We start from the raw sequence: 57,393 nt of genomic DNA on the forward strand, positions 1-57,393 counted from the left end.
GTCCGCCCGACCAGCGCGCGCGGCCCTGACCGCCGGTCAGACCAAGTGATGGTCAACCCAGCAGGGCGACAGTCGGTGGGAGAGACACGACGATCAGAACCACTTCCCATCATCAGTGTCGGTGGGGTCGGTGAGTTCTTTGATCGCGGCGGCGGCCTGGGTGAGGTTCAGCTCCGGGAAATCGCTGATGGGGAGTTCGTCGGGATCCAGGACACTGGTGGCGCCGCGGACCGACCGCAGTGTGTTGGCGGCGGTGTCGGCGCCTTCACGGCGGGTGACCTGCTCGGCGGTGGCCAGCGCCGCGTCCCGGGACGCGGTGAAGGTTTTGACCGCGACGTCCCCGGCGCGGCCGCCCTGGGCGAGCAGTTCCCCCAGGGCGGGTCCGGTGGCGCGGACGGTGTCCAGCGCCCGGTCCAGGCCGCGCGCGGACCAGTCGACGGGCAGGTTGAACAGTCGCGCCGCGGTCCCGGTCAGCAGGGTAGGGCGCAGCGCGGCGGGTCCGCCGAGGGCGTCTTCGGCCAGGACGGTGGTCAGCCAGTCCACGGTTTCGGTGTGGGCGGTGATCAACCGGTCGGCCAACCCCACGACCTCGCGATGGCCGGCGGTGGTGGCGAGGGCTTTGATGTAGCGGGCGCGGTCGAGTAGTTGGTGTTCGAGGGTGAGATCACCCAGCAGGGCTTCCTCGAACGGCTGCGCTTGGTCGGCTAGCGCTTTGACCGCGGCGACCGCGCGGCCGAGGAACGGGCCGATGACCTCCGGGACTCCACCGAGTTCGCGGATGGCGGCTTCGATGGCGGTGGCGCGGTCGCGGGCGCGCTCGGCGTTGGCCGACAACTCCTGCCGTACGGCGTCGGTGCGGGCTTGGGCGATGCGGGTGTCGGCGATCTGGATTTCGGTGTTGGTCAACGCCAGCACAGCGCGCAGCTGCGCCAGCAACGTCGTGATCTCGCGGGTACTCATATCGACTTTCCCTCCTTCCGATGGTGAGACAGCGTCGAGTCGGCGCAACGGTGCACCGCTGTCGGGCTTACCCGCGTTCCAGACCGGCAACCCGCCCGTTACCTTCCCCTTCTACCCGCGCCGGGTAGCGGGTGTGTGCGTCGGGCCCGGGGTCCAGGAGACAGCCGATCGATAGGGAAACGGCCCGCAGACGAGAGGGTCTGCGGGCCGCCGTGTTGCGCTGGTCCAACGGTACGGCGGTAGGGGTGTCTACCCGCGCCTGAATCGGATTCGATACCTGAGGATCCGCCGCCTCCACAGCATAAATCCCCCGGGCAGTTGCGGTGGGCGAACCGCCTGAGCCCTGACCACCCCGGCGCTGGTCCTATCGGCGGTCGCTGCGTTCGACCAGTGCGGTCACCAGGGTGAGGATGCGGGCTTGTCCGGTCGCGGCGGCGGCGAGCTTGCCGCGCATCTCGGCGAACCCGTTATGCACCTCGGCGAACTGATCGTTGACCCGAGTGCGCAGGTCGCTCAGACCCGACACGGCGGCCTGGCGGAAGTCACGGATCTCGGAACGGATTTCGGTCACGTCCCGGTCCGCGCCACCGGCCAGCACCCGAACCGCCGCCGCGTCCTGTTCAACATTGCGCACCCGCCCGGCCAGCTCGCGGACCTGCTCCTCCAGCGCGGACACCCGTGCCTCGAGATCCTCCGATGTCATAGCCCGCGAGCCTACGCGGCAGCGTCACAGCTGCGGGCATTCATCCCGGCAGTGTCGGTCGTGTGTGTGGCCTTGGAGTGTTGCTCCACGGCTGGATCGGGCGGGTGGCGGTGGAGGATGCGTCACTGTAGTCTGGCCGGTCATCGAGGCTGGATCGGGCCACGACGTCACGAGCGGAGCCCGGGATGCCCAGTTTGGAAGAACGGATCGACGACATCATCGAGGATGCGACGCGGCTTGCTCACACCTCGGATCCGAACAGTGTCGAGCAGCTGCGCGCACGGCTGGATGAGCTGGTCGCCGACGTGCGCCGCACGGTCCCCACCGACAATGAGTGCCGCTACGAGTTGATCCTGCGCAGCCGCCAAGCCAAAGGCCTGCTCCTGGATGCCACCCAACGCCTCCGCCACAACCGCGACACCGCACACACCACTACTCGCCAGCACAACCCGCCCGCATCGGCCTGAGAACACCGGCCCGGCCCCGGATACGCCGGTGAACAACCACCCGTTGCGCGGACTCACCAGCAAAGCCATCACTCCAGCGACGAATCCCGACGCGGACGCACTCGGCCAGTGAGGGGGGCCTGATCGCACCAACCCTCGAGGTGGCCCGGCAGCCGCGCGACGAACTCGTCCCCGCCCCTGCCGGGTTCGGCAAACGCAATCGAATCGCTAGTGCCGCGTGGTGGCGTTCACCTCTGTCCACCCGGCAAGGGGACTCCGCCCAGGTGGTCTGCCTGTGGAGCAGCGGCTTCGTGTTCGGTGGCCGGCGTGCTGAGCCGGCTTCAGTGCCGGTCGCGGCGGGGCGCGCCGCCCCACAGCGGCTGCAGAGCCGGAAGGTCAGCGAGTCCGGGGTCCGGCGGTATCGGGCTGCCACCGTCGTCGCCGTCCCAGCGGCGTCCGTACTGGTCGGGGATCGTGCCCCACCCCCGGTTCGAGGACTGTCCCGACGCGTGCCGCATGCGCTGGGCCGCGATCAGCGGTTCGGTGTCGGCGGGGATGATCAGCAGGGCCAGTTCGGCGCCCTCGGTGCCGAACAGTTGCATAGTGTCGGGCGGCTGGCCCGGCGCCGGGCCGCAAATGTCCACTCCGTCGTCGTCATCGATCCGGCGTTGCGCGAGACTCTTCGCGTTCCAAGCGAATCCGACCCGGTCCAGGCGACCGAGCCTGGGGGGTGAGAACGGTGATCAGGTCGTGTAGTTCACTGGTGAGATTCGCGGTCCGCGGCCACCAGGCTCCATCGAGGAGCCCGGATCCGGAATCGCGACGGCGGAGCAGGACGCGTGGTGTGCGCGTCGGGGACGGGAACGGCTGCTGGCTACTTCGGGCGGAGGCTGTTTGACCCATGGCGGCGTGGTTGGTGATGGGAGGTGTCGCGCTGTCGTCGATCATGATCCACCTTCATCGGGGGGTATTCGATGCCGCTGCCAGCACAGCGTTCGCTATGCCGGCTCCGGTGGTGGAGGAGATGACCTGCAGCACGACGACGTTGCCGCGCGCACCGCAAACGTACATCGTGTTGAACCGCTCGAAACGATGAGCGTCCCAAGCGGGTTCGGTGACTGCCTAGTTGAAGGTGCCCAGCGGAGGGGAACCATCCGGCGGATCGTAGACAACCCGCCATACCGGTCCCAGGCGCGGCCGCAGGACGGTGAACAGTCCGGGGAGTTCGGCGGCGAGGTCGCGCGTGCGAGGCCACCAGACCCCCTCGGCGCAGTCGCTGCCCTCACCGCGCGGACGCAATCGCAATCGTGGTGTGTGCAGCGGTAGCTGATGAGGCGGTGCAGGATGCGCGCTCGTCGATCGTGGCGTCATGAGACGCTCCTGTCGCAGCCCCACGGCAGGGGGCCGGAATTCGAATCAGCGACGACGCGACCTTGGCTGGTCTGCATGCGAGGTGCCGCCGGATATCTCCAGCCTACTCGCTGACACGTGACGGATGCGTCGAGCTCGAGGGTGGGGCGGTGAGTGTTGCGGTCACCGTGATACTGCCGCGTCGGGCCAACCGAGCGCGTGGAATGGTGCACGGGATGGCAGCACCCCGAGTGGCCGAGTCCAACGGGATGACCGCAACCCACACCCAGGAGACCTTCACCCCCAGTCCTGGCGTGACGACCGAATCTTCGGTGACGCCGAAGTGGCGCCGTTGAACCTGGGGCCGTCTGCGTGTCGACACCGACACCGCGGCTTGCGCATCGGTCGCGTTCGTCGATCCAACCAGTTCACTCTCTACCATCCGATGCCGGGAAGTTTCAGCCGAGGGCGCCGTCGTGCGGTGTGGACCGTGACGCTGCGGGGGACGGATCCTTCTTGTGGGGGACGGATCCTTCTTATGCGGTCGTGAGTGGTTGTCGTGGTCCGATCCGCCAGGGCAGCTGCTGTGCCGGGACTGCGGCGAAGGTGGTGTCGGCGTCGCGCTGGCCGAGTTCGATGGAGGCTTCGATGAATTCGGGGTCGAAGTAGAGGTAGCTGAACAGGTCGCCGCGGCGGGGGCCGTCCCCGCCCAGTACACGGCCCAGCAGCCGTAACTCTGCTTGACGCAGTGTGGGCACGATGCCGCGGCGCCGGTGGCGTTGGGTGGCGAATACTTCTTCGGCGAGGGTGCCGAGGGTCGCTCGCGCTGGTGGGGTGATGGCAAGGAAGGGGATGACCTGTCGTGCTAGCCCGGTCGTGGTGGCGGGCTCGGTCGTGTCGACCAGCGTGTTGATTTTCGCGAGCGTGCGTAGGTCCTCGATCATCCGGTCGACCAGCGCGGCGTCCATCAGCCGCACGATGACGTCGTCCGCATCGGGCGGCGGGTCGTTGCCGGGTGCGGGCGCGGTGGCGTCGACGTCGATGACGGGGTGGGTCGCCACGACGGCGATCGCGTCGGTGCCCAGCGCGATCGCGGGTTTCAGCGGTGCGTTGAGTCGTATCCCGCCGTCCAGATACCACCCGGCCCATGGTGGCGGGTCGCTGATGTGCACGGGTGGGAACACGATCGGAATCGCCGCCGACGCGAGCACATGCTCGGCCGTGATAGCGGCGGGCACGTAATCGATCGGCCGTTCATCGTCGGATGGTGGCAGCGGCGCGGTGTCGGCGTGGTCGACGAACACGACGGTCCGGTTGTCGGCACCGGATGTCGCGACCACCGCGAGCGCGGTCCGTCTGTGGGCGATGTTGGTGCGGAGCTGATCCCAATCGATGACGGTGCGGGCCGTGCGGTACAGGGGAGCGGTGTCGAGCAGATGGGTCAGTGCCGCTCCCGGTATGCGCAGCAACTGGCCGGTGGCGCGGCCGGCGAGGCGGGGGAATGCGATGGTCGGGGACCGGAACACGTCGCCGACGGTGATGTCGCGCCACACTCGCAGTGCCTGTTGTGCTTGGTCGTCCGGCGGCAAATGCGCCAGGGCGGCGAAGATCGTCGCGTTGATGGCACCAGCGCTCGTACCGAGGAACCGCACCGATTCCACGCCGGCACGGTATAGGCGCGGCACCAGCACCGATAGCACTCCGGCCTCATAGCCGCCACGGGCTCCTGCGCCCGCCACCACGATGCTCACCCGGCGGGGCGGGGTGTCAGACCATTTGTTCATCAGTGAAGTTCCTTCACGCAGTCGAAGTGAGTTCCTTCACCGGTCTCACCTACATCGAGAAGGGCCGACGCTCTCTCCCGACTTGAGTGGGCGGCCTGTCCAGGATTTACAACCGGTCTTCGGCAACTGTGCCGCAATCTTACGAAAGGCAGGGGAGAACGCGCCGAAATCGACTCATCGATACAGGGTTGCGGGCGCGAGGAAACTGTCGACGCAAGAGTCGTCGGCGGCCTGGGAGATGCCGGTCGGGAAGTCCGCCCGGAGGGAGCGGGTGGGGCGTCCACGGCGATGTCGTCGCGGCGCAGCCGGTGACATCGTCACGCCCTCCGAACCGAGCGCACTTGCCACCGCCACACCGGCGGCAGACCATGGCCACTGGCCGGGAGGGGGTTTCTGGCACACTGTGGCCGGTGACTGCGCGACGGACATGGCTGGACGGCAGGGTCAATGTGTTCATGGCCGAGACCAATCGCCTCGGTCTGACCTGCCCGCGCGACCCGATCGGCCGGGAGATCCAGGCGCGAGTGACTGCGGTCGCCGCCACCATGGGAATCACGGAGGCTTCCGCGCGCCGCGAGTTCGACGACACCACGATCCGCGAGATGGCACGTGACATGGCGGCCGAGTTGGAGGCCGAGCAGCCGGGCGCGGATCCCATGACACTGCCGCCGACGCACATCGTGTCGACCGCCGTAGCCGGCCGAACCAGTGCTGGCCTGGCGGTCGTCGCTCAACTCGCCATCAGCGGGGATCTGCCCTCACTCGATGAGGACACCGCCGAAAACGTCCACCAGGCAATCGCGTTGATCTGCTCCTGGGGCGTGCTGACCGAGTGTTCGGCCGGTCGTCCCGGCGGCGTCGCCGTGCCCGAAGCCCTGATCCACCGGACTATCCGCGAATTCGGCACGGGGATTGCCCGCCTCGACAACGGCGTGGTCCCGCACGATGGTGGAGATCCCAGAGCACTCGCCGCAGCGTTGGCCGACAACATGCACCTGCTCCAGGCCGAACTCTAGACCGGCGTGGTTACCACCCGGCTGGCCCGGCAGCTTGGTCAGCCGCGCAGTCCAGCGGCGATCCGGTGCAAACCCAACGGTTTCGGTCTGAGGAAATCGGAGGCTGGGGCGGTCAGGGTTGCGGGAGTTCACGCGGGCGCCTCGGGCGGCTTTGGCTAGTCGTGTAACTCGACGTCCAAGACGTACTCGAAGTCTCTGATCTGGTCGATGACCTCTGGAGGGGCGGAGATGACAACGCGGTCGGCGCCGCAGAGTTGGACAACCTCGGCGCCGGTGGTGGCGAGCCAGTCGAAGAACTGCGTGCGCACCCCGCGCGGCGTCGCGCTGCCACCGTGAAGGTCCGGATCCAGACGGACGAGATAGGTGCGGGTGGACGTGGCACTCTCCTTCCTGGCCCGCCGTCGCCAGAGGGGGCCGCAGCTGAGTTGTCGCATGCCCGGAGGGCGGTCCGGAGCCCAGAGAAACCCTGCAGCGGTTCGGTTGTTCCAGTGTCGCTCACATGCTGGGCTGTCGAGCGCGACCGGTCGGGAATGGAATCGGAATGCGATCACCGGGCCGATAGGCTTCGATCGCTGCGAGATGTGCGGTGAGACCGGCCAGCGTGGTGCGGCTGCCTTGCCCGCATGGCACGCCGACGAACAGGACTTCGACCGCGCAGCGTTGCACAGAATCCGTCGCGACAGCGCGGTCGAGGACGGCCACGACCGTGGTGACGGGCTCTCGTCCGCGGTCACGGTAACCCGCTGCGGCGTCGGAGGGCCCGTAGCGCCCGTAGCTCCAGGTCAGGATTTGCGGGCCGGAGCATTCCTTGATGAACGTCCACCCGCAGACTCGCAGCAGGACGTCCAGCACGGCGAACACCCGCATGTCGGATGCGGGTGCTTCATCTGTCTAATGTCTGACCTGCCTTTTTCGGTGATCGTCTGCTCAGGCGAACACCGTCGATGTCGAAGGGGTCGGTTGTATGACAAGAACTCGACGTGCTCGGTGTTGCCATCCGAGATCTGTGAGTGCGCCGCCAGCTGACGCGGCGGTTGGCGAGACCGGGAAACGGGATCTGTCGAGTGAGTGCTGGCATTGCGGTCGCTGAGGTGATTCTTTGCGCGCAAGCGCTTTCATGACAGTGGGGGGTCGCTGGCGCAGTCGCGATCGTAGAGGCGTTTCCCCCATATCGGATTGTGTGGGTGACTGGGCAGGCTGGGCGGATGCTCGCTTCGGCAGAGATTTACTCCCCTCGGCTGACGATGCTCGTCGGTTCGTCGACTGATCGGATGATGTCGCGTTGACTGGTTGCGATCTTTGTCTCTACCGGTCGGTGACGCCGGGGCTGCCTCGACCGGGGGCGGTTTTCGAGCAGCAAATGTTAGGAATCGAGCGGCTGGAAGTCGGCGATGGCTCGGACCATCGGATGTTGCGGCGCACGTTGCGCGCCACGGCTGCGGTCAGTCTGTCGGAGGCCGAATGGATACGCCGGATGCGGGCGACCGGGACTGTCCTGCAGCCGCGGGTCAGTGTCGTCGACGGTTATGTCGCGGGCTACATCGCCCAGTGGCGTGACGCCCACAGCGCGCGCCTCGGTCCGGCGATCATCGACCTCGAGGTCGGGGCAGGCCTGAGCCTGCCCGAACTGCGGGACGGGTGGGAACCTGATCCACATGCGGCGGCGGACGCGCAGACCGAGTGGAAACTTCCTCGTTCGGTGGCGCCGTCGGCCAGGGAAACGGTGCTGTGGGGCGACACCGAGTTGTGGGCATACGCCCTGGCGGAAGTCGAGGGTTTCAACAAAACATTGGCAGGTGTTCCCAGCAGCGAGCGCAAGGTATGGGGTTGGGCGGCAAGCCGGGTCGCTGGAGTGCTGGCGCTGTGGTCGTGGCGGATCGAACCGGACGCGAGAGGAGCTTTCGCCGTCGCCGCGCACGAAGTCGGAAGGTCCGCACTCGCGGCCGGTAGCCGCGCGCGTCCGCGCATCTTCCGACCGCCCGCGCCGGATCTGGACAACGCAGCGTTCATCCTGGCCCAGTTGTGCAGGGAGGTTCACGATCCGCTGGCCGAATCCGATTTGGTCGGCGCACTGATCGTCAGTATCACCGCGATTGTGAAGGCGCATCGCGAACGCGGGGAAATGGCCCGAGCGTCGAGGATCAACGCCGCCGCAGTGGATGCCCTCGAATCGACGCGACACGACATACGCACCGCTTCGTCCACTTCGGTGATCGGCTGCCAACTCCGGCTTAGGCACGCGGCATCGCCGTCCCAGCCGAGTTAGCGCCGCACCAGCCATCACAGGATTCGCCGATCAGGCCCGGACCCTGGTCCGGACCGGCCGCGACGACATGGCGAACCCGCAGTTCACCGGCACCGACGCTCTGCCATGGTGCCGCGGAGTGAGCGGTAGAGGTGACCTTTCGCCCTGTTGGGGTTGCGGGCTCGACACGGCTATCTCGGGCATGTCCATGACGCGCCGGACGTGATTGTGATCGTCGGGTGCAGGGGTCATATCGTCGCCGTCCGTACTTGCGGGCTGTTCGAGTGGGCAGGAGGCGGGTGTGCAGGTGCAGCCGGTGTGGGCGCCGGGCGGGGGTCCGGAGTCCTGGACGGTGCTGGATGCACAATTGGCGGTGATCGAGCCGGTTGATGAGTTTCTGGCGCATTTGACCGCGATCGAGCGGGCACCGGGCACCGGGCGGTCGTATGCGTTCGATCTACGAGACTTCTTCGCGTTCCTGACTGCACACCAGATCGACTGGCGGGCAGTGCGGTTGGAGCAATTCGGCCGGTTCGTGGGTTGGTTGCGGTTGCTTGCGGGGATGCGGTCGGCGACGGTGACATCGCTGCCGACGCCTGAGGCGGCGTGTTCGGCGACGACGATCAACCGCAAGCTATCAGCGGCGGTGGGGTCGTTCTACACGTTTGTCAACGGACCCTATGTTTTAAGTGTCCGGGTTGATCACTCGGATGTCCCGGACGGGTCGGGTGTGGCTTTCAACGGACTGCCCGAGGTGGCTCCCGATGGCTGGCCGCCCGACCCGTCCACAACGACTCGGCTGCTTATTGAGAGTTGTGAATCATCGCTGAATAGGGTCCTGCCTGCGAGGTCGTTTCGGGACACGGAGCTGTTGGCGGTGAGGAGACCTGGTTGGAGCGGGTATGGGCCGACGTGGACGTCGGCAAGCATCATCACCACTGCGTGGTGGTGGATCAGCGAGGCGACGAACGATTTTCGCGGCGCGTGGCCAACGACGAGTCCGCACTGCTCGAGGTGATCGGCGAGGTCGCGGCGATAGGAGCCGACGCTACGTGGGCGATCGACCTTCACGGCAGCGAGTCTGCGTTACTGGTGACATTGCTGCTCGCACACGATCAGCAGATCGTCTACCTGCCCGGCGTGATGGTCAAACAAGCCACACGCTCGTACCGAGGCGCGGGTAAGACCGACGCGAAGGACGCCTACGTCATCGCCGACCAGGCACGGATGCGCCGAGACCTCGCCATGGTCCGCGCCGAGGAAGAACTGATCGTCGAACTGCGCATGCTCGTCACCCAACGCCAAGATCTGGTGGGAGACCGTACTCGCGCGGCGAACCGTCTGCATGATCGACTACTCGCCGTCAGTCCCGCCCTGGAAAGCGCACTCACCCTCGGGAATCGGGGACCGTTGGTGCTGCTGACCAAGTACCAGACGCCATCGGCCGTGCGGGAAGCCGGCATCGAACAGATCACCGCCTGGCTGCGGGAACACGGCGTGCGTTCGGCTGCCGCTTTGGCCGCGGCCGTCGTCCGCGCAGCCGACGCCCAGCACACCACGCTGCCCGGAGAAGGCTCGGCGCCCAACTCGTGGCGCGCTCGGCGGAGGGGGTGATGGCCCTCGACGCGCAGATCAAGGAGATCGATCAGCTCATCGAGGAGCGGTTTCTCCGCCATCGCTGCGCCGAGGTGATCATCAGCATGCCCGGGATGGGCGTCCGGCTCGGGGCCGAATTCCTCGCCGCCACCGGCGGCGATATGCGTTCCTTCGGCTCCGCCGATCGCTTGGCGAGCCTGTCCGGCGTGGCACCGGTGCCCCGTGACTCTGGACGTGTGTCGGGAAATCTGCACCGCCCCAAGCAATATCATCGCGGCCTGCAACGAGTGTTCTATACCTTGGCGCTGATCAGCATACGGGCGAGCCCCGACTCCCGGCAGTATTACGACCGCAAACGCGCAGAAGGCAAACACCACACCCAGGCCGTGTTGGCGCTGGCCCGCCGCCGCGTCAACGTCCTCTGGGTGCTGCTGCGGGAGAACCGATGCTACGAACCGTCCCCACCACAAGCCCGCGCCGCATAACCGAGCCCTTGACAACTTCATTGAGAGTCATTGGGAAGTCCCAATGTCCGTTGACCAGGCCCAGTTCTTCCCACTGCACCACGACTGAGCCTGCGGCGTTTCGACCGGTGCCCGAACTCGATGCTCAAGGGGCCCCGGCCTCACCCAGCACACTGCCACTGCGAGGTGATATGTCAAGGAGCAGGGACAGCGCCGGTCACGGTGGCGATCCGCCCGGCCTGTCGGTCGTGTGGGGGCTGTGTGGTCCGGTGCGGCTTTTCCGGGTGATTTCCCCGTCGTGCTCGACGGCCCGACATCCCGGGATGGGATCCCTCGTCGATCGGGGCGGCCGCGATAGCCTCGATCTGCCTCGCTCCAGAGTCGAGGACGCCTCACAGCCGCTTCGGCCCCGGGACCCTGCACCGGGGCCGAAGTGCTGCCCTGGGCCAGTGCGGCGGAATGCGGTGATGTGGCCCTGGGCGGCCCGGCGGTGTTTTCAGGGTGCGGGTCGTGGGCGCGGGGCGAGGAGAGTGGGCCGGTAGCGGCGGCCGCCGACCGGTGTCGGCCGGTAGCGCACTCGCGGGTCGGGCACGATCGTGCGGTCACGACGGCAGCCGATGAGTGTGATCTGCCCGGGCACGGTCGTCATCACAGTCTTTTCTCCTGCACTGTTGGAGGGTTTGCGCAACCACCGGGGGTTTATTCGCCGAGGTGGGTGATGGGCCCGAACTGGTGTTCGTAGTTGCTCATCGCGTCGTTGAGGTTTTGCATCAGCCGGAAGATCAACGCGGGCGGGAACTTCACCCGTGCGGTGACTTGCACCGGTTGGTGCATCACCGGGCCGCGGCTGTCGCCGGCGGCCGGTTCGGCGGGCAGGTAGACCAGGAAATCCAGGGTGAAGTCGGTGCGGTTGTACCAGCAGGTGAACCCGTTGGCATACACCCCGGCACTCCAGGTGTCGGGCACGATCACCTCGACATCGATGTCGCCCTCGGGCGGGCTGGGTGAGTTGGGGTCTTCGCTCACGACCGCTCACCGCCCGGGGTGGTGCCGGGCAGCGGACGCACCGGTTTCCCGATGCGCCGCCGAGCCGGCACCGTCCTCACAGAAGCCACTCTCTTCTCGGCCGGACCCCGGTCAGCGGCCTTCCAGCTGGCGGGCCTGCTGGCGGATCTGGTGCAGCTGCAGCTCCCATTGTCCGGCGCGGTCCTGGGCGCGGGTGGCCTGGTCCTCGGCCTGTTGGGCGAGTTGGGTGGCCTGGTCGGCCTGATCGGCCGCCGAAGCCGCGCGTTGCTGGGACTGGCCGGCTTCGCCTTGGGCCTGCTCGGCCTGGGCTTGGGCGCGGTCGGCCTCGCTTTGAGCCTGCTGGGCCTGATTCGACGCCAGCACCGCCGCCTGACGGGCCTGCTGCGCCTGCTGATTGGCCTGATTGGCGTTGTGCTGCGCGGTCTGAGCCTGGTTCTGCACCTGCCGCGCCTGGGACTGCGCTTGACGGGCCAGTCCGGCCGCTTGCATCGCGTACTGGCGCGCGCTTTGGGCCTCCTGGCGGGCTTCGTCCAGCCGCAGCCGCAGCATCTCCACCTCCCCACGCACATCCATCACGTCCTGACGCTGGCCCTGCGACGACGACCGGTTCTCCGTGCTCGTGTCCTGCGCTGCCATCTGAGTTCCCTTCCAAAAGTGTGGACGGTTGCATTTCCAACTGGGACGAACTCGCTCGACCGGCACATACTCCCATCACCACCGGTCGTCAGCAACTTTGAAGCAACCTACCGGAAACGGTGGCGAAACACGCCGGGAAACCAGCCACACAACATGACCGCCACCAGGCATTTCGGGTGGCCGGGACGGCGGACCGCAAACAGGCCGATCGGTGTTATCGTGGGTGGGTCGCCGGATCTCCCTCCTTTACATCCGGCGACCGGTTCGAGGGAGCCTTGTGCGACTCGCCTCCCTACCCGCCCAGGACGCCCGCGCGCACGACGTCCTGGGCGGCGACACGTCCGGGACGCTCGAGTCCACACGAACTCCGGACAGCGGAAGTAGCCACCTGGTAGTCAGGGTGTTGCGGGCTGGTCGGGGGTGTCGATGACGGCCCATGCCCGTCACCCGCGCTTCCGGCAAGTCGATCTCCATCACCCACCGACGCATCAAGAACGACCGGTTGGCCGCGACCGGCTGGGTCTGGGCATTCTCCGCCATCGGCAGCGCAGGCCCCGCCCGCGAGCATTATCAGCGTCGGCGAGCACATGGCGATCGCGACGCACCGGCGCTACGGCACCTGTTCAACAAAATGCTCGACCAGCTGTATCACTGCCTGCAATCCGGCCAGTCCTTCGACCCACTCAAGGCCTTCGGGCCGTCGCCCGACACGTCAGCCCGACGCGTGCGAGGGCATCGATGACCGCTGTCCCGTAGGGGCGGTGCGCGTCCTCGTTCCCCTGCGTCGGCGCCGCAGCGGGAGTGGTGGTGACCTCCATGGCCTCGAGTATCGCGCCCCAGCCCGACAAGCCCGGCACCCGGCACGATCATCGCGACGTTGCTCGAGGCGACCGGTGAAGCCTGGTCACGGCACAACCGCCGCCGCAGGAGAACCATTCCCCTCACCGAGCCCGAGTCCTCGGCGCCGCCGGGCACCCGCTCGATGAGATTCTCGCCAGCGGATTCTTCAGGGCCGTGGAACGCAGCTGGAGCACCGATGCCATCGCTGGTGGGAAGCTCGAGGTGTTTTCGCGGGTCTGCGGGAGGGGTTCAGCGCCTACCGGCGTCAGTTCGACCGCCCGGACCTCGTCCCCTGACCACGATCGAACCCCAGGAACCAAGCCGCATCGCATCTAACCGCGAGAGCAAGGAGCGACAACCCGAAATGACCAAGCCGCCGTCGACCCCACCGAGCTGGCCTGTCCGACCCGGCTACCGCGACGACCTCTTCCGAGGAGCGGCCGAGTACTACAGCCGGTACCGCCCGGCCTACCCCCAGCTACTGTTCGATGACCTCCTCGACCAGGCCGGCGTGGGCGGCGTCCTGGTCGACCTTGCCTGCGGCACGGGTGAAATCGCGATTCCCCTGCACACCCGATTCGCCCACGTGCACGCCGTGGACCTCGAACCCGACATGATCGAGGTCGGACGCGCCAAGGCCGAGCAGGCCGGCACCACCAACACCACCTGGAGCACCGGCCCGGCCGAAGACCTGACCGTCACCGACCCCGTGCAGCTGGTCACGATCGACAACGCGTTCCACCGCCTGGACCGATCACTGATCGCCGAACGCGCCCGCCAATGGCTGACCCCCGGCGGCTGCCTGGCCATCCTGTGCAGCAGCACACCCTGGAGCGGGACCGAGCTGTGGCAAGCCGTCGCCGTCGATGTCGTGGCCCGATGGTCCAGCGAACCGGGCCGCGCTGCGGTCGCACCGCCAGCGACGGCCGAGAGCACCGCCCCAGCACGACGCACTCATGAAGAGTTCCTGCAAGAGGCAGGGTTCGGCGACGTCACCGAGTACCGGTTCCCGACACCACACGCTTGGACGGTGGATGAGTTCCTCGGATTCTTGTGGTCGACCTCCTACACCGCACGGATTCGTCAAGACCCCGCTCTCGCAGAAGAATTCGAGACCGACCTGCGAGCACAGCTGCTCGAACGCGAGCCATCCGGACAGCTGCGGGAGTCGATCGCGCACTACTACATCCTCGGCCGCAATCCAGACCCGTCGCGCAGGTGATCGCCGTCGTGAGCGGCCCTCCAGGTTCGAGCAAGTTCACGATTGCCACACCTTGGCCGCGCGGGTCGGCATTCCGGCCATCATCCGCGACCGCCAGCTGACGGACGGCAGGCAAAGCCGGTCCGGGCCGACATCCGACCGGGGCCAGCCTTCCTCGATTGCGCTGGTCCCCAACTCGATTGGGGCATCGATCACGCTTCCGGAGCGGTGCGGGAAACGAGTTGCATTGCAGCGGCGAACACTCCCGTTGAACAACGCTCAGCAATTGAACGGGAAGCGCGACTTCGGCGGGGCAGGCGGCTGCGCGGGCGCGAGAGTCGAGGTCACCACGGTGGCGTCGGCCGGCCTATAGGGTGAGTCCATGTGGGTGAGGGTCAGCACGACCAGCACGAGTGCCGGGATGCCGAAGAGCGCGGCGAGGCCCCACCAGATCGGGTTGGGTGATGCACTGCGGTAGCCGTGGTAATAGGGGGACCGGTAGCGCCCCGGCCGCTGCGGTGCGCGTCGATCGGTGAAGCGGACCGACCCCCTCACGTAACTGCCGCCGACCCGTCCCCTACGCGAATGCCCCCGCACGGCTTCATACCCCATGACCGCCAGTATGACGCGAGAGCCCGACACGATCAGCCAGTCAGGCACATTTGTCGATCACATGGGGGGTTTCAGATCAGCGGACGCACACAGGGGACCGCCCAGGAGGGAGATGGCGGACCCAGCGCAATAGCTGTCCTCTGCGCTGTCACGAACCTCGCGACACGAGTTCGAGACGGCAGGCACGGTCGATCCGAGCTACTCGAATGGTCCTGCAACGGCCGTTACACGCGCCGCGTTGTGTCGTAGGAAGGTTTGGGCCTGGCGGGTGGTGTCGGCCGGCCATCCGCCAGACCCGACACCTCCAGTCTGGAGAGCATCCGTTCTCGGACGCTGAGAATTTGCAGAAGTTTGCGGGTTCAAAAGGTTGGCCTGTTTTCCTGACGCAGAACAGGTTCGACCGTCACGCGATAGATTCACACCAGCAGCCGTACTGTCGTCTGGACTCGTCGTAGCCTCGAAAACAACGCGACGGGGGCTGCACGGTGTGGCACCGGAAATCTTTGCACTTGCCGTCGTGGAGATAGCAGCGGTCCGAGTCGAGAACATATTCGCTCGGACCGTCGGGGAACACTTTGAAGAGGAGTTCTTCGCGTTCTGCTTCTGTTGCGGGCCGGACGTATCGTTGGCCGTCCTCGTCGACGATGAAAAAGCCGAACGGGAACCGGACGTCACCTAGCGAGATGCTGCGCAGATCGCGAAACGCCGGATGATCCGGGTGGTCTTCCCCGACCTCGAAAACGGCAATGCCATTCCTTTCGCGCATGATGTCCTCCATTCGGAAATGGGCAGAACCCGGTGCCACGTGTCGGCAGACACCCGGAGGGCGACACCCGGGGACTCGCCCGGCAAAGGTGCGAGCGGGCCTCCGGGGTGTCTACGCCCTCCGGGCGCTGTCACGATGACCGCAGGGACGTGCTCGTGACAGCGCCCGACACTACGGTCGCACCCGTCCGGGTACCCGATACCACAGTTCACGCGTGTCACGCCCGCCTTCGGGCACGTGACGCCGGTCCATTCGGCCCTGGCGTCCCGGCCGAACCTGCGGTGTCGAGCTCCGAAGGATCGCTTGCCCAGTGCGGCGGTCCATTCGGCCTCCTGCCCGATGTCCGGCGCCGTACCCGGCGGGATCGAACTCAGCGGTCCCGCTACCGGAGAGCAGTGCAGAAGGGCGATCGGCGACGGCGACATGCGCGGCCAGCAGGCCCAGCTGAACCTGCACCTCCGGCGTCATGTCGCTACCGGTCAACTCCTGCGCAGCGAAATGCAGCTGGTGACGCGCGAACTCAGACGCTGTAGCGGGTGGGAGCGTCCAGCATCCGCAACGCCTTATCCGGGTCCAGGCCCCGCACCGCGGTCAGCAGCGGATCGGCGTCGGCGTTGGGCGCGATCACTGACAGCACGCCGTTCGTCCGCAGCGGCTCCGCCAGTGCGGCGATCACCCCGGCGGGGTCAGGTAGGTACTGGATGAGCTTGTGGCACAGCAGTACATCGAAATTGTCGCGACCGAACTCGTCACCGAGGGTGTCGAGGCTGGCGCGCCGGGTGGTGACGCGGTCGTTCAGGCCGCGGTGTGCGGCCGTGGCACGTGCCTCGGCGAGGGACTGCTCGGAGATGTCGGCGATCGTGACGTGATGGCCGCGTGCGGCCAGTTCGAGCGCGTCGAGGCCGTTGCCCCCGCCGACATCCAAAATGTCCAGTGGGCCGGCCGGTAGGTGGGCGGTGAGGTTCGCGGCCGCGGTGGTGTAGCGCAGCCGACCCCATGGGCTGGCTTGCCACCGCGCGAACGCGCCGAATTTCTCGTCGAAGACATCGGCCTGTGACTCACTCACCGCACACCACCTAGCCTTTCGGATCAGGGTTCGATTCGAGATTTCGATGGTAGGGATTCCGCACTGCGCGAGGGCTACTGAGCGTGATGCTGCTGCGTTGTGGTCCGCGTCGAGTCGTTCGTGAGCGCATGTTCGATGATCACCGCCTCGGTGGGGCAGCGCACGATCTCCTCGGCGAGCAGGTGATCACCGAGATCGGATAGGTGCACTCCGTCGGAACGCCACAGCGTGGCCGACGCCCCAGCCGCCGCGGGAACGCCGGGAGCCCACCCCAACGCCGTTGCTGTCGCCATGAACCGATCCCAGACGTCGATGAAGCACGCACCGACGTCGAGGGCGGCGTGGCGGGCGCGTTCGTTGTATCGGGCGAGCTCAGCGTTGACCGCGGCGGTGTCGATGCCGGGCAGCCACCCGATCGGCGGGGCTGCGATGACCGCCAGCGTCCGCGCGCGGGGTTCGAGCGCGCGCAGAGCGGCGCGCATGTTGGCCTCGTACGCGTCGATCGGTACGCCTTCGGGTCGCTGCTGGAAACGTCGCCAGACGTTGTTGGTCCCGCAGCCGACTACCGCTACATGCCACGCCTGGCCGGTGGTGCCGGCACGGATTTCGGCGAGTACGTCAGCTGAGGTCGCTCCGCCGACAGCGAAGTTGTCCGACTCGACCTCGACCGATGGGTGTCGGGCTCGCAGGGCGATGGTGGCGGCATAGGCGAAGCCGCGATGGCGCCACTGGGTGATCTCGACCATGCTGCCGACATCCGGGAGGTCTGCGGGGTCGGCAAGGCGCGGATTGTGCGCTTCGTAGGCTTCGATCAGGCTATCGCCCCACCATGCGATCCGCACCGACCTGCGCGGCCCGTCAGTGCGCCGGGATGATCCGCAAGACGGTGTCCGATGTCCTGGGTTCACAGCGCGGGCCCACGGCGGTCGACTACCAGTGATTTCTCCGACATCGTCTCCTCGCGAGTGTGGTGGCGGACCGAGGGTCCATGTTAGGTCGGTCGGGACGCCCCGACACCAACTGCCTTGCGATGGAGTCCGATTGCGGGGATTGTGCCGAACTCGCCTCGCCTCGCGCTGCGCAGCAGCATGATGTCTTTCGATCGGAACCGAGGTAGGGGGCGATGAGTGAGCGAGTATTCCGATGACGACCCGCGGCCGGGTGTGACGCCGCTGCAGCTGCAGGCGGCTCGTGCTCTGGATGAGCTGTCGGTCGAGGAGGTGCACGAACTGCTGCGCCGCGTTGCCGACGGTAGCGCAACCCCCGCGGAGCGTGCTCGAGTGGCCTGCTGGGGGCACGCTGCGGTCAGTATCGTGCACTCGGTCCGCAACATCATTCGCAACAACGTCGGCGGCCGCGACGAAGACACCCTGCGCCAGATCTGCTGGTTCCTGGGCCTCGATGAGCTTCCGCCCGGCACCTCGATGCTCGCACCCAATTCCGACGAGGACATCGCGATGCTGCGCGAGCACGTCGGCTGCGATGGCAGGCGCAACGGTGCCGCTGGATCGCCCGAGCCCGGCAACTGGTGACCCTCGCACTTCAACGATCACACACTCCGCGCAGCACCCCCCCGACACGATCTACTGGCCCCGCGCGGTCGTGCCGCTCGTCGGGGGCATCGGGTTCGACGTCGATTCCGACCGGCGCATAGGTACCGGCGCCATCGCCGACGTATGCCCTGGCAACATCCGGCGGCTGGTCGAGCCATCAACCGCCACCCACTGACCTTGGCCGCGATCAGCGCTGGCCCCCGCAACACGAGGGCCAGCGCTTTTCTGTTACGCGGCCGCGGTCCAATCCTCCTCGGGCTCGGCCATCATTGCCATGGCGGCAGCTGTACGCACGAGCCTCCACACATGACAGCGCTCCCACACCAGTCCGCCAGCCGGTTTGGGGACACCGGCGTCGGTGAGGGCACGAGCGATCGCCGCGCAGGGCACCCCGTCGCGATACATCGCCACTTACCCCTCATGACCACCCCACAACCCACGCCGCAGCGCGACTGGGCACACACCAACCCGTACCTGCGCCGACACCTCACAACCCACGCCACCGCAGGCGAGCTACTCCCAGAACTGCTGCACCACACCCGATTCTGGCTCTACACCGACATCGACCGGCTCGCCCGCGCACTCGCTGGCCCCGACCTGCCCGACACCACAACCACTCGCCTCCTGCAGCGCGCCCTCGACACGCTGCGTACCACCACCGACCCCGCCGAACGCGCCACCATCCTGCACGCATTCGCTCTCCGCGACGAATCACAAGCCATCCCCACCATCACCACCACACCAGAACACCCCTGGAAACCACGCTGGACAACCTCCCCCACTACTACCCTCCACCGCGCACTCCCCGGCCACACCGACGAGGTGAATTCGGTGGCGTTCGGAACCCGCGCCGACGGCGGCCTGCTCTTGGCCAGCGGCGGCGACGATGGGACGGTGCGGGTGTGGGACCCCGAGACCGGGGAATCGCTCGGTCCACCGCTGAGCGGCCACACCGACGAGGTGTACGGGGTGGCGTTCGGAACCCGTGCCGACGGCGGCCTGCTCTTGGCCAGCGCCAGCAGAGATGAGACTGTGCGACTGTGGGACCCCGACACCGGACAGCCGCTCGGGTCACCGCTGAGCGGCCACACCGACGTGGTGAGGTCGGTGGCGTTCGGAACCCGTGCCGACGGCGGCCTGCTCCTGGCCAGCGGTAGCGACGATGGGACGGTACCCCGAGACCGGGGAACCGCTCGGGTCACCGCTGACCGGCCACACCGGCACCGTGAACACGGTGGCATTCGGGCCCCGCTCTGACGTCCGCCTACTCCTGGCCAGCGGCAGTAGCGATCGCACGGTGCGGATGTGCGGCTCCCCGGTCAAGACCGATAGTGCATAGGCCACCTCTTCGCGGGTCGCGCGCGTGTAGATCGAGGTGGCGCCGTCGCTGTGATTGTCGGCGTGACCGGCATACGCCTTGGCGACAGCATGACCGAAATTCCGCTCAACCCATCTCAACGTGGTGTGCCGCAGCCAGTGACATGTGATCCCTTGCTGCTTCACCCACGGCAACTGATCACCGATCTGACCCCACATGATGTGGAATCGCATATGGCTGATCGGATCGCCGTTCTTGTAGCGAAACAGCCTCTCGTTCGCCTTGGCGGTTATCGGCTTCCCGTTCCGCGCATGCGGATTTCTCTCATCGCGTAGCTGAGCGCGCGAATCGTAGTGCTCTTGCAGCGCTCGCATGAGCGTCGGCGAAACGGGTTGCCACCGCTCGGTATTACCCTTCTCGCGCAACAAGATCAGGCTTTGGTGAGGGTCGAGATCCTGCTTCCTCAATGCCAGAATGCCGCCTCGCCGACAAGCGGTCTCGGTGCACATTCGGAGGATCAGCGTTGCCAGTTCAGGTTCATCGCCATACTCCGCCGCGACACGATTGATCTCCGTGAGTCGGTCGGTCGGTATCGCTCCACGGCTCGAGGATCGCATCTTTGGCTTGACCAACGTGGTCGCAGGGTTATCGGCGGAACGGATCAAGTTGTCATCGACCGCGTGCCGGTACAGGCAGCGCAAAGCGTTCACTGCCACCTGGGCAACGCCGTACCCGCCGCGGTCGTTGCGGCGGACTGCGCGGTTCGCCTGGAAGCCCGCGATGAGTTGTTTGAATTCCGTGTTGGTCGGCTCATCGAGTCGGCGATTCGGCCACACCTCGACGAGCTTCCTCCAGTAGGCCATGTAGCAATCGCGGGTACGACCGGCTGGCATCGCCGAGTAGACGACCGGTACGTATTCGGCAAAGGTCGGTATTGCGCGCCTCGTGCGAGCGGAGATGAGGTCCTCGAGACCCACCCCCAGTCGCTCAAGGAGCAATTGAGCGGTCTGCACTTCGGCGCTGGACGCTGACAGTGTCATCGGCCTTCTCCCGACGAAGGTGTTGCTTTCCACTTCCCCGTGATCATCAGATCGACGGCGCCAGGACCGAAGAGAAGCAAGATGCCTTCCGCGATGTGTGCCGCAAGGAGGATCCGGTCGGAGGTGTGGATGCCAGTCTTGCGCCGAAATCGGGCTGGCAGCCGGAGGTCACCAGCGGCCGTGATCCACAGTTTGGGAATTCCGAATCGACCGACGACAACAATGTTGTCCTCCAGGCTGTACCCGAGCCGCACGCCGGGGCTCCAACCCAGAGCAGGAAAAACTGCCTTATCGATCATCCTGCCTCTGGCGTCTACACGGCGAACACTGCAAAGCCACTGCGGCTCATGCCGGGACGGACGCTGATACAGCGTCGTCAGCGGACGATCGTTCCGATGGGCGCTCCGGGCGGGAGCCGCGGCAAGCAGCGGACTTGCGCCGGGCAAAATTGGCGGCAAGGTGTGGCTCACGCCGACCACCTCCCGTCGGCGGACCGTTGATCGTATGCGAACAGCCCTTGTTGCGAGGTGTCAGATCTGTAGTAGAGCGCCTTGCAGGTTGCGAGTTCGCTACGGAAAGGTGTCCTAACACACAGAAAAACCTCCCGAAGTACACGCCGGAGTGGGTGGCGCGGACGAAGGTCTGGGCGGAGAGTTCGCGGCGGGAGATCACTTACGCGCTCTGTGACGACCTGCGGACCCTGATCTGGTTCGGTAATCAGCGGGCGGTCGAGTACCACCCGACCCTGTTCCTCGCGGCATCCGCACCGGAACCCACACATCTTGTGCTCGATCTCGATCCCTCACCGGGACAGACTTTCGCCGACGCCGTAGCAGGTGCCCGGCTGATCCGGGAAGCGCTGGCTGCGGACGGATTGTCCGGAGCGGTGAAGACGAGCGGTTCCAAGGGGCTACACGTGTTCGTGCCGGTGGTACCGGGGATCGATGTCGAGGACGCGGCCGCGGCGACGCGGGCCGTGGCGGCGCGAGCCGAGCGGATCGATCCGTCGGTCGGCACGACAGCGTTCATCCGGGAAGATCGTCAGGGCAAGGTCTTCCTCGACGCCACCCGCGCGGGCGGTGCCACTGTGGCCGCCGCCTACAGTCCGCGTATCCGTCCGGGTGTCACCGTGTCGTTCCCGCTGCGGTGGTCGGACCTCGACGAGGTGAAACCTACTGATTTCACGGTGCGGACCGTGCCGGATCTCCTCGGCGACAGCGATCCATGGCGGGCGGAAATGCCTCCTCCGCAACGTCTTCCACCGGATCTGGTCGAGGAAGGCCACACGATTCCGGTGGCCCGGGTTCAGGCCATGCACGAGGGCAAACGACGTGCCAGGGCGCGCCGCAGCGAATGATCTGTGCAGTACCAGGCGCGTCCGGCCGTATGCCCCGCCGAACTACTCGCCCCCTGGAGCTACCCGCATTTCGGGCGGCGGATCGGCAGCCGATACAGTCCGGATCGATAGGGATCGCAGGAGGGTATCGCCGATGTCCGTGAATATTCATCTCTCGCTGTACGTCGAAAAGCTCTCCTCTCCAGCACAAGCCGACACCATCGAGATGGCGCTGGACAAGGTGCTGAAGGAGCACGGGATCGACTCCTGGATGCTGGTGAGCGTCTTTCACAACCCGCCATGGGTGAAGGCATCCAGCGAGAACGGCCCGATCATCGTCCGCGGGTTCAGCGAGTGGAGCAAGATCTTCGAACGCGACGTCACAGATGTCATTCGCGGTATTGCGCCCGCGGCCGACATCGATCTGGAATGGGGTTATCCGGATGAGGACCGACCTGCCGGTTGACCTTGCTGCCGACGCGGGTGGGAGCAACCGGTCAACCGGGCTGGGGCCGTGATGGGTGCCCGACCCGCAGTTGGCAGCCGATCACCGAGGTCGGGACTGTGGTGCGGATGTCGTGTTCTATCCACTTCAGGGGACCTACGGCCATCGCGTAGATACTCGACGCTCGCGCCGCTTCCCCCCGTGCACGATGCGCCTTGATGATCGCGGCGACACTGGTGATCAGTTCGCCGACCAGATCGGATTCGATGGGCGGGTCGTGAACTTCTCGGCATAGCTGGGCCAGAACGTACGCTGCCGTTTCCAGATCCGGTGTGGGCGGCCGGAAGATGAGCGGGCGTGCGCGGCTCCCGGTGACAAGTGCCGACATACCAAGTTCGTGCGAGGCGACGGCGAACGGCCCTCTCGCGTCCGGCTCCGTCCGCCACGACCAGACCGCCAGCACGCCGGAGACACGGCTTGCCGCCCATCGCCATACCGCGCGCTCGATGCTCGGAACACGTGCCAACGCCTCATTGAAGCTGCGGACATCAGCCAAGGCATGCGCCCAGAACTCGGGGTCGGCCGACAGCGCGGTTTCTCGCGCCGACGGTTTGATCGCACGCGGTAATTTCCATTCGGTCTGCGCGTCGGCCGCTGCTTGCGCGTCGTCCTCCCACCCGTCGCGCAGATCGGGCAGGCTCAGGCCGGCTCCGACCTCGAGGTCGGTGATCACCGGACCGAGGCGTGCGCTGTGGGCGTCACGCCACTGGGCGATGTAGCCGACGACATGACCGTCGACGACACTGACTCGTGGCTGCAGCGTGGCCCCGGTCGCCCGCATCCGGTGTATCCATTCGACCTCCGAGAGGCTCACCGCCGCGGCGGCGCGTAGCGTGCGCCGCAGCATCCGATGATCCGAGCCGTCACTGTCTTCCAAGCGCTCGATGCCGGCCAGCATCTGCTGCTCGAAACTCGCCCCCGGCCGAGGCAGCCCTGGCGCCGCCGACCGATAGAGACAAAGGTCGCAACCGGTCAACGTGCCGGGATCCGATCAGTCGACGGACCGACGACCACCGGTCGCGAGATTGAGCTCTTTGCAGGTTGTCGGAGCTCGGGGATTCGTCCGCTCATTCGGTCTCCAGCCTCGAGCGCCATGACGTCGCGCCCGGCCACCACGAGCGTGCGGCCCCACCGCGACGACCGCCGCCAGAACTCAATTCCGCATGCACACAACATCTCAGATACATGATGCATGTGAATGTAGTCTTATCGGCGTGACTGTCAAGGGACGACGCGCCGAATACGCCGAAGCCACCCGGGCTGCCCTCGTGGAGACGGCCCGTCGGCTGTTCATCGAACAGCGGTACTCCGAACTCTCCGCCGACGAAATCGCTCGCGCCGCCCGCCTGACCCGAGGCGCGGTGTACCACCATTTCGGCGGCAAACAAGGACTCTTCGAAGCTGTATTCGAGCAGGTCGAACAGCAACTGACCGAACGTCTGACGAGCGCGATCGTCGAGCCGGGCGACCCCTGGGACACCGCTGTCCATGCCCTGAACGTGTTCCTCGACGAATGCACCGACGCGGCCTATCAGCGCATCGTGCTGCAAGAGGGGCCGTTGGCGCTGGGCTGGGACCGGTGGCGTGAACTCGACGAGCGCTACATGGTCGGCCTGATCCGCGACTCGGTAGACCGGCTGATCCGAGCCGACGTTTTCAAGCCCCGATCGACCGAACTCACCGTCCGCGCAATCTACGGGCTGCTCACCGAACTGGCCTGGAGTATGGCCGACGCAACCGACCGGAGCACGCGGCGTGAAGCGGGACAGATCGCGCTCGACATGATCGGTTCCCTACGCCGCACCACCGAGTGACGAGGGACGTTCGCGCGTCCCATCCGATCGTGGCCGAAATGCTCGAGAAGGCGCCACGGCCGTCTCGGCGACGATCGGCCGGTCCGCCGCAACCATATGCTGCGCGGCCTGAAGCAACCGGCCGCTGCTCTGCGCGAGCCGGTGCCCGATCTCGCGGCACTCGCGTGGGCCGTGCGCGAGCTGGGCATCCGGACCGCCGGAACCCTCGACTTCCTGGCGCCTTCGGCGGCCCTCGTCGCCGAAACACGCTGCCGACTGCGGTATCACGGACATCGACCGAGCCCGGCGAATAGTCCAGCCGCTGCCGGGTCGCGCGCCCGGTGTGAACCGTGGGCGCGGGCGAGGCGGGGGGTTTGACCGCCGAACGGGGTCGCCATAGCTTTCGCCGAAAACGGGCGGGTCAACCGTAGCCACCGGTCTACTGCCGGCACTTCCGAGCGCCGCGGCCTCCGACGATCTCGCACTCTCGCCCTCCGGCTGCTCCCGATGTCACGCGAGGCAGATCAAGAACGCGTTGACGTTCACCGCGGGCGGAAGGATCCAGGGTAAGCACGGCGGGGCGGAGAACCCGGCCATGACCTCGTGCCGTTGCTCCGCGCCCGGAGCGGGCGTGGATTCGGCGGTGGCCGTGCCGGAAGCGGCGGCGATGGCGGGGGCCATCGCCAGCGCGAGCACCCCGGCATGCAATTTCTTGTTCATGACGAACCTCGCTGTCGTCGTGCCGGGCGCCTCCCTGCCCGGCTGTTCGGTTGCCCGACGGATGCTCTGGCCGCCGGAGCGGCCGGCGACAGGGCGGGATATGCACGCCCGCCTTCATCGATTACCTCGCTCCTCGAGGCATTCCGCAAGAGGGCGCCGAAATCTCGGTCGCGTGGAAGGCTCTCCATGCCTTTTGCCAGAAAGCATTCTCCTATGAGAAGAATGTCGATCTCGGAGCAGTTTCGACCGACGAGAGGCTCGCGACATCGTGGACGACCGGGCCCGGGATCGACGTGTGCGGCGGACGGATGCGACACGGGCAAGCGTTTTGTCCCGGGCGGGCAATGGGCAGATCCCACTCAGCAAGGCACTGGATGTCTCGCCGCTCGCCGTTTCGGTGTGCGCGGCGGGTGAGGGCGGCGCCGAGAACTAGGGGGGCTTCAGGCCGGACGTGCGGCCGTGACGAGCTGGTAGGCGCCGTCGACCCGCTCGACGCGCGGTTGGTGAAAGCCTGCCGCCTCGAGCATGGCGACGAGCTCTGCGTCGGAGTACAAACGCACGCGTCCCGCCAGCGGCGCGGGCATGACCGAGCGCGGCGGCTCGGGTGCGACGGTGTGCAGGACGAGGCGTCCGCCGGGCGCGAGCACGCGATGCAGTTCGGTGAGCATGGCGGGAACGGAGACGAAGAACAGCACGTTCATCGCGGCAGCGCAGGTGAAGTGCCGGTCCGGCAGAGGCAGCGATTCGGCGGACGCCTCGACGACCTCGAGCCGGCCCTCGCGCACGGCGTCCGCGTTCGCCGACTTCGTCAGCGCCACCATGTCGGCGCTGTGGTCCACCGCGGTGGTCCGGCAGCCCGACTCCAGCGCTCGTGCGGCGAAGGTGCCACCGCCACAGCCGATTTCGAGAAGCCGGTCGTCGGGAGTGAGGTGCAGTGCAGCCAGCGTGTCCCGGAAGATGTCGTGGTGGGACTTCATGTCCCGCCACATCCGCCGGGCCAGCGGCCCTCGCGGTCGGCGCAGCAGGTGGTCGACGAACAGGTCGAAGAGAGCCAAAATCGTTTCCTCGGGGGTGTCGGTGCTCGGTGTCAGGATCTGGAGCGCGCTTCGACGCGCATGTCTCCGACGAGGGTCCGGCGCGCCATGGGGCGCGCGAGCACGTTGTGCGGATAGCCGGCGGTGATGTCGGATGCTTCCCGGAGCTGGTCGAGATGGTGGTCGTCGAACTGGACGGTCAGCGCGCCGAGATTGTCCTCGAGTTGCGCGAGGGTGCGTGCGCCGAGAACGGGCGCGGTGACATCGGGTTGCCGCAGCGTCCACGCGAGGGCCACCTGCGCAGGTGAGCGACCTAGTTCTTGGGCGACTCGGCGCACGGAGTCGGCTATGGCCAGGCTTCGTTCGGTGAGACCCTCCCCGGCGAGGATCAGGTCCTTGCGGGAGGTGCCCAGCGTCGGCTTGCGTGCCTCCGACGGCAGGTCGGCGCGGCTGTACTTGCCGGTGAGGACGCCACCTGCCAGCGGCGACCAGGCGACGACGCCGAGGCCGAGTTCCCGTGCCATCGGCAGCATGTCGTGCTCGGCGGTGCGCTCGGCCACGTTGTACTCGAGCTGAACGGCGATCATCGGTGTCCAGCCGCGCAGATCGGCGATGGTTTGCATGCGGGCGATCTGCCAGGCGGGGGTGTTGGAGATGCCGACGTAGAGCACTTTTCCCGCGCGCACCAGATCGTCCATGGCGCGCAGGATTTCCTCGACCGGCGTGAGGTCGTCCCACAGGTGCAGATAGAGCAGGTCGAGGTAGTCGGTGTGCAGGCGGCGCAGGCTCGCCTCGACCGAGGCGATCATGTTCTTGCGATGATTGCCGCCGGAGTTCGGGTCGGTGAGCCGTCGCAGCGCGGAGTACTTGGTCGCGAGGACGAGAGTGTCCCGGTCGGTGGCGGCGAACTCGCCGAGCCACTCCTCGGCGGTGCCGCCGGTGTAGTTGCCCGCGGTGTCGAAGAAGTTGCCGCCGCGGGTGACATACGCGTCGAAGATTCGGCGGGCTTCCGCTTTGTCCGCGCCCCAGCCCCAGGCGGAGCCGAAGGTCAACGTGCCCAAGGCCATCGGTGATACGCGCAGTCCCGACCGCCCCAGTAACCGGTAGCAGTCCAACGCATTGTTGAAAAAGATTGTCATTACTGGTTAGTGTAGGCGCGTCGGATTTGCCGAGCAAGGGCTGGAGATGGCGACCACCGTGGATGAAGTTCGCCGTTGCGCTGCAACGGTTCTGGGAATCGACGCGCGCGAGATCGAGGCGCGGCGCCCGTTGCAGGAGCTCGGACTGGATTCGTTCCTCGCCGCCCGTCTGCATGTGCGCCTGGCCGAACGCACCGGGGTCCGCGTTCCGCTCGCCTCCTTCGTCGGAGCCACGATCGAAACTCTGACCGCCGAAGTCGAGAAGCGCGGCGGAACAAACGATCCCGCGCCCGGTGCCGATCCGGAGCCGCCGACCGCCGACGTGCCCGACGCCGTCGACGAGGAGGAGCTCACTCCGATCCAGGCGTCCTACTGGGTCGGCCGCGAGGAAGGGATGCCCCTGGGCGGGGTGGCCACGTTCTACTACTTCGAGTTCGACCGCGATCCGGAGCGGTTCGTGGCGGCGGACGCGTGGTCGGAGGTCGCCGCCCTCGAGGCGGCGTGGCACAAGGTCGTCGCGCGGCACGACATGCTGCGGGCCGTCGTCACCGACGACGGCAGGCAACGGGTGTTACCGGCCGGAGATCCTTACCGCATCGGGATCACCGATCTGCGGGATCCGGCAAGCGACGCCGCCGCCGAACTGGCGCGGCTGCGGCAGGAGAAGTCGCATCAAGTGTGCGATGCCACGACCGGACCGTTGTTCGACATCCACGCCGCCCTCCTGCCGTCCGGTGCGATGCGGCTGTTCGTCGGCTTCGACATCATGATGCTGGACATGGCGAGCTGGATCCAGCTCATGCGCGAGTGGGGGCTGTTCGTCGCCGATCCCGGGGCCGCGTTGCATGTACCTTTCACCACGTTCCTTCGCGTCCTGCGCACACGCCGGAGAGCCGAAACGGAACGACGAGAGCGGGACAAGGCGTACTGGCGACAGCGACTGGCCGCGTTGCCGCCCGGTCCTCGGTTGCCCTACGCCGCCGCGCCGGAAACCATTCGCACCGCACGTTTTCGCCGCCATGAGGAACGGCTGAGTCCGGCCCACTGGTCGGCGCTCACCGCCCACGCGGCGCGGCGCGGCCTCAGTCCCACCGCCGTGCTGCTCGCCGCCTTCGGCCTGACCCTGTCCCGATGGGGCGCCACCGACGCGTTCTGCCTCAACGCGACCCTCTTCGATCGTCCCGACGACATCGACATCGACGGTGTGGTCGGGGATTTCAGCACTACCGCGCTGGTCGAGATGCCGTCGCCGGACCCGGATTCGTGGCAGGGCTTCACCGATTTCGCCCGGCGCGTGAACGGACGGTTCTGGGCCGATCTGGAACACCGTTCCTACAGCGGTGTCGAAGTCCAGCGCGAGCAGTTCCCCGGTCTGGCCCCGCGCTACCCGGTGGTCTTCACCAGCGGCGTCGGGCTGGGCCAGGCCGACCGTGCGGCGGCGGGGTGGCTGGGCGACGAGATCTTCGGCGTGTCGCAGACACCGCAGGTGACCCTCGACCACATCGTCTGGGACGAGGCGGGCGGGCTCCGGCTGGCCTGGGACGCGGTCGAAGCGGCCTTCCCGGTCGACTTCGTGGCCCGGATGCTCGACGCCCATGCCCGCCTGTTGCGTCGCCTGGCGGAGGACGACCAGGCGTGGGAAGCCGTCGACCTGGGGTGGAATCCACACTTCGAGCAGACGCAGCCGCTCGCACCCGGGCTCGGCGCCGGGCTGCTCATCGACCCGCAACGCGAGCAGTCGGCGGCGCGGCCCGCGGCCGCGGCGGTGCTGTCCAGCCGGGAGACGCTGACGCACGGCGAGGTGTCCGCGCGAGCGCGCGCACTCGCCGGGCGGCTGATCGCGGCCGGGGTCCGTCCGGACGACCGTGTCGCGGTCCTCGCCCCGAAGTCGGCGGCACAGATCGTCGCCGTCTACGGAGTGCTGTGGGCGGGAGCGACATTCGTGCCGGTAGAGCCCGAGTGGCCCGCGGCGAGGATCGCCTCGGTCTGTCGCCGTGCCGGAATCACCCATGCCGTGGCAGCGCCCGGTGTCGAACTGCCCGGGAACGTCACCGCGCATCCGCTGGCGGCCGTGTCCGGCGCGGTGACGGTGGATCAGCCGATCGCGGCCGCGGACGACGCGCTGGCCTACGTCATCTTCACCTCCGGATCGACCGGTGAGCCGAAGGGCGTCGCGATCGAACATCGCGCCGCGCGCACGACCATCGACGACATCAACGACCGCTTCGGCGTCGGCCCGAGCGACCGGGTCCTCGCCCTCTCGGCGCTGAGTTTCGATCTGTCCGTGTACGACATCTTCGGCGTGCTAGGCGCGGGCGGGGCGCTGGTCGTGCCGGACGCCGAGCGGCTGCGCGACCCGGGGCACTGGTGTGAACTCGTCGCCGCGCACCAGGTCACGGTGTGGAACACCGCGCCCGCGCTCGCCGAGATGCTCGTCGAATACGCCGAGGCGGATGTGGCGGCCGCGGCGCGGTTGCGTTCGTTGCGGGTATTCCTGTTGTCCGGTGACTGGATTCCGCTGTCGCTGCCCGACCGGCTCCGCTCGGTGATCGGCGAGCATGTGCGCATCATCAGTCTTGGCGGCGCGACCGAGGCCGCCATCTGGTCGATCTGCCACCCGATCCGGCAGGTACGGCCCGACTGGACCAGCATCCCCTACGGCACGGCGCTGCGCGAGCAGTTCTTCCTTGTGCTCGACGAGGAAGGCCGGCCCTGTCCGGTCGGCGTGCCCGGCGAACTGCACATCGGCGGAGCCGGTCTGGCGCGTGGGTATGTCGGCGACGACGAGCAGACCGCGCGTCGTTTCATCCGCCACGACCGGCTCGGCCTGCGGCTGTATCGAACCGGCGACCTGGGCAAGTGGCGTGCCGATGGGACCATCGAGTTCCTCGGCCGCGTCGACCGGCAGGTCAAGGTGCGCGGCCACCGTATCGAACTGGGTGAGATCGAGGCGGTGCTGGCCCGGCATCCGGGCGTGCGCCGCTGTGTGGCGGCGGCGGTGCCGGGGGCGGACGACCGCCCGCAGCTCGTAGCGTACGTCACCGGCGGTGATGCACCGGTCGACACCACGGGGCTCGCCGACCACGCGGCACGGCACCTGCCGCAGTACATGGTGCCGTCCCGGTGGGTGCCGTTGGACGCCTTGCCGTTGACGTCCAACGGCAAAGTCGACCATGCCCGGCTGCCGAACCCGTTCCGTCGCGACGCGACCACTGCGGTGTCCTGGATACCCGCCGAAGACGGTCGAGCGCCGACAGCAGCGCACGATGATCGATCTGAGCCTGAGAAGCGCACTCCGACAACACATCCGGCGCAATCATCGGTCGTCTCGGCCGACGAGGACACAGCCGCGTCGCCCGAAGCTCCGGGTCGGGAGCAGGCGCCGACACCGATCGACGACTGGCTGCTGCACGCGGCGCGACAGGCCGCAGCGCTCGGGCTGACGCTGACGCTGCGCGCGGAACCCATCGATGGCGCCGCCACGGACCACGCCGCGGAGTGGATCGGCCGACTGCATGGCTCGGCCACGGCCGCCGGGCTCACCGCCGAAACGCACTTCGGCGACGCGGCCGAACTCGTCCTCACCGCCCCGGCCACGACCGTCACAGCCGTCCGCGCACGCGTGGAGGCCGTGATCGTCGAGGTGTTCAGCGATCTGCTCGGCCCCGGCATCGCGGTGACCACGCCGTTCCACGATCTCGGCGCGAGCTCCCTGACCCTGGTTCGGGCCCATCGCAGACTGCGGCATCTCACCCCGGCGCTCACGGTTCCGGATATCTTCCGGCTCGGCACCGTGCGGCGACTGGCGGACTGGATCGCCGACCGCGCTGCACCGGACCCGTCGACGACCCGATCCGGCGCCGTGCCGATCGATCTCACCGGCGCCGCCGCGCGCGGACGCCGCCGGCGGGCGCATCGATCGAAAGCGGGGCTCGCGGATGTCGTTCGCTGACACGGTATTCCGGTTGCGTTCCGCGGCGAGCCGCGCGACCGACCGCAGACAGCGGTTCACCGTTCGTACCGAACACCGCTCGGGCACGCCGACCGAGATGCGGGTGCGCATCGGCCGCCACAGCCTCGTGGTCGACGAACCCGTGGCGGCCGGGGGCGGTGACGCGGGCCCCGATCCGATCGGAATGTCCTTGGCCGCGCTGGGCACCTGTCAGGCGGTCACCTACCGCTTCCATGCGGCACGGCTGGGCATCGCCATCCATTCGCTGTCGGTGGACGTCACCGCCCAGGTGGATCTCGGTCCCGTGTTCGGACTCACGGGCCCGGCCCAGCCGGGGCGCATCGGTGTGCGGGTCCGGATCGACGGCCCGGACACACCGGCCCGATATCGGGACCTGCATCGGCTCGTCGAGGCCTCGTGCCCGGTGCTGGCGATGATGCGCGGACAACTGGCGGTGGACTCGGAAGTGGAGATCGAATCGTGAACGAAGACAACGCCGTCGCTGTCATCGGAATGGCGTGCCGGTTTCCGGGCGCACCGGATCTGGCCTCTTACTGGAACCTGATCGCGTCTGGCCGCGAAGGCCTCACCCGGTTCGAGGACGCGGAGCTCGCCGCTCGCGGCGTGGCCGCCGAACTGCGCGCGCACCGCAATTACGTGCCCGTCGGGGCGGTGATCGACGGGCAGGACCGTTTCGAACCGGAGCATTTCGGCATTACGGCGCGCGATGCCGAATTGATGGATCCGCAGCTGCGGTTGCTGCTGGAATGCTCCTGGGACGCGCTCGGCGACGCGGGATACCGCGCGGGCGCGGGCCTCGGCGCGGTCGGCGTTTTCACCGGGGCCTCGCGCAGTGACTATCTGGAACACAACCTCGCGGCGTATCGCTCGAACGCCGAACGGGATCCGATCGGCCGGTTGCAGGCGGAGATGGGCACGCTCACCGACTACTTCCCGCAGCAGATCGCCTACCGGCTCGACCTCACCGGCCCCGCGGTGGCGGTGCAGGCCGCCTGCGCGACCTCGCTGGTCGCGGTACACCTCGCCGCCCAGGCGCTGTTGTCGGAGGAATGCGATGCCGCCCTCGCCGGAGGCGCGTCGTTGATCGTGCCCCAAGGACGCGGCTACCTGCATGTGCCCGATGCGGTCTTCTCCGCGGACGGCCGCACGCGGGCGTTCGGCGCCGACGGCACCGGCATGGTGCACAGTCAGGGTGTGGGCCTGGTGGTGCTGCGGCGGCTCGCGGACGCGCTCGCCGACGGCGATCCGATCTACGCGATCGTGCGCGGCAGCGCGGTCAACCACGACGGCGGCGGCAAGGCCGGATTCACCGCGCCGTCGGCGGCCGGGCAGGCGCGAGCGATCGCCGAAGCGCTGGCGGTCGCCGATATCGGGATCGACGCGGTCGACCTGATCGAGGCGCACGGCACGGCGACCGCACTGGGTGATCAGATCGAGCTGTCGGCGCTGGCCGCGGTGTTCGCCGACCGAACGGCTCCGCAGCCGATCGCGCTGGGATCGGTCAAGAGCAACATCGGCCACACCAACAGCGCGGCAGGCATCGCCTCATTGATCAAAGCCGCGCTCGCCCTGGATCATCGGCGCATTCCGGCGACGCTGCACGCGCGTCCGGCCCATCCGGATCTGGAGCGCCACCGCGGCCTGTTCGAGGTCGTCGAGCACACCCGGGACTGGCCCGAGCGTGACGGCACCCGGATCGCCGGGGTGAGCTCGTTCGGTATCGGCGGCGCCAATTGCCATGTGGTGCTGGAACAAGCCCCCGTGCGCAGCGAGTCGAGCGACCCCGATCCGCGCACACAACTGCTCTTGGTCTCGGCGGTCACGGAAGCCGGTTGCCGGGAACAGATCGCGCAGGCCGACGATATGACGGCCGAAACCGGAGCCGACCATGCGTACACGGTTTCGCGGGGGCCGCATCCGGAGTCCGGGTGGCGTGCCACCGCACTGTTGTCGGGCAATGATCCGCAGGCACGGCCCGTCGCCGCCGGCCGGGTACCGTCGCAGCGACCGGACATCGTCTTCGCGTTTCCCGGCGCCGGTGCTCAGTATTCGGGTATGGGGGCCGGGCTCTACCGCGACGAGCCCGTGTTCGCCGCCCGGATCGACGAATGCGCCGAAGCGATGCGGTCGTTGCTGGACTACGACATTCGCGAGATCGTGACCGGACGCGCCGCGCGGCAGGACGTCGACCGCGTGCGCTACGGACAGCCCGCCCTGTTCGCGGTGTCGCTCGCGACCGCGGCGACGCTGCGTCACTACGGCATCGAGCCCGACGGCGTCATCGGCCACAGTCTGGGCGAATACGCCGCCGCCGTCGTCGCGGGCGTGCTGAGTCCGCCGGACGCCGCGCGGTTGGTGGCGGTCCGGTCCAGCGCGCTGGCGGACACCGCGCCCGGAGCGATGCTGGCGGTCACCCTCGGCGAGGAGGATGTGCGCGCCGCCCTGGCCCGGTACCCGGAGATCGCGCTCGCCGCCGTCAACGGCCCGGACGCCTGTGTGGTCTCGGGACCGGTCGACGCCATCGAGGCGCTGTCGGCGGCTCTCGGTCGCGCCGGGATCCCCGCGAGCAGGCTGCGGGTCGACGCCGCCCTGCATTCTCCCGCCGTCGCGGCGGCGGTCGCGCCGCTGCGCGCCGCGGCCGCGGAGGTGCCGTCGGCTCCGGCCGCGCTGCCGCTCTACAGCACCCGCACCGGTCGGCCGATTCGTGTCCTCGACGCCGAGCACTGGGCACGGCATCTGCGGGAACCGGTGCGCTTCGCCGCCGCGCTGCAGGCCGCGACGGCCGCGGCGCCGACAACCGTGGTCCAGGTCGGTCCGGGCAGTTCCCTCGCCGCGCTCGCGCGCCGTAACGCGCCGCCTACGCTGACCGCCGCGCTGACCACCCTCGCGGACCCCGGGGAGCAGGCCGATGGCCCGGCCCCGGATCGGGCGGCGCTGCTCACGGCAATCGGTCAGCTGTGGTGTACGGGCGCGGCTGTGGACGTCGAGGCCTTGCATCGTCGCCGCCGCCGCACTCGCCTGCCCGCCTACCCCTTTCAACGCCGCAGTCTCTGGATCGACCCGCCCACCGAGACGACGCCGACCGATCCCGCGCCCCGGTCCGCGGCCCCGAACGGCGCCGGTCCGCAGCCCGGCCCCGACGGACGGATCGAGGCGCTCGCACCGTCCGTGGCGCAGGCTCCGGCGGCCGTCGAGCGGTCGACGGTATCGCCCACCCGTGCACCGGTGCTGCCCAACGGTCGGCCGGTCGCGACGGAGTCGATCCGTCGGCCCGAATCGCCGACGCGCAACGGCAGCCCGCAAGCGGCTACGGTGGTCCCGTCGCCCGATCCTGTTATCGCGCAGGACAGGTCGGAGCGGGCCGCGCCGCCCGCCCCGGAGCCTGCCGTATCGCCCAGGTTCGCGAGTGCGGAACAGGAGCGGATCGCCGCACTCTGGGAAGAATTGCTGGGTGAGCCGGTGGTGGACGTCGACGCCGACTTCTTCGCGCTCGGCGGCACCTCCATGCTGGCGACCAGGATGCTCGACATCCTCAACGACGGCGAGCACACCGATATCCGCATGCGGGAACTGCTCACTCACTCGACCGTGGCCGCCTTCGCGGTGCTGCTGCGAGATCGCCGCCCGGCAGCGCCCGTCCCGGCCGCATCGGAGGCACCCGAGCCGCCTGCGACCGAGATCGCACGTCCGCAAGACGTGACGAGCGTGGACAGCACCTTCCCGCTCACCCGGGTGCAGCACGCGTATTGGGTCGGCCGGTCGGGTGCATTCGGGTTGAGTGACGTGGCCTGCCACATCTATCTCGAATACGACTGTGACAAGCTGGATCTGGATCGCTACGAGCAGGCGTGGAACCAGGTGATCCACCGGCACGAGATGCTGCGTGCGGTCATCACCGAGGACGGGCACAACCACATCCTCCCCGAGGTGCCGCGATTCCGGATTCGCCGCCACGACCTCACCGGCTCCGCCGCCGAGGCCCGCGAGGGCACGCTGTCGGACCTGCGGCGTCGTCTGTCGCACCGGGTGCACCGCCCGGACCGGTGGCCGCTGTTCGACGTGCGGGCCGCGCTCCTGGACGACACCACCACCCGGCTGTTCGTCGGCATTGATGCGCTGATCTGCGATGCGGGCAGTTTCCTCGTCCTCGACCGCGATCTGCGGCTGCTCTACACCGACCCGGCTGCCGTGTTGGCGCCCTTGCGGACACGCTTCGCCGATTTCGTGGCGCATACCGGTGCCCGCGCCGAGTCCGCGGACCGCAAGCGGGCGATCGACTACTGGCAGCGCCGGATGGACAGCCTGCCCGGCGCGCCCGCCCTGCCGACGCGCACCCGCACCCAGGCCCAGCCGTGGTTCGCCCGCCGGGAGGCCCGGCTCGCGCCAGGAGAATGGGCGGGGCTGCGGCGGCTGGCGGCAGACCACGGCGTCACGCCGTCCGCCGTACTGCTCACCGCCTACTCCGACGTGCTCGCCGCCTGGTCCGGTGACGAGCGGTTCACCCTGTCGCTGACCCTGATCGACCGGCCGGTGGCGCTGCCCGGAATCGACGGCGTGGTAGGTGATTTCACCACACTGCTGGCTCACGAAGTCGATCGCACCGAAGGCGGCGCGTTCGCGCAGCGCGTCGCCCGCACCCAGCGGCGACTCTTCGACGATATCGATCACCGCGAGTATTCGGCGCTGGACGTGCTCGCCGAACTGTCCACCCGCACCGGGCAGCGCCGGTTGCTGCCGGTGGTGTTCACCAGTGCCCTCGACGCGGCTCATCTGGTCGACGGCGCCCCGGATCTGGAGTGGGCGGGCCGAATAGCGCACGGCGTGAGCCAGACACCGCAGGTATGGCTCGACCATCAGGCGTTCGTCCATGCCGGGGGAGTGCAGCTGCAGTGGGACGTCCTGGAGACCGTGCTCGATCCTGCGGACGCCGACACCGCGTTCGCCTCCTACGTGGAGTGGCTGCGCCGCCTCGCCGGTGATCCGGAAGCGTGGACCGCACCGGATTCCGGGATGCGCAGCGATGATCGAGACGAGGACGTGGCCGCCGCGGTCACCGAGATCTGGGCGCAGGTCCTCGGTGTCGAAAGCAGTGCTGTGCAAGCCCATTCCACCTTCGTGGGTCTGGGCGGCGATTCCGTGCTGGCGGTGCGCATGGCCACCATGGTCCGCACACGGCTCGGCGTCGCGGTGCCCGTGGCGGAACTGGTCGGGGACCTCTCGTTCGCCGATCTCGTCGCGTTGATCGCGCAGCGCCGTTCCGGGACCGCGGCGACGGCTGTCGAGCTGGCGCGGCAGGCCGACCCGGCGGCGCCGTTCCCGCTCACCCCGCTGCAAGAGGCCTATTGGGTCGGGCAGCAGCACGGATACGCACTCAGTTACGACTCGGCGCACAACTATGTCGACTTCCGGCTCACCGGGATCGATCCGACCGTCCTGGACGAGGCGGTGCGTCGGCAGGTGGAACGCCAACCCATGCTGCGGGCGATCTTCCTGCCGGATGGCACCCAGCAGGTGCTGCCCGTCGACGATGCGCGACTGGCCGCGCTCCCGATCATCCATCTCGACCTGCGGTCGGCCGCGGCCGAGGACATCGACCAGCGGCTGGCCGCCCTCCGCGCCGATGTACAGCGCACCGGTCCGCGGCTGGATCCCTGGCCGTTCGCCGTCACCGCCGTCCGGCTCCCGGACGACGAGCTGAGCTTGCACATCGTGTGCAGCCTGCTCGTGGCCGACGGGTGGTCGGTGCAGCTGATGTTCACCGAGTTGTTCACCTACCTGGACGAACCCAATACGGTGCTGCCGGCGCTCACCGCCCACTTCGGCGACTACGTGGAGACCATCGGGCGCCAGCGCGGCGAACCGGAATGGCGAGCGCAGCGTGACTGGTGGTGGGAACGCATCGACGATCTTCCGTCCGCTCCCGCGTTACCCCTGGCGGCCCCGTTCGATCAGGTCCGTCCGGACACGTTGGAACGGAGGGAATTCCGCGTATCCGGCGAGCACATGGCGGTCCTGCGCGAACGCTGCGCCGAGCACAACATCACACCCACCACGATGTTCGCCACCTGCTGGGCCGCGGCGCTGGCCAGGATGGCGGGGCACCGCCGCTTCCTGCTCAACGTGCTCTATCTCAACCGTCTGCACCTGCCGCGCGATCTCGACCACGCCATCGGTCCGTACGCGGGGACCGTGCTGCTCGACATCGCCCTGCCCGCGCGGCCGACCTTCCTGACCGCAGCCCGGACCGTGCAGGAGTCCATCGCCACCATGCTGGACCACGGACAGGTCACCGGCGTCGAGGTGTTGCGCGAGCTGGCCCGGCGCAGGCGCGACACCGCGCCGCAGGCGCCCGTCGTCTTCCACAGCACCCTCGGGCTCAATCCCCCCGGCGGCACCCCCGACACGGTCGTCGTCCGCGATTTCTATCAGCGTGTCCGCACGCCGCAGGTGGCCTTGGACATGCAAGTGTTCCAGTGGGACTGGGACGACTCGGTGGTGGTGAACCTGGACGCGGTCGCGGAACTGTTCCCCCCTGGTGTGCTCGACGCGCTGTTCGCGCAGGTGTGCGACATGATCACCGCGCTCGTGGACCGGCCCGGCACCTGGACCGCGCCGCTGGAGGTGCCCGATGCCGAACAACCCGCGCAGATCGACGCCGCACCGGTCCGGGCGGTGGCGAGCGGGCCGCCCGCCACCGACACCGAGCGCGCCGTCGCCGCATTGTGGCAGCGGATGACGGACGTCTCCGGTGACCTCGACCGCGGCACCGACTTCTTCGCTCTCGGAGGCGACTCGGTACTGGCTATCCGGATGCTGAATCGGCTGCGCGCCGAACTCGGCTTGGCCTTGACGCCACGAGAATTCCTCGCCGATCCCACCCTGGCCGCGGTCGCCGCGTCCGCGCGGCGCGAAGCCGCGGAGCCGTCGGTCCCGGGTGACTGCCTGGTGCCGCTGCGCGACGGCGCCGGACGGCCGCTGTTCCTCATCCACCCGACCGGTGGCGATGTGCTCTGTTATGTCGATCTGGCCCGCACGCTGGACACCGGCATACCGATCATCGGGATACAGGACCCGCAACTGGCCGGCGCTCCCGGCCCGGAGACGATCGCCGAGCTGGCGCGGGTGTACGCCGACGTGGTGCGCGCGCACCAGCCGACCGGTCCCTACCGGATCGGCGGCTGGTCGATGGGCGGAATCATCGCGCACGAGGTCGCGCGCAGGCTGCGCGCGGCCGGTGACACCGTCGAGGCGCTGGTTCTGCTGGACTCGAACATCGCCGATCGCATCCACCATGTGGACGGACGCGGATTCTGGACCCGCTACCTCGGCTCACTCGCCGCCTACCTCGACCTCGAGACCGACACGCCCGGCCCGGCTTTCGACGGACTTCCAGACGAGCAGCAACGAGACGAGATCCGGCGCCTGCTGGCCGATGCCGGCCTCGTCGAGCGCGGCGACCCGGCCGATCAGCGGGTCAAGGAAGACATCTTCCGGCGGCATCTGCGTGCGCTCGGCGCGCATCACACGGGTCATCTCGACGGCGACGGGCTCGAGATCATCCTGGTGCGCGCCGAACTGCCCGCGCCACACAACTCCGGGGTCGGCATGGGAGTCGACGACTGCTCCGATCTCGAGGACCTCGGATGGGCAGCGCACACCGACGTCGTCATCGACACCCGGCCGGTCGCGGCCCACCACTATGCGCTGCTGCGCCCGCCCGCCGTCTCGACGGTCGCCCATCTGGTGTCGGAACTGCTCGCGAGCCTGGACGATTCGGAGAAGCCGTGACCGACGACTATGCCGCCGCCGCGGAGTTCTACGACCTCATGGCCACACCGTATGTGGCCGGCGTGGAACCCGTGCTCGCGAGATTGCTGGCCGAGGTGGACACCATCGCCGGACCGGTGGTCGATATCGGTGCCGGCACCGGCCTGTCGACGATGCTGGTCGCCGACGCGTTGCCCGACGCGCGGATCGTCGCGGTGGAACCGGCGGCGCCGATGCGCGCGGTTCTGCTGTCGCGCCTTGCCGCCCGCAAGGACCTGCGCGAGCGGATCACCGTGTTGCCCCGCGGTTTCCTCGATACACGACTGCCGACGGGGTGTGCTGCGGTGGTCGCGCTGGGCGTCATCGGACACTTCGATCCCGCCACTCGGCCCCGGGTGTGGAGCGCTGTCGCGGACGCGCTCGCCCCGGGCGCCGACGCCGTGGTGGAGGTGCAGCGTCCCGGGCGCGTCGAGCCGTCGGCGGAACGCCGATACACCACCGCCAAGGCCGGTGACCTGCGGTACGAGGGTTGGAGCCGGGCCGACCCGGTGGACGCGGAGTCGCTCGTCTGGCGGATGACCTACCGCGCCTACGACGGCGACCAGCTGGTACAGGAGGTGTGCACCGAGCACCACGTATGGCCGGCCGACGTCGACCGCCTGATCGCCGAGGCGCGTACGGCCGGTCTGCGGCTCGCCGATGTGGATTCGGCGACCGGGCTGCTGCGCTTCACCCGCTGACCGATCGCGGCATCCGTGCCGCGCGGAAACGGACGGCGACGGCCGACCGGATCACTCGACCCGTTAGGGAGGACAACGTAATGACCGACGACGCCACCGCCGCGGTGCTGGCCGCGGTCGGCGATCTGCTGCCGACGCTGCGCAAGCGTGCCCAGGACACCGAGCTGGCCAGGCGGATTCCGATCGAATCGTTGGAAGACATCACCGCTACGGGATTCTTCGGCCTGCTGCGCCCGCGGCGCTACGGCGGGCTGGAGGCGCATCCGGCCGTCTTCTACACCGCGGCCGCCGAACTGGCCTCCGCATGCGGCTCGAGCGGGTGGGTCGCCGCTGTCCTCGGTGTGTCGCCGTGGAACCTGGCGCTGTTCGACGGTCGCGCCCAGGACGAGGTGTGGGGATCGGGCGTCGACGTCCCCCTGTGCTCCTCGTACGCCATGACCGGCACCGCCGTTCCCGTCGATGGCGGTTACCGGCTCAGCGGCACCTGGGGTTTCGCTTCCGGCTGCGACCACGCGCGGTGGGCGTTGCTGGGCGCGCGGGTGATCGTCGACGGTGAGCCGGTCGATTCGGGCACGTTCCTGGTGCCTGCCGGTGACTATCGGGTGTCGGACGTGTGGCATTCGGTGGGGTTGCGCGGCACGGGAAGTAACGACATCCATGTCGACGAGGTGTTCGTGCCCGCACACCGGGCGCTGTCCTCGGATGCGGTGACCGCATGCCGCACTCCGGGCCAGCAGGTCAACGACGGGGCGCTGTACCGGATCCCGTTCGGCTGTCTGCACACCAGCGCCATCACCGCGGCCATCGTCGGCATGGCGCGCGGAGGTTACCGGGCGTATCTCGAGCAGCAGAGCGGCCGAGTGCGGGCGGCGTTACCCGGCGACGCGCGAAAGGACACCGGCTACCGCGGTGACCGGTTCCGCGACGACTCGGCCACGCTGGAGCGGATCGCGTTCGCCGCGACCGAGATCGATGCCGCCTGGCGTCAGCTCACCGGCAACATCGAAGACATGTACGCGCTGGCGGCGGCCGACCGGCCCATCGGTCCGCGTGATCGGTTGCGGTTGCGCCGCGACCAGGTCCGCGGCACCGAGCGCGCCGTGGCCGCCATGGACCGGTTGTTCGAAAGCTCCGGCGGCCGGGCGTTGCGGCCCGACAGCGCAGTGCAGCGTTTCTGGCGCGACGTGCACGGGGGCCGAGCGCATGCGGCCAATGATCCCGAGCGCGTGTACCGCATGTTCGCCGCGGCCGAACTCGCGGCCGTGTCGCAGGCGCACCAGCCGTGACGGATGAACTCGCCGCCGTACTCGGACGGCACCCGTGGGTGGACTCGGCGCGGTGGGACGAGCGGCGCGCGGCGCTGGTGGTGCGTCCTGCCCCGGAGGCCGTCGCGGTGCGACCCGCGCCCGGCGCGTTGCTCGTGGAGTATCTCGAGCACTGGCGGCACGTGTACGAGTTCGTCTACTCCTCCGAGGAGCTGCGCCACGGCGACGATCTCGATCTGTCCGGATGGCGCGCCTCCGACACCGGTGCGGCGTTCCCGCGCGAGCACATGCTGGAGTGGATCGGTCACGCCGTCGGGCTGGTCCGGCGCGGCCGACCTCGGACGGTGCTCGAGATCGGCTGCGGCAGCGGGCTTCTCGTTCACCGGCTGGCTCCGGCCACCCGAGGCTACGTGGGCCTCGACCCGGCCGCGCCCGTGGTGGAGAGGTTGCGCGCTCGACGCCTGCCGGGCGTCTCGGTGCTGCGCGCCGCCGCGCACGAGCTGGCCGCCGACCGGGTACGCGCGGCATTGCGCGGGCTGGACGCGAGCGGGCGGCCGGATTGTGTGGTGCTCAACAGCGTGACCCAGTGCTTCCCGGACGAGCGCTACCTCACCGCCGTACTCGACGACGCGCTCGACGTCGTCGCACCCGGAGGCGCTGTCGTCGTCGGTGACATCCGCAATCTCCTCGGGGCGCGGGATTTCGCTCGTTGGCTGGAACTGGCGCGCGATCCCGGCCTGAGTGCCGACGATCTGGCGCGGCGGGCTGCCGCCCGGCTCGACGCGGACGAAGAACTCCTGTGCGATCCTCGCCTTTTCACCCGGATCGCCCGCCGCCATCCTCGATCGGTGCGGGTCGCCTGCTACGCCAAACCGATGCGAGACGATACCGAGCTGACCCGATACCGCTACGACGTGGTGCTCACCGTGGACGCGCCGTCGCCGGGCCCGCACCGTACGGTCGCCTGGCGCGAGTTCCCCGGCCGCGACGCCGCCGATCGGATCGCCGCGCTCGCCGACATCGTGCGCCGGGAAGCGACCGTGGTCACCGGCATACCGAACGCGCTGCTCGTCCCCGACGCCGCGGACGCGGTCGCGCCCGCTGCGCTCGCGGCGGCGCTGCCGCCGGACTGCGCGGTCCTGCTCGATTCGGCCGACGCGCGGCTGCTGGCCGCAGGCCGCCCCGAACACCAGTCGGAGATGGACGCCGAGCCGCCGCTCGTCGCCTGCAACGACCCGTTCACACGCTATATGCGCCGCCGGATGCCGGAAGTCCTCGCGGACTATCTCGAATTACTCCGCGGCGCAACGGAACCGCCTTCCATCGTCGTCTCCGAGGAGTTCGCCGCCACATGACCGCTACCCGATCGACGGACTATCTCGCCGACCTGCGCGCGACCTGCCGAGGCGCCGTCCTGACGCCGGGCGATCCGGGATACGACCTTGTCCGGCAACGCTGGAATTCGGCCGTCGACCAGCGGCCCGCCGCCGTCGTACGCTGCGCCGGGGTCCCCGACGTCCGCGCCGCGGTCACGAGTGCGCGGCGGCACGGCCTGGTCGTGTCGGTGCGCGGGGGCGGCCACGAAGTCGCGCGTCACCCGGCGGCGAACGGCTCACTGCTGCTGGATCTGTCGCGGCTGCGCACGATCACCATCGATCCGATCACCCGGCGTGCCACGGTCGGCGCGGGCGTCACCTGGGCGGATTTCGATCGGGCCTGCCACCGGCACGGCCTGGCCGTGACCGGAGCGGACGTGTCCACGGTCGGCGTGATCGGTTCGACGCTGTGCGGCGGCAGCGGCTGGCTGCAGCGGATGGCGGGCTTCACCTGCGACAGCGTGCGCTCGGCCCACGTGGTGCTGGCCGACGGCCGACTGGTGCACACCACCCAGGACCAGCACCCCGAACTGCTGTGGGCGCTGCGCGGCGGCGGCGGCAATTTCGGTGTCGTCGTGTCGGTGGAGTTCGCACTGCATCCGATCGGCTCCGTGCACGCGGGCACGCTGCTGTTCCGGCTGGAGTCCGGGCGCGCCGTGTTCCGCGAGTTCCGGGAACTCTGTGCCCAAGCCCCGGACGAGCTGGCGCTGCGCGCGACCCTGCTGCACTGGCCGCCCACCGCGCCCGAGGGGCCTGCGATGGCCGCGGTGACGGTCGCGTACTTCGGACCCGACGACCGGGCCCGCGCGGCCTTGGCCGGACTGAAGCGCTTGGGCGAACCGGAGCTCGACCTCATCCGGCCGCTGGATTACCCGCAGCTGCAACGCAATACCGAGCAGGCATTCCATGAAGGTCACGGCACCGCCACCGGAACGGAATGGCTGCGCGCGTTCGACGACGACGCCATCGACGCGCTCATCGACCTCGCGGCCGACATGCCCACCCCTTATTCGCTGGTCTCGGTCCATCAGCTCGGCGGCGCGCTGCGCCGGGTGCCGGTGGACGCGACCGCGTTCGGCTACCACGACGCCGCCTACCACGCGGTCATGTTCTCCGGCGGGCCGGCCGGGACGGATCTGGACCCGTCACGCCGGTGGATCGCCGAGGTGGTGGCCGCGCTGCGGCACTGTTCTGCGGGCGGGCCCTATATCGGGATCCTCGACGACACCGCGTCACCGGAACGGGTGCGCCGCGCCTACCATCGCGATTCCTATCCGCGACTGCAACAGCTCAAACGCCGCTACGATCCCGACAACCTGTTTCGCTGCAACCACAACATCCCGCCGCTGAACGAGGCGCGATGACCACCGGCGAAGCCATCGACATCGCTGCGCGCGCCGCCGCGGCGATCGCCGATTTCGATGCGCGGCACTGCCTTTCCACGCGCGGCGACCTCGATCTTTTCGGCCTGCGCGCCATGGCCGCCGCACTGCGACCGGCGCTGTCCGGCGGCAGGACGCGCACCGAGGACGACATCGCGGCGGCACTGGACGTCGCGCCACGACATCGGTGGCTGCTGCGGCGCTGGCTCGGCGTGCTCGCCGCGCACGGATGGCTGGAACATGCCGACGGACAGACCTTTTCGTCGCTGCGGGAGGTCGCCGCCCCGCATCGCGCCGATCTGGATCGAGTGTGCGCCGACCTCGGGTTCTCTCCGCAGCTGGCGCGCTTCTTCGCGGCTGCCAATCGCCATGCGCTCGATCTGTTGCGGGACCGAGTGCTCGCCCAGGAGTTGTTGTTCCCGGACGCCGACCTGCTCACCGCCGAGGCCGCGTACCGGGACAACCCGGTGAACCGATACTTGAACGCGGCGGCGGGCGCGATCGTCACCCGAGCCGTGGACGCACTCGCCGCCGACCGTCACCCCGTCCGTATCCTCGAACTGGGCGCGGGTGTCGGAGGCACCACCGCCGACCTTCTCCCGGTGCTCGACGGCTTTCCCGTCGAATACCACTTCACCGATGTGTCGTCGTTCTTCCTCGACGCCGCCCGGGCGCGTTTCGCGCACTACCCCTGGCTACGGTTCGACCTGCTCGATCTCAACGCCGAGTTGCCGCCGAAGCGGTCCTTCGACGTCATCCTGGCCGCGAACGTGTTGCACAACGCCCACCACTGCGGCGCGACGCTGGGCCGGCTGCGCGAGGTGCTGCGCCCCGGCGGGCATCTCGTCGTCATCGAGTCCTGCCGGGAACACTGCCAGTTGCTCACCTCCATGCATTTCCTGATGTCCGCCCGTCCCGGCGGTGTGCGTCCCGGTCGCGACGACGTGCGCGCGGGGACCGACCGCATCTTCCTGACCGAAACCCAGTGGCGCGCCGCGCTCATCGCGGCAGATCTGCCTGCCCGGCTGGTTCTGCCCGGGCCGGAGCACGCGTTGGCCGCGCACGGCCAGCGCATCTTCGCAGCTCGCGCCCCACGGTGACCCGAGGAGTCCGTCATGTCCCCGCGCCCTGCCGTCGCCTCCGACCTCGGCGTTTCAGACCAATACGAGGTGGGCCGGGAGAAGATCCGGGAATTCGCCCGCGCCGTGCAGGATGCGCATCCCGCGCACTGGGACGATTCCAGCGCCGCCGCGCTCGGTCATCGTGGCCTGGTCGCGCCGATCACGTTCGCCTCGGCGGTCGGCTCTCTCGCGCAACGGTCGCAGATGCGGGCCGCGCTCGACGGATACGATCCGGCCCACCTGCTCCACGTGGATCAGGACATCCGCTGTCACCGACCGGTGGTCGCGGGAGATCGGCTGACGCACGAGGTCATCGTCGATTCCCGGCGGTCCACACCGAGCGGTGACCTCATCGCCGTCACCACCGTCATCCGAGACGCGATGGCGAACCCGGTGCAGACCGTGCACACCACCCTGGCCGGACGCGCTCGGGAGCCGGCACCGACCGTGCGGGCCGTCGCCATGCTCGACCTCCCGGTACCGGCGTCGGCCCGGCCCGCGCCGCGAGCCGTGCGATCGACCTCGCTCGCGACGGAGGCGAACGCCCGGGTCGCCGTGCCGGGATTGACGGTGGGCCGACGATTCCCCCGGCGCGTGTTCCGCTTGTCCCGCGGTGAACTCGTGCACTACGCCGGTGTCTCCGGCGACGTCAATCCGATTCATTGGAGCGACGAGGCCGCCCGGCACGCGGGTCTGCGCATGGTGACCGCGCACGGCATGCTGACGATGGGTCTCGGCGCCGCGTGCCTGAGCGAATGGCTCGGCGTCGCGGACGGCGTCGTCGGCTACTACGTGCGGTTCGCGAGTCCGGTCCCGGTCGCGCCCGACAGCCTGGCCGAGATCTCCATCGGCGGCGTGGTCCGATCCGTCGACGACGCCACCGGGCGGGCGACCATCTCGCTCACCGCGCGGTGTGACGATGTCGCGGTTTTCGCGGGGGCCACCGCCACCGTGTGCACGAGGTGATCGACGCCGCTTGCCGACAGGGTGTCTTCATCGATCTTGTTCGTAGGTGTGTTCCGGCGCAGCCACCCGCTGATAGCCGGTGACGCGGAGAGTCGGTACGAGCTCGGGATCGTGTTGTGCGCTGCCCGGTTCGACGAAACCGCGGACCTCGAGCCACGCGTCGTCCTCGATTGTTTCGGTCATCCCGGCCAAGTGGACCTGCACGTATCGAGCATCGCCGACACAGCAGGTGATGACTACTCGAGCGAGGTCGGCGTCGGGTGTGCCGGGACGTCGCCGCCCGGGATCATCCGGCCGCATGACGAATCCGCTGACCATCACCTCCCTGCCGTCGAGAGAGCGATCGGCGTCGAGCAGCGCCCTGTTGACCAGCTCGACGAGCCGCAGCGTCGGCACCGCGTCCCCGGGCAGCGGCGGAAACGACCGCTGCTCCGTTCCCGCGCCGGACGATTCGCGCGACACGACCTGGACCCGGCTGCTGGTCGACGCCGCTTGGGCGCCCAGCGCCGGCGGAGCGATGAGCAGCAGCGCGGCAGCCGGAAGCAACAGCAGCCACGGGACCCGGCCGCTGCCGTGCGCGTGGTCGTGCTCGTCGGGGCCCGCCGCGCCGTGCCTGATGTCGCGCCCGATGGCCACCAGTCCCAGCAGAATGAATCCGACGCCACTGACCACCAGGAACGGATACAGGCTCGGCTTCACGTAGCGCAGGTACGAGCCGTCGAGCGCGGTGCACAAGACCGCGCCGCCGATCAACAGCAACAGCAGATTCTGCGTCTCCCGCCTCATCGGGCACCTCCCAGCAGAACGTATCCGGCGATCGTGCCGCACACTACGGCCACCACGAAAGTCAACGGAGCGAACCGCAGCGCGAACGAGCGCCCGAAGGCGCCCGCTTGCATGGCGAACAACTTCACATCGACCGCGGGACCGACCACCAGGAAAACCAGTCGCGGCAGCAGCGGCAACGCCGACATGCTCGCCGCGACGAACGCGTCGGCCTCCGAGCAGAGCGCGAGCGCGATCGCCAGCACCGCCAGCACCACAACCGCCAAGACCATCCGCCCGGCCAAGTGCTCGTACCAGGCGGGCGGAACCAGCACGTGCAGCGCGGCGGCGGTCGCGGCGCCGAGCACCAGAAACGCACTGGCCTGCAACAGGTCGTGGCGAGCGGCTTCGGTGAAGACCTCCCAGCGGTTGCGGCCCACCGCGCAGTGGTCGTGCCTGCCACCGGGCAGCAGCCACGCCGGCCGCCCGATCCTCGACCAGATCAATCCCATCACCACCGCGGTGGCCAGCGAGCCGGTGAACCGCGCCGCGACCATGCCCGGCTCGCCGGGAAACGCCACCGCGGTGGCGATCAGCACAACCGGGTTGATGGCGGGCGCGGACAACATGAAGGCCAATGCCACCGAACCCGGCGCCCCCTGCTCGGTGAGCCGACGCGCGACCGGCACCACCCCGCACTCACAGCCCGGCAGCGCCATACCGGCCAGCCCGGCCACTCCGATCGCGGCGGACTCGTTGCGCGGCAGCACCCTCCGCAGCACCGCGGGTGAGACGAACGCCGCGATCGCGCCGCTGACCAGTACTCCCAGCGCCAAGAACGGCACCGCCTGCACGAACACGCCCGCGAAGACCGTCACCGCGGTCTGCCACCGCGCCGATGATCCGACTACGCGGACCAAGGGAGCTTGCAGGCCCACCGCCAGAACGATCAGCGCGGCGAGCACGTAGGTCGAGGACACTCTCGTCCGTACCGAGTTCAGCGTATTCTGCGCGAGCACGCCTACATCCTGTCAGCACGCGCCGCCGAAACGGGTTGTGGTGCAGTGCCTCATGCCGCGCGATCGGACCAGACCCGCGGCACCGGTCCGGTGTCTCGGCTGCCGACCCAGGCGAGGTAGCCGTCGGGTCGCACCAGCGCCGCTGTCACCCCTGCCCACTCCGGCCGGTCGTGAATCGGGACCGCCCTCGCGAGCGGCAGCTCACCGACCGGCGCCAAGCCGCCGGCGATGTCGACCAGGACGTGACGTGCGTCGGCGAGCGTCGCGAACAGCGACCGGCCGTCGGCGAGCGGCAGGTCCGGGGCGCGGTGACCGGTCAGGGCGTGCGCGCCGGGTGCGGCGGGATAGGCCACCGACAGTCCGGCCAGCTGCTCGGCGAGCGCGCGAGCGAATTCGGGCCGGTCGCCGATGAGGTCGGACAACATGGTGCGCAACTGCCTGCCGTCCGGCGAGAAGGAAGTCATCAGTGCCGCCTGGGCTTGGGTGCTGCGCAGTGCCCGGACGCCGATCGGGTGCCGTTCGGTGTGATAGGTGTCCAGCAAGCTTTCGGGTGCTCGCCCCGATATGGTGGCGGCGAGCTTCCAGCCGAGATTCATCGCGTCCGCGAGGCCGAGATTCATCCCGACCCCGCCCGCGGGCATGTGCTGGTGTGCCGCGTCACCGGCGAGCAGTACACGGTCGGCTCGGTAGCGTTCGGCTTGCCGCGAGGCGTTGCCGTAGCGGGACAACCACTTGGGGGAGTGCATCGCCCAATCGGTGCCCGCGATCGCCACGGTCTTCGCTCGCAGTTCGTCTAGGGTGAGCGCGCCGCGCCGATCGGTTCGCAGATCCTCGGGCGTGATACCGATCAGGCGATAGCAGCCGCCGGGCAGCCGCACCACCATGAGCAGGCCCGCCTCGGTCCATTCGCTGAGGACGGGCTGCGGCGGCGGGTCGGCGAGTTCCACGTCGCCGAGCCAGCCCAGCATCGTGGTTCCGGTGCCCGGGTAGGCGATGCCCGCGGCCTGCCGGACCGTGCTGCGGACACCGTCGCATCCCACGACCCATTCCGCTTCGATGGTGGTTCCCTCCTCGAGGCGCACGACGACCGACTCGGCGCGCGCGGTCAATCCCACGACGCGGCGCCCGCGCCGGATGTCGGCTCCGGCCGAGCGAGCGTGCGTTTCCAGGAGTTGTTCGGTGCGCACTTGCGGAAGTGACAGCGTGAACTGGTACGGGGTGTCGAGCAGCCGGAAATCCAACCGGGCGCCCAACGCGGCGAAGTGGCCGCTCGGGATCCGGCTGCCTTCGGCGAGAAATCGGTCGAGCAGACCTCGCGACGCGAGCATTTCGAGTGTGCGAGGGTGGATCGCCAGCGCTTTCGAATTCGGATCCGGCTCGGCACGCGCCTCCAGCACGAGCACGTCGACGCCGCCGAGGCGCAGTTCCGCCGCCAGCCACAATCCGACCGGACCCGCGCCGACCACGACGACTTGGTGATGACGCACACCCGACCTCCTTTTCAGAAGTCACCACATGGTGGTGAGAATCAGCTTTCGTGGTGGAATCGGCTGCCGAGATCGGTGCCGAGGCGTTCGGAGTCGAGGAAACGATGAACGGGCGCTACCAACCTCGGGGCGATGGATCCGACCGTGGCGAGCAGTCGCGTCTCGATCGGAGCGACGACGATCTCGTCGACGTTCTCCCGGATGGCGCGGACGACAGCGTCGGCGACCTGCTGCGGCGTGACCGTGCGCATTCCGGGGGGAAGCCGACTGCCGCTCTCGGCGAACATCCCCGCGTCACGGACGAAGCCCGGTTCGACGATGGACACGCCGATTCCGGCGTCGCGCAGATCGTGCCGAAGGCCGAGGGCGAAGCCGCGCAGGCCGAATTTCGTGGCGTTGTAGAGGCTGACACGCGGTGCGGGCAGCAGTCCCGCGACCGAGCCCATGAAGACGATGTGCCCTTCTCCGCGGGTTGTCGTCTGCACCGCGAAGTCGCGGGCGAGCAGCATCGGCGCGCGCAGGTTGACCTCGAGGACACGGTCGATGTCGGCTGCGGAGAATTCGAGAAGATGCCCGCCCGCCGGTAGACCGGCGTTGGCGATGAGCACGTCCACCGGCCCGGCCTGGTCGAGCAGGCGTGGCAGGTCCTCGTGTTTCGACAGATCGGCGGGAATCACCGTGGCGTCGAGTTCGGCGGCGAGCGCGCACAAGGTGTCGGCGCGACGGCCGGTCAGCACCAGAGCCGCACCGTGGGAGGCGAGTTCACGCGCCACGGCGTGACCGAGACCGCCGGTGGCGCCGGTCAGCAGCACTCTGGCGGACGCCAGATCCACTGGGGACATGATCGGGTCCTTTCGTATCGTCGGCGATCGGCTCGATCGAGGCGGCAGGGCGTCCCCGCTTCGGAAGGGCATCCGCCCTGCCTGCCCGGTTCAATGGGTGGAAGCGGCTCCGTAGGCGCGGAGAAAGGCACGGACGCCTGAGGTCACGTCGGCTTCGACGGCACCGGGCTCGGCAGCTAGGGCGCCCCAGAAGGTTCGGTCGTTGGCCTCGCCGGCGGCGAGCAGGACGAAGTGGACGGCCGCGCGGCCGGGATCATCGAGGTCGAGCACTCCCTGCGCGGCCAGCGCGGTGAACTTCCGGGCCAGAGCGGCATGCACCGCGCGCGGGCCGGAGTCGAGCCACGCATCGAGAACCGTGCCGGGGATGTGATCGGCCTCGGCGCGGATCTGGCGGACCAGGGCGAAGTGGTGCTCGTCGCCACCGACGACGAAGGCCAGGCCCAGGGCGATCAGATCGGCCTCGAGGTCCACGACCTCGCCGAGGTGGTGGTCGATCGCGGGGCATCGGCTGGCGCGCGCATGCGCCGCGCTGTCCACAATCACCGCGGTGAACAGCTGTTTCTTATCAGCGAAGTGCTTGTAGATCGTTCGCGTCGAAACCGCGGACTCGCGTGCGATGGCATCGACGGAGGCGCGGGCATAGCCGTCGCGGCAGAAGACCGCGCGGGCTCCCCGCAAGATGGAAGCGCGCTTGTCCGATCGCAATCCGCGGTGCACCGCCACGTCCTCGGTCGTCACGAGCGGTCGGCCCAGTCGCTCGGATGCGCTGCCGCGCCGCCTGGTTCGCGTCGTGGGATCGGTACGTCGGCGGTGATCATCCGGCATTCCTCCTGCATGTGTGCGGCGCCGCGAAGGGGCGATCAGGCTGCCACGAGAAGAGTACAACGATCACTTTACCCGGTGAGCCGACGCGCCGCCAGGCCGCCGACGGGCGAGAAGCTTTGCACGACAACTACTCCCGTTTCGGTGCGCAGCGAGTTCGTGATGTGCGCCACATTGCCCGGGTGTACGCGGCGGTCAGACTCCCGCCGAGGTCGGGGTATGCCCGCCGGTGATGCCGTGGGCGCCGCAGCAGTGCGTGGGGCAGCGGCTCGCCCGGGCGGAATTGCCAATCGTCTTCCGGACGCCGGTGCGGCGAATTCCACCCCTGCGCTTGGCGATCGTTCGAAGAAGTGCAGTTCGAGCACGACCGGGTGCCTACGGGTTGTACGAGCTGCCGGTGAGCTGGTAGGTCGGCGCCGTGCCACCTCACCGTGACGTCGTCCGGCCTTCGCCGCGGCGCTCGGATTCCATGCCCGACGCGGGCGGGGGGTCTGCGCGTGCGCCATAGGCAGTGCAACAGTAGCCGGCGGGTATCTGACACCGACCGGATTCATATCCGCAGTAATCGTGTTACTCTACGGTAGGTCGGCGGCTGTGACATGTCTCATGTCGAACAGCTATCGCGGCCGAGATCACTCCGGCGACGGTGCCGGGTGGAATTCACGGAGAGTTGATCGATGTATCGACAGCATGGGCGTTCTCGGGTGGGGTTGCGGCGCTGGGCCGCTCCGGTGGCGGTGGCGGTGGCCGCGGTGTGCGTCGCCGTGGTGACCGGGGTGGGGATGGACACGCGCGAGGCCGCGGCCGCCCCGGTGGGCGACTTCTACGTCCCGCCCGCGCAGATCCCGCCGGAACCGGGCGCGATCATCAAGACCGCGCCGATGACGCTGTTCGCGACGCTGCCCACGGACAAGGGATGGCCGGGCAAGGCGCAGCACGTCATGTACACCTCGCGGTTGCAGGACGGGTCGCCGGTCGCGGTGTCGGGAACTTTCATCGACGCCACCGGTCCCTGGCAGGGGCCGGGGTCGCGCCCGACGGTGGTCATCGGCCCGGGCACCTCCGGCCAGGGCGACCGCTGCGCGATGTCGGTGGCCTTCTCCACCGGGGTCACGGTGTACACCGACCCCTCGCCGGGACTGTCGGCCAATCAGGAGCTGCCCGCCTCGGTGGTGTGGAGCGCGCTGGGTGCGCGGGTGCTGGTGACCGATTACATCGGCCTGGGCACGCCGGGAATCCATACCTACGCCAACCGGATCGAATCAGCGCATGCTGTCCTCGACGGTGCCCGTGCCGCAAACAACCTCGCCGGAGTCGGTCCCGACGCCCCGCTGGTGCTGTGGGGTTACTCCCAAGGCGGCGGCGCCACCGCGGCAGCGGCGGAGCTGCAGCCGGAGTACGCGCCCGAACTCGCCCTGAAAGGGACCTGGGCCGGTGGGCCGGTCGCGGACCTCGCCGCGATCCTGGAGCGCATCGACGGCTCGCTCATCAGCGGCGCCATCGGATTCGCGATCAACGGTCTGCTCGCCCGCTATCCAGAACTGCAGAAGGCGGACGACCGGGTGACCAGCCCCGCGGGGCGCGCGATGCTGGAGACCCTCAGCGACGAATGCATCGGCGACATCATCACCCGCCACGCCTTCATGAAGACCGGCGCGATGATCGATGACGGTCGCTCGCTGACCGAGCATCTGGCCGCGATTCCCGAGGCCGCTCCCGTCCTGGCCGAGATGCGCGTCGGCAACCGCACTCCGGCGACGCCGGTGCTGATCACCAGTGGCCTGAACGACGACACCGTCCCCTACGGCCAGGCCCGCCGGCTCGCCGAGGATTGGTGCGCGAAGGGCGCTACGGTCACCTTCCGCACCAACGACCTGCCGCCGATCCTGCCGGGCGCCACCATTCCGAACCATTTCGGACCCGAGATGATCGACGGATTCGGTCCCGACAACGCGATCACCTATCTGCTGGATCGCCTCGCGGGGAAGCCTGTCTCCGGCTGCACCATCGACTGAATATCGTTCTGCCCACGCCCAGCGGACCCGTCATTCGTCAGCCGTCGAATGACGGCGGGTTCACCTCCTGAACCGGCTGCACGCGTCCGCCCGGCCGCAGCGCGACTGTGATCGCGGTCCGGAACCGGATGCTGCATGCCGAGCCCGCGCCCGTGACGAGCCGGTCGCGGGCTCGCCCGAAGGGGCAGGGCAGTGTGATCGCGTCCGGTCACCAGCGCGGCCGTCGGCCGTGAAGGCGAACGAATAAGCGGGCTTTCAGATGGCGTGGCCCCGTAGGAAGCTCAGCCGTTTCCGGACGGTGACGACGATCCGGCGCCGCGCGGAGCCGGATGTGGATGCCGCGTAGGCGCAGGTGAGGATCAGCGCGCAGCCGAGCAGCTGCGGGATCGTGGGGTGTTCGCCGAGGACGACAGCGGCCAGGCCGATCGCGCCGACGGGGGTCAGCAGCAGCATGGCCGCGCTCGCCGTGCTGCTCAGGTGGGAGGTGGCCAGGGCGATCAAGAGCCAGCCACCGATCTGCCCGCACACCGCCGTCAGGGCCAGCCAACCCAGCGGCCCCCAGCCAGGCGTGTAGGTGACGCCTGGCCACACTGCCCCGACGACGGCCGCGGAGGCGAGCACGACCCGGTAGGACTGCGCCACCTGACCGCCGTGCCCACCGCGCCGCAGGAGGAAGAGGAACGCCGAATAACACAAGGCGGCGAGGAGGGCGTGGGCCGTTCCCCGGGCCGGGGCGCTGCCGGTGGCTCCGGTCTCGAGGATGCCACCGGTGAGCAGGATGCCCGCCGCCATGAACGGCAGCACGACGAGGAACGTGCGCCGGACCGGCTCGCGGTCGATGAGCAAGGCCAGCACGGGAACGACGACGACCTGCGCGTTCACCAGCACCGCGGTCAACCCGGCGCCGACCTCGGCGATCGCTTGGGTCCACAGCAGCGCGTCGGCGGCGAACAGTACCCCGGCGACCGCCGCGATCGCACCGCGCCGCCAGGGCAGCGACCCTTCTGTGGCGCGTTCCGCGCGGGCGAGCGGCCACAGCAACGGCAGCGCGAGCAGGCATCGGAAGAACGTGGCGGTGGCCGGCGAGGCGCCGGACAAGCCGATGAAGATCCCCGATGTGGCGACGCCGAGCGCACCGACGGCCATCGCCGACCGAGGCCGAGCCCGAGCCGCGCGCGACACCGCCCCGAGCACTTGTCGCCGTTCGGCGATATCGACCATCGCTCGACGCTATAACCGGAGAATCGAGGGGAGCATCCGAATATTTCGTGCCGGGGGAGTGCCGAGCCGAGGACCGGTTCGGGGAGCGTTGCTTCGAGCGCGGCGCGGTGTGCTGAGATTCGGTGTGAATCCTTTGACGACGTCCGGTCCTCTCATAGATGTGCCGGCAACCGGGCCGGCACGGATCGAGGAGGTTGTCGTGATCGTTGCCGCCATCGCCGTCGCCGTTCTGCTGGTCGGCTGGTGTAGCGTCACCCTGTTCCGCCGCTGGAGCCGTTCCCGTGACTGACCGCGTCTGGCCTGACGAGCAATTGGTCACCGCCGCCCGAGAAGGCGACGTCGCGGCCATCACCGCACTGGTGTCGGGTTCCTACCCGCATGTTCGCCGGTTCGCCCACACCCTGTGCGCGTCCGCCGAGGACGCGGAGGACGCCGCTCAGGAAGCGCTGATCATCCTGTATCGCAAGATCGGGACGTTGCGGGCCTCCGGCGCGCTGGCCTCGTGGATGTTCCGCATCGTCCGCAACGAGTGCCTGCGGCAATGGCGCATGGTGACCCGGCACGTCGAACCGATCCCGGATTCCGCCGTGGCGTCCGCCGAGGACGAGGCCGTGCAGCGGCTCGAAGCGGGCCGGGTGGCGGCGGTGATCGCCGCCCTGCCCGCCGACCAGCGGCGGGTGCTGATCATGCGCGACGTCCAGGGATACAGCGGCCGGATGGTCGCGCACATGCTCGGCTTGAGCGTCGCGGCGATGAAGTCACGTCTGCACCGCGCCCGGGCAGCGGTTCAGCACGAGCTGCGGAGTACCCCGCAGCCGACTCCGGAGAGGAGCGAAGTACATGACTGACGAGCGGAGTTTCGCCAGCGCCTCGGTGTCCCGGCACCTGGCCCGCGGCGTCATCGGATTCGGCGCGCTGATCGGCGCCATCGCATTGATGCCTGTCGTCGGGGCGTTCAGCTTGCTGCTCGCACCGGTCGGATTTCTCGCCTTGCGCGGATGCCCGACCTGCTGGCTGATCGGACTGATGCAAACCGTCTCGCGGGGCCGCCTGCAGCGGTCGTGCGCCGACGGTCAGTGCCGATTGACCACAGCCGGACACGGCGGGGCCGAGCACGGGACGGGCGATCGGGCACCTGCCGCGTTCGTCTCTCTTTCGTCCGATCACGATGTGACAGAACGGTTTGCGCGCGACTTCGTGCGGCAGAACTGACGCAGCCGTCGTCCGCCGAGTCCGAGCGCACGTCATTTCGGGGTGCGCTCGGATTTCGTCGGCGGCCGCGTCACGGCCCGAATTGCTCCGCCGACGCCACCGGCTCGAGTGCGCGGATCTTCGGTTCGCTCAGGCCGATACGCGTGAACAGTTCTGTAGCCGCGCCCAGAGCATCCTGAGCGACGCTTCGCGAATTCAGTCCGCCCGCCGCAGTTCCGGTGCGCCGCATCGCAGTCACCGCCGCAGCGGCACATCGTCTTCGAATTGCGGAAGCGTCTGCGCTGCTGGACATCTCGCAGCAAACACGGCGTCGTAAACGGTGCTTGGCTAAGTGAACTCCGCGGGGCACACTCTAAGTAACGACGTCCGGCGCAGCCGGTCGAACGCGGGGGCGAGGTCCGACAGCAGATGAGGATTCGGCCGAGGCAGCAGCTGCTCGAGCTGTGGCGAGCGGTGCTCGCGTGTTCCTACCCGGACGGGAAGTGGATCTGGGGCGGACGCGACGGCGCGAACTCGATCAGCGACGCCGAACAACTGCTGTGCCTGCTGTATCCGGCGACGGAGATCGAAGCGTTCGCGCTGGACCAGCCGAACGACATGAGTTCCGACGTCAAGGCCGCGCTCGCCCCCTTCGGCGAGGAGACCCGCATCGGCGGTGTGCTGGTCGATCTGGTGGAGGACTACCTGCGCCGCTACACCGGGCCCGACGGCGAGCCGATCTTCGCCAGCGGCTCCTATCTCCGCTGCGGCGACGGCAGCCCGCTCAGCGCGGCGCAATCGGCGGTGGAGGTGGTCGACTCCTATTCGATGTCGCTGAGCCTGTGTATCGCGGCGCTGCGGTTCCTGCGCGGATTCCTGCGATTCGTCAGCGGTGAGGTCCGGCGGGAGGCCCGGCAACTGCGCGAGCGGATCCCCGCGGTGATCGAGCAGATCAGCGCGCGCCTCACCGCCGCCATGGCGGGCCTGGTCCGCAGTTTCGTCATCCACACCCCCGAGCCGCACACCGAGTTCGGGCAGTCGATCGTCTACATGCTCAACCAGACCCGCACCTCACCGGACGAGATCATCGAACGGCTGTCCACGCAGCTGGAACGCCTGCGGGTGCAGGCGGCCAACGAGGTCAGGCTCAGCCAGACCACCGAGATGGATATCGCCGACGACGGGCGGCTGTTCGAATGCGGATGGAGCTGGGGCATCGTGCGCAGCGCCGAACCCATCGACCTGGTGCCCGGTAGGACCAGCAGCGTGGCCGGGCACGCCGAATCCCGCCCTTACCTGTATTTCACCGCCGTCGCCCTGGACGGCATCCTCGACCTGTCCTCGCAACGTATCCGGGAACTCGATCTGCTCACCGACGAGCAGCGCGTCCTCGCCGACGCGCTGCAGCTGCGGTTGGAGCTGACGCGCAACTACTGGTCGAGGGTCGCCCGCTTCGGCAGCGGACGCTGGCCGCTGGAGGACATCCCGTGGCGCACTGCCGACGGCGAGGAATCGGAGTACTTCAGTCTCGTGATCACCGCGATGCTCATCCAGGACCTGGTCTACCGGGACAGCACCGAGGATCTGGCGCGCACGGTGGCCGTGCTCGACCAGCTCGGCCGCCGCGGGCGCATCACCAGCCGGTTCACCGTCGACGACCCGGCCGCGCCGCTGCACTATCCGGGTGTGCGGCTGGGCTTGGCGGGCAGCGAGGAGGTGGCCGAGGGAGTCCAGTTGGTCTGGTATGTGCCAGATTTCGCGACCTTGCTGCTCAAACGCTGCCTGCAAGCCGCGCGCCTGCGCACCGACGTGGACACCCGCGACCAGTTGATGGCGCTGGCGGAGTCCGCGATGGACCACCTCGACCAGCGCGTGCTGCGGGACGGCCCGGTGGTCGGTCTGTGGGACGACATCGGCCGGGTCGTCGGCGTGGCGGACGCGCTGCCGGAAGGGCCGTCCTGGTTCGTCACCGAGCGCATGATGGAGTGCCTGGTCATCGCGTACAGCACGTTCGAGCAACCTCCGCTGGCGCCCCAGGCGATGGTCGCCCGCGCCGTGGATCTGCTCAGCGAGGCCGAGCATCTGCTGAATCAGGAGGAACTGGAGGTCGAAGGCCAGGATCTGTCGCCGAAACAGGCCGCGGTGAACCGGATCCGGCAATCGCTGGACCGGGCCCGGCGCGTGCTGCGCGAGCGACCCGGCACCGCGTACAGCCTGGCCACACAGGCGTTGGTCCAGCTCGACGAACTGGCGTACGCCCGCCGGGACGCGACACGGTAGGGGGCATCGTGC

50 protein-coding genes and 4 pseudogenes (1 of these 54 only partly in view) are annotated in these 57,393 nt (G+C 68.6%); 27 read left to right on the plus strand and 27 right to left on the minus strand.

Annotated features, from left to right (window positions below; all coding sequences use genetic code 11):
- Nucleotides 1-93: 93 nt before the first annotated feature.
- Complete coding sequence (locus tag GVY64_RS25845; protein WP_236567187.1) at nt 94-960, minus strand: ferritin-like domain-containing protein; 867 nt, start codon at nt 958-960, stop codon at nt 94-96.
- Between the two features lie 364 nt (nt 961-1,324).
- The gene (locus tag GVY64_RS25850; protein ID WP_159846587.1) at nt 1,325-1,663 is read right to left on the minus strand and encodes a hypothetical protein; all 339 of its coding nucleotides are present in this window, start codon (nt 1,661-1,663) and stop codon (nt 1,325-1,327) included.
- 194 nt (nt 1,664-1,857) lie between these two features.
- Between GVY64_RS25850 and GVY64_RS25855 the strand changes: the two genes are divergently transcribed.
- The gene (locus tag GVY64_RS25855) at nt 1,858-2,130 is read left to right on the plus strand and encodes a hypothetical protein (RefSeq protein ID WP_159846590.1); all 273 of its coding nucleotides are present in this window, start codon (nt 1,858-1,860) and stop codon (nt 2,128-2,130) included.
- 320 nt (nt 2,131-2,450) lie between these two features.
- Here the strand turns inward: GVY64_RS25855 and GVY64_RS37325 are convergent, their stop codons facing one another.
- From GVY64_RS37325 to GVY64_RS25870, 4 genes are all read right to left on the minus strand, one after another.
- Nucleotides 2,451-2,822 (minus strand): DUF5994 family protein, encoded by a 372-nt coding sequence (locus GVY64_RS37325; protein WP_236567218.1) that lies wholly within the window; start codon nt 2,820-2,822, stop codon nt 2,451-2,453.
- Nucleotides 2,764-3,057 carry a DUF5994 family protein gene (locus GVY64_RS39190; RefSeq protein ID WP_442939632.1) on the minus strand — a complete coding sequence of 98 codons (294 nt, stop codon included), beginning with the start codon at nt 3,055-3,057 and terminating at the stop codon, nt 2,764-2,766. The genes GVY64_RS37325 and GVY64_RS39190 overlap by 59 nt, the downstream gene beginning before the upstream one ends.
- 174 nt (nt 3,058-3,231) lie before the next feature.
- Nucleotides 3,232-3,480: a DUF5994 family protein gene (locus GVY64_RS39195; RefSeq protein ID WP_159846593.1), complete on the minus strand. Its 249-nt coding sequence runs from the start codon at nt 3,478-3,480 to the stop codon at nt 3,232-3,234.
- 515 nt (nt 3,481-3,995) lie between these two features.
- Nucleotides 3,996-5,243, minus strand: coding sequence for a patatin-like phospholipase family protein (locus GVY64_RS25870; RefSeq protein ID WP_159846596.1), 1,248 nt, complete (start codon nt 5,241-5,243; stop codon nt 3,996-3,998).
- Between the two features lie 410 nt (nt 5,244-5,653).
- Here GVY64_RS25870 and GVY64_RS25875 point away from each other — a divergent pair, with 410 nt between their 5' ends.
- A complete protein-coding gene (locus tag GVY64_RS25875; RefSeq protein WP_159846599.1) occupies nt 5,654-6,259 on the plus strand; it encodes a hypothetical protein in 606 nt (201 codons plus the stop codon).
- A gap of 155 nt (nt 6,260-6,414) precedes the next feature.
- Here GVY64_RS25875 and GVY64_RS25880 read toward each other — a convergent pair whose 3' ends face one another.
- Both GVY64_RS25880 and GVY64_RS25885 read right to left on the minus strand, forming a co-directional pair.
- The gene (locus GVY64_RS25880; protein WP_159846602.1) at nt 6,415-6,693 is read right to left on the minus strand and encodes a hypothetical protein; all 279 of its coding nucleotides are present in this window, start codon (nt 6,691-6,693) and stop codon (nt 6,415-6,417) included.
- 61 nt (nt 6,694-6,754) lie between these two features.
- A complete protein-coding gene (locus tag GVY64_RS25885) occupies nt 6,755-7,126 on the minus strand; it encodes a hypothetical protein (protein ID WP_159846605.1) in 372 nt (123 codons plus the stop codon).
- A gap of 415 nt (nt 7,127-7,541) precedes the next feature.
- Here GVY64_RS25885 and GVY64_RS25890 point away from each other — a divergent pair, with 415 nt between their 5' ends.
- The 3 genes and pseudogenes from GVY64_RS25890 (at nt 7,542) to GVY64_RS25900 (ending at nt 10,585) form a co-directional block, all read left to right on the plus strand.
- Nucleotides 7,542-8,525 carry a hypothetical protein gene (locus GVY64_RS25890; protein WP_159846608.1) on the plus strand — a complete coding sequence of 328 codons (984 nt, stop codon included), beginning with the start codon at nt 7,542-7,544 and terminating at the stop codon, nt 8,523-8,525.
- 280 nt (nt 8,526-8,805) lie between these two features.
- Nucleotides 8,806-9,522, plus strand: coding sequence for a site-specific integrase (locus GVY64_RS38040; RefSeq protein WP_236567189.1), 717 nt, complete (start codon nt 8,806-8,808; stop codon nt 9,520-9,522).
- Nucleotides 9,417-10,585 (plus strand): annotated as a pseudogene (locus GVY64_RS25900) (IS110 family transposase). The gene GVY64_RS38040 and the pseudogene GVY64_RS25900 overlap by 106 nt, the downstream one beginning before the upstream one ends.
- A 475-nt stretch (nt 10,586-11,060) precedes the next feature.
- On the opposite strand, the gene GVY64_RS25905 reads toward GVY64_RS25900, so the two are convergent.
- The 3 genes from GVY64_RS25905 to GVY64_RS25915 all read right to left on the minus strand — a co-directional run bounded on the left by GVY64_RS25905 (nt 11,061) and on the right by GVY64_RS25915 (nt 12,226).
- The gene (locus GVY64_RS25905; RefSeq protein WP_159846610.1) at nt 11,061-11,213 is read right to left on the minus strand and encodes a hypothetical protein; all 153 of its coding nucleotides are present in this window, start codon (nt 11,211-11,213) and stop codon (nt 11,061-11,063) included.
- A gap of 50 nt (nt 11,214-11,263) precedes the next feature.
- A complete protein-coding gene (locus tag GVY64_RS25910) occupies nt 11,264-11,590 on the minus strand; it encodes a DUF3467 domain-containing protein (protein WP_159846613.1) in 327 nt (108 codons plus the stop codon).
- Nucleotides 11,591-11,701: 111 nt separating this feature from the next.
- On the minus strand, nt 11,702-12,226 hold the full coding sequence (locus GVY64_RS25915; RefSeq protein ID WP_159846617.1) for a hypothetical protein: 525 nt from the start codon (nt 12,224-12,226) through the stop codon (nt 11,702-11,704).
- A 436-nt stretch (nt 12,227-12,662) separates the two neighbouring features.
- Here GVY64_RS25915 and GVY64_RS25920 point away from each other — a divergent pair, with 436 nt between their 5' ends.
- Together GVY64_RS25920 and GVY64_RS25925 are read left to right on the plus strand one after the other, a co-directional pair.
- Nucleotides 12,663-12,968 (plus strand): hypothetical protein, encoded by a 306-nt coding sequence (locus tag GVY64_RS25920; protein WP_201298153.1) that lies wholly within the window; start codon nt 12,663-12,665, stop codon nt 12,966-12,968.
- Between the two features lie 462 nt (nt 12,969-13,430).
- The gene (locus tag GVY64_RS25925; RefSeq protein WP_236567191.1) at nt 13,431-14,288 is read left to right on the plus strand and encodes a class I SAM-dependent methyltransferase; all 858 of its coding nucleotides are present in this window, start codon (nt 13,431-13,433) and stop codon (nt 14,286-14,288) included.
- Nucleotides 14,289-14,546: 258 nt separating this feature from the next.
- On the opposite strand, the gene GVY64_RS25930 is transcribed toward GVY64_RS25925, so the two are convergent.
- The 4 genes from GVY64_RS25930 to GVY64_RS25945 all read right to left on the minus strand — a co-directional run bounded on the left by GVY64_RS25930 (nt 14,547) and on the right by GVY64_RS25945 (nt 17,553).
- Entirely contained in the window at nt 14,547-14,879 is a 333-nt protein-coding gene (locus GVY64_RS25930; protein ID WP_159846624.1) for a hypothetical protein, read from the minus strand.
- Nucleotides 14,880-15,282: 403 nt separating this feature from the next.
- On the minus strand, nt 15,283-15,657 hold the full coding sequence (locus GVY64_RS25935; RefSeq protein WP_159846627.1) for a hypothetical protein: 375 nt from the start codon (nt 15,655-15,657) through the stop codon (nt 15,283-15,285).
- A 508-nt stretch (nt 15,658-16,165) separates the two neighbouring features.
- Complete coding sequence (locus GVY64_RS25940) at nt 16,166-16,711, minus strand: class I SAM-dependent methyltransferase (RefSeq protein WP_159846630.1); 546 nt, start codon at nt 16,709-16,711, stop codon at nt 16,166-16,168.
- A 74-nt stretch (nt 16,712-16,785) separates the two neighbouring features.
- Entirely contained in the window at nt 16,786-17,553 is a 768-nt protein-coding gene (locus GVY64_RS25945; protein WP_159846633.1) for an SGNH/GDSL hydrolase family protein, read from the minus strand.
- Between the two features lie 321 nt (nt 17,554-17,874).
- On the opposite strand from GVY64_RS25945, the gene GVY64_RS25950 reads away from it, so the two are divergent.
- Together GVY64_RS25950 and GVY64_RS39200 are read left to right on the plus strand one after the other, a co-directional pair.
- Nucleotides 17,875-18,243, plus strand: a complete 369-nt coding sequence (locus GVY64_RS25950) for a hypothetical protein (RefSeq protein ID WP_236567193.1) — start codon at nt 17,875-17,877, stop codon at nt 18,241-18,243.
- A gap of 441 nt (nt 18,244-18,684) precedes the next feature.
- Entirely contained in the window at nt 18,685-19,521 is an 837-nt protein-coding gene (locus GVY64_RS39200; RefSeq protein ID WP_159846639.1) for a hypothetical protein, read from the plus strand.
- Nucleotides 19,522-19,626: 105 nt separating this feature from the next.
- Here the strand turns inward: GVY64_RS39200 and GVY64_RS38045 are convergent.
- Together GVY64_RS38045 and GVY64_RS25965 are read right to left on the minus strand one after the other, a co-directional pair.
- Nucleotides 19,627-20,622: pseudogene (locus GVY64_RS38045) on the minus strand (tyrosine-type recombinase/integrase); the annotation flags it as partial.
- A complete protein-coding gene (locus GVY64_RS25965) occupies nt 20,619-21,092 on the minus strand; it encodes a hypothetical protein (protein ID WP_159846642.1) in 474 nt (157 codons plus the stop codon). The gene GVY64_RS25965 and the pseudogene GVY64_RS38045, both read right to left, overlap by 4 nt.
- A gap of 107 nt (nt 21,093-21,199) precedes the next feature.
- Here GVY64_RS25965 and ligD point away from each other — a divergent pair.
- Nucleotides 21,200-21,979, plus strand: a pseudogene (gene ligD, locus GVY64_RS25970) (non-homologous end-joining DNA ligase LigD); the annotation flags it as partial.
- Nucleotides 21,980-22,112: 133 nt separating this feature from the next.
- The gene (locus tag GVY64_RS25975) at nt 22,113-22,424 is read left to right on the plus strand and encodes a hypothetical protein (RefSeq protein WP_159846645.1); all 312 of its coding nucleotides are present in this window, start codon (nt 22,113-22,115) and stop codon (nt 22,422-22,424) included.
- Between the two features lie 31 nt (nt 22,425-22,455).
- Here the strand turns inward: GVY64_RS25975 and GVY64_RS25980 are convergent, their stop codons facing one another.
- On the minus strand, nt 22,456-23,361 hold the full coding sequence (locus GVY64_RS25980; RefSeq protein WP_159846648.1) for a hypothetical protein: 906 nt from the start codon (nt 23,359-23,361) through the stop codon (nt 22,456-22,458).
- Between the two features lie 316 nt (nt 23,362-23,677).
- On the opposite strand from GVY64_RS25980, the gene GVY64_RS25985 reads away from it, so the two are divergent.
- Nucleotides 23,678-24,277, plus strand: coding sequence for a TetR/AcrR family transcriptional regulator (locus GVY64_RS25985; protein WP_159846650.1), 600 nt, complete (start codon nt 23,678-23,680; stop codon nt 24,275-24,277).
- 489 nt (nt 24,278-24,766) lie between these two features.
- Here GVY64_RS25985 and GVY64_RS25990 read toward each other — a convergent pair whose 3' ends face one another.
- The 3 genes from GVY64_RS25990 to GVY64_RS26000 all read right to left on the minus strand — a co-directional run bounded on the left by GVY64_RS25990 (nt 24,767) and on the right by GVY64_RS26000 (nt 27,149).
- Nucleotides 24,767-24,976, minus strand: a complete 210-nt coding sequence (locus GVY64_RS25990) for a hypothetical protein (protein WP_159846653.1) — start codon at nt 24,974-24,976, stop codon at nt 24,767-24,769.
- A 440-nt stretch (nt 24,977-25,416) separates the two neighbouring features.
- Nucleotides 25,417-26,031: a class I SAM-dependent methyltransferase gene (locus GVY64_RS25995; protein WP_159846656.1), complete on the minus strand. Its 615-nt coding sequence runs from the start codon at nt 26,029-26,031 to the stop codon at nt 25,417-25,419.
- 32 nt (nt 26,032-26,063) lie between these two features.
- Entirely contained in the window at nt 26,064-27,149 is a 1,086-nt protein-coding gene (locus GVY64_RS26000) for an aldo/keto reductase (RefSeq protein WP_159846659.1), read from the minus strand.
- Nucleotides 27,150-27,195: 46 nt separating this feature from the next.
- On the opposite strand from GVY64_RS26000, the gene GVY64_RS26005 reads away from it, so the two are divergent.
- From GVY64_RS26005 to GVY64_RS26045, 9 genes are all read left to right on the plus strand, one after another.
- Nucleotides 27,196-31,101: a non-ribosomal peptide synthetase gene (locus tag GVY64_RS26005; protein WP_159846662.1), complete on the plus strand. Its 3,906-nt coding sequence runs from the start codon at nt 27,196-27,198 to the stop codon at nt 31,099-31,101.
- Entirely contained in the window at nt 31,088-31,585 is a 498-nt protein-coding gene (locus GVY64_RS26010) for an OsmC family protein (protein ID WP_159846665.1), read from the plus strand. Before GVY64_RS26005 ends, GVY64_RS26010 begins: the two co-directional genes overlap by 14 nt.
- The gene (locus GVY64_RS26015; RefSeq protein ID WP_159846668.1) at nt 31,582-38,910 is read left to right on the plus strand and encodes a type I polyketide synthase; all 7,329 of its coding nucleotides are present in this window, start codon (nt 31,582-31,584) and stop codon (nt 38,908-38,910) included. The genes GVY64_RS26010 and GVY64_RS26015 overlap by 4 nt, the downstream gene beginning before the upstream one ends.
- Nucleotides 38,907-39,629, plus strand: coding sequence for a class I SAM-dependent methyltransferase (locus GVY64_RS26020; protein WP_159846671.1), 723 nt, complete (start codon nt 38,907-38,909; stop codon nt 39,627-39,629). The genes GVY64_RS26015 and GVY64_RS26020 overlap by 4 nt, the downstream gene beginning before the upstream one ends.
- A gap of 80 nt (nt 39,630-39,709) precedes the next feature.
- Nucleotides 39,710-40,915: a 3-hydroxy-9,10-secoandrosta-1,3,5(10)-triene-9,17-dione monooxygenase oxygenase subunit gene (hsaA, locus tag GVY64_RS26025; RefSeq protein ID WP_159846674.1), complete on the plus strand. Its 1,206-nt coding sequence runs from the start codon at nt 39,710-39,712 to the stop codon at nt 40,913-40,915.
- Nucleotides 40,912-42,249: a class I SAM-dependent methyltransferase gene (locus tag GVY64_RS26030; RefSeq protein WP_159846677.1), complete on the plus strand. Its 1,338-nt coding sequence runs from the start codon at nt 40,912-40,914 to the stop codon at nt 42,247-42,249. Before hsaA ends, GVY64_RS26030 begins: the two co-directional genes overlap by 4 nt.
- A complete protein-coding gene (locus tag GVY64_RS26035) occupies nt 42,246-43,634 on the plus strand; it encodes an FAD-binding oxidoreductase (protein WP_159846680.1) in 1,389 nt (462 codons plus the stop codon). Before GVY64_RS26030 ends, GVY64_RS26035 begins: the two co-directional genes overlap by 4 nt.
- Nucleotides 43,631-44,752 (plus strand): class I SAM-dependent methyltransferase, encoded by a 1,122-nt coding sequence (locus GVY64_RS26040; protein ID WP_159846683.1) that lies wholly within the window; start codon nt 43,631-43,633, stop codon nt 44,750-44,752. The genes GVY64_RS26035 and GVY64_RS26040 overlap by 4 nt, the downstream gene beginning before the upstream one ends.
- A gap of 15 nt (nt 44,753-44,767) precedes the next feature.
- Nucleotides 44,768-45,739 (plus strand): fused (3R)-hydroxyacyl-ACP dehydratase subunits HadA/HadB, encoded by a 972-nt coding sequence (locus tag GVY64_RS26045; RefSeq protein ID WP_159846686.1) that lies wholly within the window; start codon nt 44,768-44,770, stop codon nt 45,737-45,739.
- Nucleotides 45,740-45,766: 27 nt separating this feature from the next.
- Here GVY64_RS26045 and GVY64_RS26050 read toward each other — a convergent pair whose 3' ends face one another.
- The 5 genes from GVY64_RS26050 to GVY64_RS26070 form a co-directional block, all read right to left on the minus strand.
- Nucleotides 45,767-46,525: a TIGR03943 family putative permease subunit gene (locus tag GVY64_RS26050; protein WP_159846689.1), complete on the minus strand. Its 759-nt coding sequence runs from the start codon at nt 46,523-46,525 to the stop codon at nt 45,767-45,769.
- The gene (locus GVY64_RS26055) at nt 46,522-47,523 is read right to left on the minus strand and encodes a permease (RefSeq protein ID WP_236567197.1); all 1,002 of its coding nucleotides are present in this window, start codon (nt 47,521-47,523) and stop codon (nt 46,522-46,524) included. Before GVY64_RS26055 ends, GVY64_RS26050 begins: the two co-directional genes overlap by 4 nt.
- Nucleotides 47,524-47,573: 50 nt before the next feature.
- Nucleotides 47,574-49,010 (minus strand): FAD-dependent monooxygenase, encoded by a 1,437-nt coding sequence (locus GVY64_RS26060; RefSeq protein ID WP_159846692.1) that lies wholly within the window; start codon nt 49,008-49,010, stop codon nt 47,574-47,576.
- 41 nt (nt 49,011-49,051) lie between these two features.
- Nucleotides 49,052-49,852 (minus strand): SDR family NAD(P)-dependent oxidoreductase, encoded by an 801-nt coding sequence (locus GVY64_RS26065; RefSeq protein ID WP_159846695.1) that lies wholly within the window; start codon nt 49,850-49,852, stop codon nt 49,052-49,054.
- Between the two features lie 90 nt (nt 49,853-49,942).
- On the minus strand, nt 49,943-50,590 hold the full coding sequence (locus tag GVY64_RS26070) for a TetR/AcrR family transcriptional regulator (protein WP_236567199.1): 648 nt from the start codon (nt 50,588-50,590) through the stop codon (nt 49,943-49,945).
- Nucleotides 50,591-50,924: 334 nt separating this feature from the next.
- Here GVY64_RS26070 and GVY64_RS39205 point away from each other — a divergent pair.
- Together GVY64_RS39205 and GVY64_RS26075 are read left to right on the plus strand one after the other, a co-directional pair.
- Nucleotides 50,925-51,083: pseudogene (locus GVY64_RS39205) on the plus strand (cytochrome P450); the annotation flags it as partial.
- A 268-nt stretch (nt 51,084-51,351) separates the two neighbouring features.
- The gene (locus GVY64_RS26075; protein WP_159846701.1) at nt 51,352-52,689 is read left to right on the plus strand and encodes a lipase family protein; all 1,338 of its coding nucleotides are present in this window, start codon (nt 51,352-51,354) and stop codon (nt 52,687-52,689) included.
- A 255-nt stretch (nt 52,690-52,944) separates the two neighbouring features.
- Here the strand turns inward: GVY64_RS26075 and GVY64_RS26080 are convergent, their stop codons facing one another.
- On the minus strand, nt 52,945-53,910 hold the full coding sequence (locus tag GVY64_RS26080; RefSeq protein ID WP_201298154.1) for a DMT family transporter: 966 nt from the start codon (nt 53,908-53,910) through the stop codon (nt 52,945-52,947).
- A 281-nt stretch (nt 53,911-54,191) separates the two neighbouring features.
- Here GVY64_RS26080 and GVY64_RS26085 point away from each other — a divergent pair, with 281 nt between their 5' ends.
- The 4 genes from GVY64_RS26085 to GVY64_RS26100 all read left to right on the plus strand — a co-directional run.
- Nucleotides 54,192-54,758 (plus strand): RNA polymerase sigma factor, encoded by a 567-nt coding sequence (locus tag GVY64_RS26085; RefSeq protein WP_159846704.1) that lies wholly within the window; start codon nt 54,192-54,194, stop codon nt 54,756-54,758.
- The gene (locus GVY64_RS26090) at nt 54,751-55,122 is read left to right on the plus strand and encodes a hypothetical protein (RefSeq protein WP_201298155.1); all 372 of its coding nucleotides are present in this window, start codon (nt 54,751-54,753) and stop codon (nt 55,120-55,122) included. Before GVY64_RS26085 ends, GVY64_RS26090 begins: the two co-directional genes overlap by 8 nt.
- Before the next feature lie 408 nt (nt 55,123-55,530).
- Entirely contained in the window at nt 55,531-57,381 is a 1,851-nt protein-coding gene (locus GVY64_RS26095) for an SCO2524 family protein (protein ID WP_159846707.1), read from the plus strand.
- Nucleotides 57,382-57,389: 8 nt separating this feature from the next.
- Nucleotides 57,390-57,393, plus strand: the beginning of a protein-coding gene (locus GVY64_RS26100; protein WP_159846710.1) for an SCO2523 family variant P-loop protein. 911 nt of this gene lie beyond the right edge of the window; the window shows 4 of its 915 coding nt (coding positions 1-4); the start codon lies at nt 57,390-57,392; the stop codon falls past the right edge of the window.

Origin of the sequence: Nocardia sp. CY41 (assembly GCF_009829325.1) — a bacterium.
Classification (GTDB): Bacteria; Actinomycetota; Actinomycetes; order Mycobacteriales; family Mycobacteriaceae; genus Nocardia.

What these genes read in the sequence shown, in the direction of transcription:
- GVY64_RS26075 (WP_159846701.1), top strand. Translation starts at nt 51,352, where the DNA reads ATGTATCGACAGCATGGGCGTTCTCGGGTGGGGTTGCGGCGCTGGGCC.
- GVY64_RS25935 (WP_159846627.1), bottom strand. Translation starts at nt 15,657, where the DNA reads ATGGAGGACATCATGCGCGAAAGGAATGGCATTGCCGTTTTCGAGGTC.
- GVY64_RS26040 (WP_159846683.1), top strand. Translation starts at nt 43,631, where the DNA reads ATGACCACCGGCGAAGCCATCGACATCGCTGCGCGCGCCGCCGCGGCG.
- GVY64_RS25915 (WP_159846617.1), bottom strand. Translation starts at nt 12,226, where the DNA reads ATGGCAGCGCAGGACACGAGCACGGAGAACCGGTCGTCGTCGCAGGGC.
- GVY64_RS26035 (WP_159846680.1), top strand. Translation starts at nt 42,246, where the DNA reads ATGACCGCTACCCGATCGACGGACTATCTCGCCGACCTGCGCGCGACC.
- GVY64_RS25920 (WP_201298153.1), top strand. Translation starts at nt 12,663, where the DNA reads ATGCCCGTCACCCGCGCTTCCGGCAAGTCGATCTCCATCACCCACCGA.
- GVY64_RS26095 (WP_159846707.1), top strand. Translation starts at nt 55,531, where the DNA reads ATGAGGATTCGGCCGAGGCAGCAGCTGCTCGAGCTGTGGCGAGCGGTG.
- GVY64_RS25850 (WP_159846587.1), bottom strand. Translation starts at nt 1,663, where the DNA reads ATGACATCGGAGGATCTCGAGGCACGGGTGTCCGCGCTGGAGGAGCAG.
- GVY64_RS25885 (WP_159846605.1), bottom strand. Translation starts at nt 7,126, where the DNA reads ATGCGGGTGTTCGCCGTGCTGGACGTCCTGCTGCGAGTCTGCGGGTGG.
- GVY64_RS39200 (WP_159846639.1), top strand. Translation starts at nt 18,685, where the DNA reads ATGACCACCCCACAACCCACGCCGCAGCGCGACTGGGCACACACCAAC.
- GVY64_RS26065 (WP_159846695.1), bottom strand. Translation starts at nt 49,852, where the DNA reads ATGTCCCCAGTGGATCTGGCGTCCGCCAGAGTGCTGCTGACCGGCGCC.
- GVY64_RS25905 (WP_159846610.1), bottom strand. Translation starts at nt 11,213, where the DNA reads ATGACGACCGTGCCCGGGCAGATCACACTCATCGGCTGCCGTCGTGAC.
- GVY64_RS39195 (WP_159846593.1), bottom strand. Translation starts at nt 3,480, where the DNA reads ATGACGCCACGATCGACGAGCGCGCATCCTGCACCGCCTCATCAGCTA.
- GVY64_RS39190 (WP_442939632.1), bottom strand. Translation starts at nt 3,057, where the DNA reads ATGATCGACGACAGCGCGACACCTCCCATCACCAACCACGCCGCCATG.
- GVY64_RS26005 (WP_159846662.1), top strand. Translation starts at nt 27,196, where the DNA reads ATGGCGACCACCGTGGATGAAGTTCGCCGTTGCGCTGCAACGGTTCTG.
- GVY64_RS25880 (WP_159846602.1), bottom strand. Translation starts at nt 6,693, where the DNA reads ATGCGACAACTCAGCTGCGGCCCCCTCTGGCGACGGCGGGCCAGGAAG.
- GVY64_RS26050 (WP_159846689.1), bottom strand. Translation starts at nt 46,525, where the DNA reads ATGAGGCGGGAGACGCAGAATCTGCTGTTGCTGTTGATCGGCGGCGCG.
- GVY64_RS25930 (WP_159846624.1), bottom strand. Translation starts at nt 14,879, where the DNA reads ATGGGGTATGAAGCCGTGCGGGGGCATTCGCGTAGGGGACGGGTCGGC.
- GVY64_RS25845 (WP_236567187.1), bottom strand. Translation starts at nt 960, where the DNA reads ATGAGTACCCGCGAGATCACGACGTTGCTGGCGCAGCTGCGCGCTGTG.
- GVY64_RS25990 (WP_159846653.1), bottom strand. Translation starts at nt 24,976, where the DNA reads ATGAACAAGAAATTGCATGCCGGGGTGCTCGCGCTGGCGATGGCCCCC.
- GVY64_RS25980 (WP_159846648.1), bottom strand. Translation starts at nt 23,361, where the DNA reads ATGCTGGCCGGCATCGAGCGCTTGGAAGACAGTGACGGCTCGGATCAT.
- GVY64_RS26090 (WP_201298155.1), top strand. Translation starts at nt 54,751, where the DNA reads ATGACTGACGAGCGGAGTTTCGCCAGCGCCTCGGTGTCCCGGCACCTG.
- GVY64_RS26080 (WP_201298154.1), bottom strand. Translation starts at nt 53,910, where the DNA reads ATGGTCGATATCGCCGAACGGCGACAAGTGCTCGGGGCGGTGTCGCGC.
- GVY64_RS26010 (WP_159846665.1), top strand. Translation starts at nt 31,088, where the DNA reads ATGTCGTTCGCTGACACGGTATTCCGGTTGCGTTCCGCGGCGAGCCGC.
- hsaA (WP_159846674.1), top strand. Translation starts at nt 39,710, where the DNA reads ATGACCGACGACGCCACCGCCGCGGTGCTGGCCGCGGTCGGCGATCTG.
- GVY64_RS26000 (WP_159846659.1), bottom strand. Translation starts at nt 27,149, where the DNA reads ATGACAATCTTTTTCAACAATGCGTTGGACTGCTACCGGTTACTGGGG.
- GVY64_RS25870 (WP_159846596.1), bottom strand. Translation starts at nt 5,243, where the DNA reads ATGAACAAATGGTCTGACACCCCGCCCCGCCGGGTGAGCATCGTGGTG.
- GVY64_RS25925 (WP_236567191.1), top strand. Translation starts at nt 13,431, where the DNA reads ATGACCAAGCCGCCGTCGACCCCACCGAGCTGGCCTGTCCGACCCGGC.
- GVY64_RS26045 (WP_159846686.1), top strand. Translation starts at nt 44,768, where the DNA reads ATGTCCCCGCGCCCTGCCGTCGCCTCCGACCTCGGCGTTTCAGACCAA.
- GVY64_RS25975 (WP_159846645.1), top strand. Translation starts at nt 22,113, where the DNA reads ATGTCCGTGAATATTCATCTCTCGCTGTACGTCGAAAAGCTCTCCTCT.